Below are 56,606 nucleotides of genomic sequence, written 5' to 3'. Positions count from 1 at the left end.
GTGCTGCGCACGGTGGGGCCGCTCGCCGCGGTCGCGGTCTGCCTCGCCGGCTACCTACGGGCCAACCGGGCGATCCGCGCGGTGAAGCAGCGGGAGGACTGGTACCGCGGACTGCGGCAGGCCGTGGTCACGGACACCACGCTGCGCACCCGCCCGGAGCCCTTCCCGTGGCCCTGGGCGACGCCGGCCGCACTCGTCCTGGCGATCAGCACGGCGCTCGGGATCGCCCGCTACCCCTCGCTGCCGGACCGCCTGCCGATGCACTTCGACGGCCCCGGTCACGCCGACCGCTTCGCCGCGACATCGGTCGGTACGGCCTTCGCGCCGGTCTTCGCCCAGGCCGCGACGCTCGGGCTGCTGCTGGCGGTGACCTGGCTCGCGTTCCGGTCCCGCGCCGACCTGGACCCGGCCCGCCCCGGCATCACCGCCCACCAGCACCGCGGCTTCATCCGGCGGACGGCGATCTCGGTGCTGCTGCTCACCGCCTGCGCCAACCTGTCGATCCTGGCCGCGGCCTGGCAGATCTGGAACGGCGACCGGACGCTCACCCTGCTCCCGGTGATCGCACCCGTGACGGTCGGCCTGGCCCTGGCGATCGGCGTCGCGGTCCGGACCGGCCGGAACGGCAGCCGGCTTGCGGCCCGACCGACCCCGGGAACGACGGAGCCGAAGGAGAGCGACGAGGTGCACCAGGACGACGACCGTCTCTGGCGGGCCGGCGGGCTCTTCTACGTCAACCGCCAGGACAGCGCGGTCTTCGTGCCCAAGCGGTTCGGGGTCGGCTGGACGGTCAACTTCGGCAACCCGCGCTCGGCCGGGTTGGCCGTGCTGCTCATCGCGTTCGTGGTCCTCATGTCCCTGATCGGCCGCTGAGCGCGCGACCGCGCTCACGCCCGCGCATCCGCCCGGTGCCCGGAGCCGCCCGCCCCTGGCCGCGACTCCGGGCGCCGGGCTACCCTCGTCCAAAAGACCGCCAGGACCACCCGGAGCTGCCCAACAACCCAGCAGAAAAGGCGAGTTGGGCAACCAGCGGGAGCGGGAGGAAGAGGATGCGCGAGGAAGACGAACCGGACGACAGACCGGGCGGCGACCCGGACGGCGGCAGCGGCCTCGAGGGCCTCTGGACCCCGACCGACCTGCCGGTGCTCGGTCTCCCCGGCTGGCCCGGCCGGCGGGGCATGATGATCTTCTCCGGCGCCGGCTTCGCCTCCGACCGGCAGTCGCAGAGCGTGCTGCACTCCTACCTGCCCGGCACCCGGCGCCCCGGCCGCCGACGGCGGGTCCCACCGGTCATCGTGCTCTCCCAGACCCGGGCCCCCGACCGCCGTGACACTGCCCTGCTGCGGCTGCTCGCCCACGGCGACCGCCCCGAACAGGTGCGCCGGGTCGCCGAGTTCACCGAAACCGTGTTGATCGGCGGCACCCCGGTGACCGCACTGCGGCACCACTGGACCGACCCGCGGGTCGCCGACGCCCAATTCGGCTGGGCCGACTGCACGGTGGTCGCCGCCTCCTGGCAACACCCGCTGGACGCCGCCTTCTTCGCCGCGCTGGCCCGCCTCTGACGCCCGGGCTGGAAGAGCTCAACCGCTCACGGAAGAGCTGAACCGCTCACAACCGGGCCGACCAGTGGACCCGGGTCCCGCGCCGGCCGGGCCCGGGTTCGTGCCAGGCGGCGCCGCCGAGGTTCTCGGCCCGGCGGCGCAGATTGGCCAGCCCGCTGCGCCGCCCGCCGGCCGGCATCCCCACGCCGTCGTCGGTGACGGTCAGCAGTACCCCCGGCCGCCCGCCCCGCTCCGGCGGCTCCGGTTCGTCCAGCGACACCTCCGAGCCCGACGGCACACCCGACACCGGGTACCCCCGGTCGTCCAGGTGCACCGTGGCGTCGACCTCCACCCCGACCCGGGAGGCCCGCGCGTGCCGGGCCGTGTTGGCGAGCATCTCCCTCAGCGCGGCCAGCAGTTGACGTGCGGTGGCATCGCCGACCAGGTTCTCCACCGGCCCCACGAAGCTCATCGACGGCTTGAAGCCGAGCGCGGCCGCCGCCTGGCTGCCCTCGCGCAGCACCCTGGTCCGCAGGGTGTCCGGCTCGTCGCCGTGGTCGTCGTGCTGGAGTGCGTAGATGGTGGTGCGAACCTCCTGGATGGTGGCGTCCAGCTCGTCCACCGCCGTGCCGATCCGCGCCACCACCTCGGGCTTCTCGGACCGCCGGGCCGCGCCCTCCATGAGCATCCCGGTCGCGAAGAGCCGCTGGATCACCAGGTCGTGCAGGTCCCGGGCGATCCGGTCGCGATCCTGGAAGACCGCCAGCCGCTGCTGGTCGCGCTGGCCCTCGGCGAGTCGCAGGGCCAGCGCCGCCTGCGCGGCGAAGGCCTGCGCGAGCTGCTTCTCCGTCCCGCTGAACGGCGGTGCCCCGCGCCGGCGCCAGACCGTGAGCCCGCCCAGCACCCGGCCGGACGCCACCATCGGCACCGCCATCGACGGGCCGAAGCTCCGCGCCTGCCGCATCACCAGCGCCGGATCGGCGGACAGGTCGTCGATGAAGACGCTCTCGCCCCCGCGCAGCCGGGCCGCGTAGCCGGTGCCGGGGATCAGCTCGCCGGTGACGTACTCGGCCGCCTCGCCCGAGGCGTGCGAGACCCGCAGACCGCCGTCGGCGGTGGGCAGCATGATCATCCCGAGCGCCGCGTCCGCCAGCTCGCGAACCTGCTCGGCCGCCACCGCGAGCGCGCTCTGCGCGTCGTCGGTGGAGAGCAACGCGGTGGTCAGCGCCGCCGCACCGGCGATCCAGCGTTCCCGGCGGCGGCCCTCCTCGTAGAGCCGGGCGTTCTCGATGGCGACCCCGGCCGCCGCCGCCAGCGCGTGCACCACCTGGGCGTCCTCGGGCGTGAAACCGCCGCCGCCCTGCTTCTCGGTCAGGTAGAGGTTGCCGAAGACCTCGTCGCGGACCCGGATCGGCTCACCGAGGAAGGAGCTCATCGGCGGGTGGTGCGGCGGGAAGCCGGTCGAGCGCGGGTCCTCGGCCAGGTCGGCCAGCCGGAGCGGTTCGGGGCGGTCGATCAGCGCGCCGAGGATGCCGCGCCCGGACGGCAGGTCCCCGATCTCGGCGGCCGTCCCGTCGTCGATGCCGACGTGGATGAAGTCGGCCAGGCCCTGCCCACCCGGCGCGATCACGCCGAGCGCCGCGTAGCGGGCGTCCACCAGCTCGGCGGCGCCGGAGGCGATCCGCTGCAGCGTCGCGTGCAGGTCGAGCCCGGCGCCGATCGAGACCACGGTCGCCAGCAGCCGCTGCATCCGCTCGGTGACCACGGCGGCCGACTGCAGCCGCTCGGCGACCTCGGTGACCAGGGTGTCCAGGCCGAGCGAGGAGATCTCGGGCACCCGGTGCGGCACGGGTCCGACGGACGGATCGGGCGTGGTCTCCATGAGCGCGAGCCTAGTTTGATCCGTTTTGATACGAAAGTTTGCCTACCCTCGAACCCCGCCCGACGGCCCCGGGGGGAACGGGCCGGATCGCCGTCAGGCCGCCACCAGCAGCCGGTCGGTCCGCTGTTCGCGCTCCCACAGTTCGCGCAGCCGCCCGTCCGGACGGGCGGTCAGCTCCGCCCAGCCACCGCGCTCGACCACCCGGCCCCCGTCCAGCACCAGCACCTCGTCCACCCCGGCCGCCGCCAGCCCGGCCAGCCGGTGGGTGATCAGCAGGGTGGTCCGGCCCGCGGTGGCGGCCAGCAGGTCGGCGGTGAGCGCGTCGGCGGTGGCCAGGTCGAGGTGCTCGGCCGGCTCGTCCAGGATCAGCAGCGGGAAGTCCGCGAGCAGCGCCCGGGCCAGCGCCAGCCGCTGCCGCTGGCCGCCGGAGAGCCGGGCACCGTGCTCGCCGACCATGGTGTCCAGGCCCTCGGGCAGGGTGTCCACCCAGTCCAGCAACCGGGCCCCGGCCAACGCGGCGCGCAGCTCCCCGTCGCCGCATCCGGGTGACGCGAGCCTGAGGTTCTCCCGCAGCGAGCTGTCGAAGACGTGGGCGTCCTGGGCGCACAGGCCGATCGCCCGGCGGACCGCGTCGCCGTCCAGCGCCCGGGTGTCCACAGCCTGTGGACGACCGTCGGCCAGCCGGACCGCACCCTCCTCCTGGTCGAGCAGCCGGAGCAGCACCTGGGCCAGCGTGGTCTTGCCGGAGCCGGACGGGCCGACCACGGCGATCCGCCGCCCGGCCGCCAGGTCCAGGTCGACGCCGTCCAGCGCGTACTCCCGCTGCCCGGGCCAGCGCGCCCGCAGGCCCCGGACGGCCAGCGGGAACGGGTCCCGGGGCGGCTCGGCGGGCTCGGCCGGCTCGACCACGGGGTCGGGGGTGTCGAGCACCTCGGTGAGCCGGGCCGCCGCGGCCCGGCTGCGCTCGCGGAACTGGACGGCCACCGGCATCCCGGCCACCGCCTCGAAGGCGGCCAGCGGGGTGAGCACCACGACCGCCAGGCAGAGGCCGGTCAGCGAGCCGGTGCCGACGCCGCGCACCCCGACCGCCGCGCAACCGGCCACGGTCAGGCCGGTGAGCAGTGCGGTCAGCCCCGCGCCGAGCGCGGCGGTGGCGGCCGAGCGGCCGGCCAGCGCGGTCAACCGGGCGTCGGCGGCCCGGACCGCGCCGAGCCGGGCGGGCAGCGCACCGGCCACCGCGAGTTCCGCCGTGCCGGTGCAGGTGTCGACCACCGCGGCGGACAACTCGCCCCGGGCGGGCGCCTGTTGGCGTTCGGCCCGGCCGGCCGTCAGGGCCCCCGACGCGGGCACCACGGCCCCCGCCAGCAGCAGGCCGAGCCCGAGCAGCACACCGGCTGCGGGCAGCAGCAGCCCGAGCGCCACGGCGGTGCCGAGCGAGACGGTGACCGCGACGGCCGCCGGCAACCGCCAGCGCAGGTACCAGTCCTGCACCGCGTCGACGTCCGCGACCAGCCGGGAGAGCAGGTCACCGCGGCGGAAGGCGGGCAGCGCGGCGGGCGCCAGCCGCTCCAACCGGCGGTAGACGGTGGTGCGCAGGCCGCCCAGGGTGCGCAGCACGGCGTCGTGCGAGACCAGCCGCTCGGCGTAGCGGAAGACGCTCCGGCCGACGCCGAAGGCCCGGACGGCGGTGACCGCCATCATCAGGTAGAGCACCGGCGGTTGCTGGGAGGCCTTGGAGATCAGCCAGCCGGAGGTGGCCAGCAGCGCCACCGCGCAGCCCAGCGCCAGGCTGCCGAGGAGCACCGCGAGCGCGAACCGGCGGCGCGGCCGGCCCGCGTCGGCGGCCCGGAACAGCGCGGCGATCCGGCGCATCGGCGAGCCCCCGACGCCCACCCCGTGCCCGGGCGCGTCGGACGGAACGCCGGCCGGCGCGGAGGCGACCGGCGCGGCGACCGGGACAGCAGGAACAGGAACAGGAGCCGGGACGACGGCAGCGGCGGTCGGGGCCGCCAGCTCGACCCGCCGGTCCGCCACCGCGAGCAGCGCCGGCCGGTGCGCGACCAGCAGCACCGTCCGCCGCGGGTCGGCCGCCAGCGTGCGCACCGCGTCCACCACGGCCGCCTCGCTCTCCCCGTCCAGGTTCGCGGTCGGCTCGTCCAGCAGCACCAGCGGCCGGTCGGTCGCCAACAGCGCCCGGGCCAGCGCCAGTCGCTGCCGCTGCCCGGCCGAGAGCCCGGCCCCGCCCTCGCCCAGCACGGTGGCCAGGCCGCGCGGCAGCCGGTCGACGAAGTCCAGGGCGTGCGCGGCTGCCAGCGCGGCCCGCACCTCGACCTCGGGCGCGTCGGGCCGGGCCAGCCGGACGTTCTCCGCCACCGTCCCGGCGAAGAGGTGCGGCCGCTGTGGCACCCAGGCGATCTGGGCCCGCCAGGAGGCCGGGTCCAGCTCGGCCAGCCGGTGCTCGGTCCCGTCGGCGGCGGTGATCCGCAGCGATCCGCCGTCCGGCCGGACGAAGCCCAGCAGCGCGGCGAGCAGCGTGCTCTTCCCCGCGCCGCTGGGCCCGGTCAGCGCCAGCGTCTCGCCCGGGCGCAGGGTGAGCGAGACGTCGTGCGGCGCGGGGACCGTCCGGCCGGGGTGGCGGACGGTCAGTCCGTCCACCCGCAGCACCGCCCCGGCGACCGGGGGCGCGGCGATCGTGCCGGCGGCCGGCAACGGCGTCTCCAGCACCGCGAAGATCTCCTCCGCCGCCGCCAGCCCCTCGACGCTGGAGTGGTAGAGCGCGCCGACCTGGCGCAGCGGGAGGTAGACCTCCGGCGCCAGGATCAGCACCAGCAGCCCGGTCTCCAGCGGCATCGTGCCGTCCACCAGCCGGAACCCGATGGAGACCGCGACCAGCGCGACCGAGAGGGTGGAGATCAGCTCCAGCGCGAAGGAGGAGATGAAGGCGATCCGCAGGGTCCGCAGGGTGGCCCGTCGGTAGTCGTCGGTGATCCGGGCGATGGTGGCCGCCTGGGCCTTGGCCCGATTGAAGATCTTGAGCGTGGGCAGCCCGCCGACCACGTCCAGGAAGTGGTGCGAGAGCCGGGCCAGGGTCTGCCACTGGCGGTCCATCCGGGACTGGGTGGCCAGCCCGATCAGCACCATGAACACCGGGATCAGCGGCAGCGTGCCGGCGATGATCGCGGCGGAGACCCAGTCCGCGCCGAGGATCCGGGCCAGCAGCACCGCCGGCACGGTCACCGCGAGCGCCAACTGCGGCAGGTAGCGGGCGAAGTAGTCGTCGAGCGCGTCGACGCCCCGGGTGGCCAGCGTGGTCAGCTCGCCGGTCCGCCGGCCGGCCAGGTAGGACGGGCCGAGCGCGGTGGCGTGGTCGAGCAGCCGGCGGCGCAGCTGCGACTTCACCCGGGCCACCGAGCGGTGCGCGGTCAGCTCGGTGAGCCAGGCGACCACGGCCCGGCCGACCGCCGTCACGGCGAGCAGCACCAGCGGGGTGGTGAGCGCGGCCAGGCCCCGACCGTGCTGGAAGCAGCGGACCACGATCTCGGCGATCAGGGTGGCCTGGCAGAGCACCAGCACGGCCCCGACGGTGCCGAGCAGCACCGAGCCGGCCAGGAACGCGCGGGTGGTCCGGGCGTACCGGAGCAACCGGGGGTCGACCGGCTTCATCGCTCGGCCGCGACGGACTCGGCGGGCTCGGCGGTACCGGCGGTCCCGACGGGCGCCGCGTGATCGTCCACCGGGATGTGCTGGACCCCGATCCGCTTGCGGAACACCCAGTACGTCCATCCCTGGTACAGCATCACCAGCGGCGTGAAGATCCCGGCGATCACGGTCATCAGCTTCAGCGTGTACGGCGAGGAGGACGCGTTGGACACCGTCAGGCTCCAGGCCGGGTTGAGCGTGGAGGGCATCACGTCCGGGAAGAGCGCCAGGAAGAGCGTCCCCACCGCGGCCACCACGGTCAGCCCGGAGAGCACGAACGCCCAACCCTCACGCCCCAGTCGGTTGGCCGCCAGGGCACCGACCAGGGCCAGCGCGGCGACCACCGACGCGGCCAGGCTCCACCCGTCACCCCGGTGCAGCTGGGTCCACCCCAGGAAGCCGACCGCCAGCACACCGGCCAGCAGGCCGACCCGCCCCGCCAACCGCCGTGCCCGCGACCGGATGTCGCCGACCGTCTTGAGCGCCGCGAAGACCGCGCCGTGGAAGGTGAAGAGCACCAGCGTGACCAGCCCGCCGAGCAGCGCGTACGGGGTGAAGAGGTCCCCGACCCCGCCCACGTGGTTCTTCTGCTGGTCGATCCGCACGCCGTGCGCGATGTCGGCGAAGACCACGCCCCAGAGGAACGCGGGGACGAGCGAGGTCCAGAAGATCGCGTGTTCCCAGCCGCGCTGCCAGCGCTCCTCGCTGCGCTTGTGCCGGTACTCGAAGGCCACCCCGCGGACGATCAGGCAGACCAGGATCGCCAGCAGCGGCAGGTAGAAACCGCTGAACAGGGTCGCGTACCAGTCCGGGAAGGCGGCGAAGGTGGCGCCGCCCGCGGTGAGCAACCAGACCTCGTTGCCGTCCCAGACCGGGCCGATGGTGTTGATCAGCACCCGGCGCTCGGCCCGGTCCCGGGCGAGCAGCTTGGTGAGGACGCCGATCCCGAAGTCGAAGCCTTCCAGGAAGAAGTAGCCGATCCAGAGGATCGCGATGAGGACGAACCAGACGTCGTGGAGGTGCATGGCCAGTTTCCCTGCTCAGTAAGCGAAGGCGAGTGGACGGTCGGCGTCCTCGTCGACCGGGGGTCCCGAGGGCCCGCGCAGCGTCGGGTCCTGGGCGGGCGGCCGCTCGGCGACGTCGGGGCCGGCCTTGGCGTACTTGGCCAGCAGCCGGACCTCGATCACCGCGAGCACCGCGTAGAGCCCGGTGAAGGTGCACAGCGCGACCACCTGGGTGCCCACCCCGACGTTCGGCGAGACCGCGTCGGCCGTGGTCATCAGGCCGAAGACGGCCCAGGGCTGGCGGCCCATCTCGGTGAAGACCCAGCCGAAGCTGTTGGCGATCAGCGGGAAGCCCATGGTCAGGATCCCGATCCGCCAGCTCCACCTGGTCAGCAGCGGACTGAGCTCGGTGGACCGGGTGAGCATCAGCCGCGGCACCTCGTCCTCGCCGGTGCGGAACTCGGGCGCCAGGAAGAACCGCTTGCGGGTGGTCCACAGGCCGATCAGGCCGGCCACGAAGGAGGTCATCCCGAAGCCGATCATGAGGCGGAAGCCCCAGTAGGTCACGAAGATGTTCGGGATGTAGTCGGTCGGCCTGCCGCCGTACTTGGCGGCCTCGGCGGCGGCGGTGTCGTTGATGCCGGGGACCGGCGAGCTGAAGTCACTCTTGGCCAGGAACGAGAGCAGCCCCGGGACCTCCAACTCCACCGAGTTGTGGCCCTCGTTGACGTTGCCGATCGCGAAGATCGAGAACGGCGCGGGGGACTGGGTGTCCCAGAGCGCCTCGGCCGAGGCCATCTTCATCGGTTGCTGCTCGAACATCACCTTGGCCAGGGAGTCGCCGCTGATCGCGGTGCCCAGGCCGGCCACCACGGCCATCACCAGGCCGAGCCGGAGCGAGGTGCGCAGCGCGGCGGTCTTCCGCCGGTCCACGCCCTCCGGCCGCCGCTTGGCCTTCCACAGGTGGTACGAGGCGACACCGACCATGAAGGCGGCGCCGGTGAGGAAGGCGGCGGTCAGCGTGTGGAAGACCACGACCAGGGTGGTGTCCTGGAAGAGCACCTTGGTGATGTCGGTGAGCTGGGCCTTCTTGGTCACCGGGTCGATGGTGTAGCCGGCCGGGTGCTGCATCCAGGAGTTGGCGGCCAGGATGAAGTACGCGGAGAGCACGGTGCCCAGCGCCACCATCCAGATGCAGGCGCAGTGGATCTTCTTCGGCAGCTTGTCCCAGCCGAAGATCCACAGGCCGATGAAGGTGGACTCGAAGAAGAACGCGATCAGCGCCTCCATCGCCAGCGGCGCGCCGAAGACGTCCCCGACGAAGCGCGAGTAGGCGGACCAGTTCATCCCGAACTGGAACTCCTGGACGATCCCGGTCACCACGCCCATGGCGATGTTGATCAGGAAGAGCTTGCCCCAGAACTTGGTGGCGTGGAAGTACTTCTCCTTGCCCGTCCGCACCCAGGCGGTCTCCAGCCCGGCCACCATCGCGGCCAGGCTGATGGTGAGCGGGACGAACAGGAAGTGGTAGACGGTGGTGACCCCGAACTGCCATCGCGCGATCGTCTCGTGAGCGACTGCTAGCTCCACTGCGCTCTCTCCCTACGGCCTTGCTGTCCGTTCTGGTCTGGTTTCGCGCGGACTGTCACCCGACGTACCAGACACAAGGTGCGCTTCGGTGTGAATCGCACCAATGCATGCCAAGCTTGTCCGCTTGTGAACGTGAACACGTTCACAAGCTTCCCGGACAGTATGACAAACCCCCGCTCGCGAGGTCACGGCGGGGGTGGGGGTGACGTGTAAGTTCTGTGTAAACGAGGGCCGTTCGGCGGCGGCTGCGACGGGCCGCCCCGGTCAGAGAGTGCCGGCCGGCGGCAGGTGCACCCGGAAGGTCGCACCACGGCCCGGCGCGGTGTCCAGCGTGATCGTGCCGCCGTGCGCACGGGTCAGCGCGGCGGCGATCGCCAGGCCGAGGCCCGCGCCGCCCCCGCCGTGCCGGCTGCGCGAGGCGTCCGTCCGGTAGAACCGCTCGAAGACCTTGGTCGCCTGCTCGGGCGCCAGACCCGGCCCGGAGTCGGCCACCTCGAGCAGGCAGCCGGCGGAGTCGGCACCCACCCCGATCCGCACCGCGGTGCCCGCCGGGGTGTGCTTGACCGCGTTGCCGACCAGGTTGGTGACCACCTGGCGCAGCCGCGCCTCGTCACCGAGCACGGCCGCGGCGCCGGGCGCGCCGGTACCGCCGGGGCCGGTGAGCGCGACCGGGCGGGTCGGGTCGAGGGCGATCAGGTCGTGCAACGCGTCGGCGGCCAGCGTGCGCAGGTCCATCGGGGCGAGGTCGAGCGGACGCTCCTCGTCCAGCCGGGCCAGCATCAGCAGGTCCTCGACCAGGCCGCCCATCCGGACCGCCTCGCTCTCGATCCGGTCCATGGTGCGCTTGACGTCCGCCTCGGTGGGCAGCGCGCCCATCCGGTACAGCTCGGCGAAGCCGCGGATCCCGGCCAGCGGGGTGCGCAGCTCGTGCGAGGCGTCCGCGACGAAGTTGCGCATCCGCGCCTCGGACTCGGCCCGGGCGGCGAACGCGGACTCGATCTGGTCGAGCATCCCGTTGAGCGCCGCGGAGAGCCGGCCGACCTCGGTGCTGGTCGGCAACTCCGGCATGCGGTAGGAGAGTTCACCGGCCGCGATGAGCTCGGTGCCGCGCTCGATCCGGCGCAGCGGGAGCAGCCCGGCGCGAACCGCGAAGGCGCCGAGCCCGGCGATCAGCAACTCCACCGCGACGCCTATGGCCAGGAAGCTCTCCCGCAGCTTCTCCACCGTGGCGTCCACCTCGTTGAGCGAGATGGTGACCACCAGGTACTCGGGAGCGTTGGCGGGCGCGGCGGAGGTGTGCTGGATCGGCAGGATCAGCGCCCGCCAGTCCTCGTCGCCGTGCTCGCTGGGCACGTCGAAGCCGTGGCCCAGCCGCTGGGTGAGCTGCGGGCCGCTGAGCGGAGGCAGCTGCGGCACGGGGTCGTTGGACGAGACCTGCTGCCGGACCTCGCGCATCACCCGGCCGTCGGCGGCCAGGTAGGAGACCTGGTAGAGGCTGGGCAGACCGGCCAGGTACTGCACCCCGTCGTGCTTGCCCTCGCCCTCGCCCTCGGACGAACCGGCCTGGCCAGAACCGGCCTGGCCCGAACCCGACTGCGCCGAACCGGCCTGGCCCGAACCCGACTGTTGAGGCGGCGGGCCCAGGTGCATCCCGGTCCGGTGCGCCAGCGGCTCGCCGAACCGCTCCAGCTGCTGGTCCAGCCGGCCGACCAACTGCCCGCGCACACTGCCCAGCAGCACCACGTCACTGACCGCCAGCCCGGTGGCCACCAGCGCCAGGGTGAGCGCCAGCAGCCGGCTGCGCAGCGAGAGCCGGCCGGTGCGGCGCAGCAGCGCGCCCGGCCGCGGTGGCCGGAGCCGCCGCAGCCGTCCGAGAGCCGCGCGCACCCGGGTCAGTCCTGCGCCTGCTGCGGCGGCCGACGCAGCGCGTAGCCGATCCCGCGCACGGTGTGGATCAGCTTCGGCCCGTGGTCCGGACCGGAGTCGAGCTTGCGGCGCAGGTAGGAGATGTACGACTCGACGATGCTGAGGTCGCCGCCGAAGTCGTAGGCCCAGACGTGGTCCAGGATCTGCGCCTTGGAGACCACCCGGCCGACGTTGGCCATCAGGTAGTGCAGCAGCTTGAACTCGGTGGGCGAGAGCGAGACCGGACGGCCGTCCCGGGTCACCTCGTGCGCCAGCGGGTCGAGGGTGAGGTCGGCCACGGTCAGCCGGCCGTCCTCGGCCGGACCGCCGGCCCGGCGCAGGATCGCCCGGATCCGGGCGATCAGCTCCTCCAGGCTGAACGGCTTGGTGACGTAGTCGTCGGCGCCGGCCGCCAGGCCGTGCACCTTGTCCTCGGTGCCGTCCTTCGCGGTCAGGAAGAGCACCGGCAGGTGGTCGGCGGGCCGCGGCCGGCCGGGACGGGCGGCCAGGCCGGCCGGGTTGGCGATCTGCTGCCGCCGGGTCTGCTCGCGCAGCCGCTCGACCACGGTGAAACCGTCCAGGTCGGGCAGCATCACGTCGAGCACCACCAGATCGGGGCGCTCGACCGCGATCGCTTCCAGCGCCTCCTCACCGGTGGCCGCCGACTCCACCCGGAACCCGGAGAAGCGCAGCGAGGCGGAGAGCAGTTCGCGGATGTTCGGCTCGTCGTCGACGACGAGCAGGAAGGCCTCGCCCGGCCCCCGGCCGACCGGGGAGACCGGCGTCGTCGGGGCGAGACTGGTGGTGGGCACTGTCCCTTGCATCTTGGGTCGGCCTCCCGGGTCCTGTGTCATCCCATCGGATGATGGCCTCGGGAGGCTACGTGGGGTTGATGAGAGGGGAATGAACGGCAAGGGTCGTTCGCACCGGGAGCAACGCCCGGACGGGTACGGACGACCCGCACCGGCAGAACGAAGCGGCCCGGCCCGGAGAAGTCCGGGCCGGGCCGCTTCACGCCGACCACCGGCGGGGTGACCGGCGCTGCTCACCGGTCACCCCCGCGCCGGCGGGTCAGCCGCTCTTGGAGGAGCCTCCGGCGGCAGCGCCACCGCCGAAGCCACCGCCGCCACCGAAGCCGCCGCCACCGCCGCCGAAGCCGCCCGCGGCTGCGCTGCCGCCCTCGGTGACCTGGGAGGCGGAGTAACCGCCGGAGCCGTCCGAGCTGCCGGTCACGGTGACGGTCTGGCCCGGCTGCAGGTCACTGACCTGGCCGCTCTTGCTGACCTGGACCTGGGTGCTGCCGTTGGTGGTCACCTTGACGGTGTTGCCGCTGGCGTCGGTCAGGTAGATCGTGCTGCCGTCGATCAGCTTGACGGTGCCGCGGGTGAACCCGGGCGACCCGGCGGCGCCGCCGCCCGTGCCGCCGCCCGCGGCGCCGCCGCGCCCGCTCGCGCCGCTCTTGGTGGCGGCGGAGGCCGTGAAGCTCCGGCTGCTCCCGTTGGAGGCGCCGTCGTTCTTCTGGTAGTACGCGCCGCCCGCGAAGGCGAGGGCCGCGACCGCGCCACCCGCCAGCAGCAGGGTCAGCCACGGCAGCTTGCGCCGCGGCGGCGCGGCCAGCTCGCCGTCGATGTCGCGGGCGTCCGGCGGGGTGGCCAGCAGCTCGACGTGGGCCGCCATGGTCTCTTCGGCGGTCGGCTGCACGGCCACGGCGCCGCCACGGGCACCCGGGTTGACCACGGGCAGCCGCATGGTGTCGGTCGACCGGCCCCCGTCGCTGTTGTTGTTGGACATGGGATCTGACTGCTCTCGTTCGGTGATCATGACTGCCGCCTCACTCGTGCCGCAGGGCGTCGATGGGACGCAACCCGGCTGCCCGGTTGGCCGGATAGCTGCCGAAGAAGAGTCCGATGGCGACCGCGATCCCGAACGCCCCGAACACCGAGGACGGAATCACCACGGGCGTGATCCCGACCACCTTGAAGTGCGCGCCGAGCAGACCGACCAGGACCCCGAGGCCGGCGCCGAGCACCGACAGCAGGGTGGACTCGGTGAGGAACTGACCGAGGATCACGGCCTTCGGCGCGCCGAGCGCCTTGCGGATGCCGATCTCCCTGGTCCGCTCGGTGACCGTCACCAGCATGATGTTGGTGATCCCGATCCCACCGACCAGCAGCGAGATCGCGGCCACCGCGCCGAGCAGCACGGTGAAGGTGGAGGAGGTGCTCTCCCGCGTGCTGAGCAGCGAGGACTGGTTGCTGACCCGGAAGTCCAGCTTGGTCGGGTCGGTGATCGAGTGGGTGCCCATCAGGATCGTGGTGATCTCGTTCTGGGCCTGGGTGGTGGTGTCGGCCGAGGTGGCCTGCACCAGGATCTGGCTGATCGAGCTGAAGCCGGTGAAGGCGTTCTGCACGGTCGGCAGCGGCGCGATCACCACGTCGTCCGGGTCGCTGAACCCGGTGGCGCCCTTGGTCTGCAGCACGCCGATCACGGTGAACGGGGTGCCGCCGATGCTGATGCTCTTGCCGATCGGGTTCTCGGTGTCGAACAGCTCGCTGGCCGTGGTCGAGCCGATCACCGCGACCTTGCGCGAGTTGAGCACGTCGTCGTTGGTGAAGTAGTCACCGGTGGCGATCTTCTCGTTGGCGGTCTGGAAGTACGCGGGGTACGTCCCGATGATCGAACCCGGGGTGTACGAGATGTCCCCGTACACGGCCGCCGCCGAGGTGGTGACCACCGGCGCCACCGACGCGATGTCGGGGGCCGCGGCCGGGTTGGCGAGCGCCTTGGCGTCGGTCAGGCTGAGCTTCTTGACCGCGCTGCCGCTCTTCGAGGCGCCGAAGGAGGCGCTGGAGGAGACGGTCAGCGAGTTGGTGCCGAGCGAGGTGATCGAGTTCTTCACCGCGACCGACGAGCCGTTGCCGACCGCCAGCAGCAGGATGACCGAGGCCACACCGATCAGCACGCCGAGCATGGTGAGCGCGGAGCGCACCTTGTTGGCCGCCAGGCCGCCGAGGGCGAACCGGAACATCTGGAGGAAGATCATCGCCGGCCCCCGATCAGCTCGCCGGTGCCGTTCCCGGCGGCGAGCTTCGCGGCCAGCACCGGCGGCGGCCCGACCACCGGACCCTGCCGGACGTCCGAGATGATCTGGCCGTCGACCAGCCGCAGCACCCGCTTGGCGTGCAGCGCCACCTCGTCCTCGTGGGTGATCAGCACGACCGTTCGTCCGGTCGCGTTCAGTCCGTCGATGATGGTCAGAACCTCTTCGGTGGAGCGGGTGTCCAGGTTGCCGGTGGGCTCGTCCGCCAGCAGCATGGTCGGCGCGGTCACCAGGGCTCGGGCCACCGCGACGCGCTGCTGCTGGCCGCCGGAGAGCTGGTTGGGCTTGTGGTCGCCGCGCGAGGAGAGGCCGACCAGGTCCAGCGCGGCCAGCGCCCGCTTGCGGCGCTCGCTCGCCTTCACTCCCGCGTAGGCGAGCGGGAGCTCGACCTGCGCGATCGCGGTGGTCCGCGGGACCAGGTTGAAGGACTGGAAGATGAAGCCGATCTTGCGGTTGCGGACCAGCGAGAGCTGGTTCTCGTCGAGGTAGCCGACGTCGATGCCGTCCAGCAGGTAACGCCCGCTGGTCGGCACGTCCAGGCAGCCCAGGATGTTCATCAGGGTCGACTTGCCGGAGCCGGAGCTACCCATGATCGCGACGAAGTCGCCCTGCATGATGTCCAGGCTGACGCCGGCCGGGCCACCGGTCTCCGGATCGTCCGGGCCGCGCAGCGCGTGCACGACCGCGTCGCCGTGGCCGTAGGACTTCCGCAGCCGGCGGATCTGGATGACCGGGGGCGGGGTGGCCGAGCCGCTCTCCGCCCCGCTCTCCGGGGCCTCGGCCGGGGCGTCCGCCTCGGGGCGGACGCCGCCGCGCCGACGGGTGCCGCGAGCCATATCAGGCACCGCCCCGGCCGCCGCCGCCACCGCCGCCGCCGAAGCCGCCGCCACCGCCACCGCCACCGCCACCGCCACCGAAGCCGCCGCCACCGCCACCGCCACCGAGGCCGGGGAAGGAGCCGCTCGGGAAGCCGCCGGTACCGCCGGCCGTGGACGAGGCGATCTGGACCTTGTCACCCTCGTTGAGACCGGAGACCACCTGCACGGTGGTGTCGCCGACCACGCCGACCTGGACGCTGACCCGGGAGGTGGTGCCGTCCGGCTTGACCACGGTCGCGGTCCGGGTGGTGCCGGTGCCGGAGAGCGCCGACGCCGAGACGGAGAGCGCGTTGTCGGCCTCACCGGTGACCACCGAGACGGTCGCGCTCAGGCCGGTGCGCAGCTGGCTGGTGTCGCCCTGGATCTGCAGGGTCGCCGCGTACTGCACCGCGCTGCTCGCCGAGCTGCCCGAGACCGGCAGCGAACTGACCGACAGGACACTCGCGTTGAGCACCTCGTTGGACTCGGCGTTGAGCGTGACGGTGGCCGCCTCGCCCTTCTTCAGCTTGAGCGAGTCCAGCTCGGAGAAGTCCGCGGTGACCTGCATCCCGGTCGGGTTGGTGATCACGATGAAGCCGGACGGACCGCTGGAGGTCGAGGAGCTGCTGCTGGTCTTGCTGCTGCTCGCGGAGCCGGACGAGCCGGACGAGCTGCTGGAGCCGGCCGAGCCGCCGCTGGAGCTGTCGCTGCCGGTGCCCGACACGGTGTCGCCGACCACGTTGCTGATCGAGGCGACGGTGCCGCTCTCCGAGGCGGTCAGGGTGGTGCCGGCCAGCGCGGTCTGCGCGTTGGTCAGGTTGGTCTGCGCGGTGTTCACCGACTGCTGGGCCGAGGTGACCTGCGCCTGGGCGGACGCCACGGCGGACGGGTCGACCGTGGTGGTGGTCACCGGCGTGGACTGCGGGGCCGGGGCCGAACCGCGGCCGCCCGAGGAGTCCGTGGAGGCGACCGGCTCGTTCTGGGTGACCGTGGTGCCGTCCTGTGCCTTGGTGAGGCTCGCCTCCGCGGCGGTCAGCTGCGCCTGCGCCTCGTCCAGCGCACCCTGGGCAGAGTTCACCTGCTGCTGGGCGGCGGTGCTGTCGACGGTGGCGAGGGTCTCGCCGGCCGTCACGGTGTCACCGACCGACACCTTGATCGCGGTGATCTTGCCGCCGGTGACGAAGTTGTCGGCGGTGTCGCTGGGAGAGCTGAGGGAGCCGGAGCCGGACACGGTGGCCAGGACCGTGCCCTTGGTCACGGTGGCGGTCCGGGCGGCCGGCTTCGCGGCAGCGGCGGTGCTGCTGTTCACGGTGTTGTAGGCGATGGCTCCTCCGGCGAGGAGGGCCACACCGAGCACTGAGTTGACGAGGACGGCACGACGCCGTCGCGGGAGGACCTTCATAGCGGTCAAGAGTCGCGGGGTGCTCTTGCGAAGGACTGGGCGGCGACTGAGAGTTCACTGGGGCGGCCGGGACCCAAAATAGCGGATGAAAACGGACAAAATCCCCCGGTTGAACCGGACGCTAAAGAGATCGTTGAAGCAACTTCCAGCCATTTCCCAGTCATCTGGTGCATAGCCTTCACCCCCCGCCCCGCCATAGGTGGGAAATCGCGACAGCGTCATCCCCGCCGAAGGACGGGGGTACCCGGACGAACGGTGGGCGCGCGCCATCGGAAGGCGGGGTGGAATGCGCGCCGGGCGCAACCGACCGGGCGCGTGGAGAGCGCGCACCTCGCACCGGTCGAACGCCACCGGGAAAGCACCGGCGGGTCCGGCCCGCCGCACGGCGCAAGACCTGTACGCCAGATGGCCGGAGCATGGCGAATGCGCAGCGTAGTCACAGGCCAGGGCTGACCAGGCGTCGGTCCCGCCATGGTCTTCACAGCTGCCAAGAGCCGTTCCGGGGCCTTCACGAGCGCCCCAATTCCGGCCGGCGGGCCAGCCTACCGGCCGCCACCTGCCCGGATGAGTCAGCCGTGTTACGGGTTGATGTTCCGTCATTAAGCTTTTGATGCAGCTCGGTTGGCTTCGGGCCAATCTTTCGGGCTGATGTTCTATCAGCCGGCTACCAGCCTTCCCCAGCTGGCGCTCCGGGCGCGAAAACGGCCCAACTCCGAGCGCCGGCATGCTTAAAATCGGAAGGTAGCACCAGCAGATGCTTCACAACTCGACTCACCTCTGGCTAGGGTGGTCGTCACGTACAGCGACGCGCCCGGTGTAGCCATCACGCCTGTAGGGGGACTATGGCCGTCTCTGATGTCGCTGCCGTGGACCGAAAGCTCAACCGCGCCCGGTCAGTTCGGGGGAACCGGAACGGCGCGCCGGCACCACCGAAGGGTGCCCTAGCGGTTCACGGTCGGACATCACTCTCCTGATCTGCCGGGTCGGGCGGCCGCGCCCACCCACCGCCGGGGTTTCGCCGACCCCGAACGGCACCACAGGCCTGCCAGCCTGCCGGTGCGCCCGGCCGCCCTCCGGTGTCCATCCATCACCACACCCCAGCGGATCCCAACCGTCGTGACACAGCAGTCCGACGGTGCCGAAGGGTGCCTTCACCGCGCTGCCAGGCGCGGCTCCATCCCGACCCCGCGTCTCACCGCGCGGTCGGACCGTCCAGCGTTGATCTCCGCCAGCCACAGGGGGGCTCACATGAACACTCTCTCGATCGTAATACCCGCCCTCAACGAAGCCGAAAACCTGCCTGCCGTGATGGCCTCGATCCCCTTCTCCGGTCTCCGGCAGGAGGGTTGGGAGACCGAGGTGCTGGTCGTCGACAACGGATCGACCGACGGCACCGGCGACGTCGCCCGCTCACTCGGCGCCCGGGTGGTCGCGCAGCCCGCGCGCGGCTACGGCAACGCCTACCACGCCGGATTCGGCGCGGCGACCGGTGAGGTGATCGCCACCGGCGACGCCGACCGCACCTATCCCTTCGACGACCTGCCCCGCCTGTTGCGCACCCTGGTCGACCACGACGTCGAGTTCATGACGACCAACCGGCTCGCCCGCGGCAACAGCGAGGCCATGAAGCCCTCGCACTCCCTCGGCAACCACGTGCTCAGCGCGGTCAGCCGCACGCTCTTCCGCAACGAGCTGCGCGACTCGCAGTCCGGCATGTGGATCTTCCGCCGCTACGTCTGGCAGCGCCTGGACGTCCGCTCCACCGGGATGTCCTTCTCCCAGGAGATCAAGAACGCTGCCACCAGGGCGGGTTACCGCTACCTGGAGGTCCCCATCGAGTACCGCAAGCGCGGCGGCCAGGTGAAGCTGAACGCCTTCCGGGACGGCACCGAGAACCTGCGCCAGCTCTTCGAGCACAACTTCCGCAAGACCCGCCCGGTCCTCCGGCCGGCGGTCGTCCCCGCCCAGGAGTTCGACAAGGTATGACCTCACTGCTCGGGAGGACCGGGACGCCCGCGGTCCAACCCCCTCCGCGCCCGGTGGACCGGCGGCGGCGCGGGGCGGGCCGCGGCGGCGGCCGTCCCGGGCGGCGGCGGGCCGTGCTCGCGGCGGTCGCCGTGCTGGTCGCGGCGACCGTCGGGCCGGTGCTGTGGGCCCAGCCGGCGGTCCGGCTGGCACTGCGGCAGTCGTTCACCCGGATCCCGGCCGACTACACCGAGCTGTACTTCACCCAGTCGCCGACCACCTCCGGCGGTGACGCGGTGGTCCCGATCTCGCTGGTGCAGCACGGCACGCCCGGCCAGTCGCTCCAGCTACGGGTCTCACTGACCAGGCCCGACGGCACGGTCACCGCGAGCAGCACCGTCACCCTCGTCCCGAAGCCGGACGCCGCGGTCGGCACCACCGTCCGCCTGCCGCTGCCCGAACCGGACGCGGTCGTCCAGGTCGCGCTGCTGGGCACCGCCCAGACGCTGCGCTACCGCTTCCCCCAACCCAAGGCACCGACACCATGACCTCCGCACCTCGCGTCACCGTCACCACCAGTTGGGACGACGGGCACGTGCTCGATCCCCGGCTGGCCGACCTGCTGGACCGCTACCGGCTGCCCGGCACCTTCTACATCGCTCCGCGCAACCTGGAGTTCGCGCCCGCCGAGCGGCTGTCCGCGGCCGGCATCCGGGAGTTGGCCGAGCGCTTCGAGATCGGCGGCCACACCCTGACCCACCAGCGCCTGCCGCAGCTCAGCGATGCCGCCGCGGCCGAGGAGATCCGCAGCGGGCGAGCCGAGTTGGAGGACATCACCGGCTCGCCGGTGACCAGCTTCTGCTACCCGCGCGGCGAATACACCCCGGGGCAGGTGACGTTGGTCGAGCAGGCCGGCTTCACGCTGGCCCGCACCGTCCGGCGCGGCAGCCTGCGGCCGGGCCACGCACTGGAGTTGGCCACCACGGTCAACGCCTACACCCACCGGGTGGACGGCCCGCTCGCGCTGCGGCTGGCCGGTGGCCGGCCCTGGACGGCGGCCCGGCTCTACCTGGCCTGGGACGAGCTGGCGGTCCACTTCTTCGACCGCTGCCTGCGCGAGGGTGGCGTGTTCCACCTCTGGGGGCACAGCTGGGAGGTCGACGCGCGCGGCGAATGGGCCCGCCTGGAACGGGTGTTGGCGCACATCGCGGGCCGTCCAGGAGTGGCCTACCGGACCAACCGCGAACTGCTCGCGCTGGCGGCCTGATGCCCACCATCCTGCAGATCACGCCGTACTACCCACCCCATCTCGGCGGCCTGGAACGGGTGGTGGAGAACCTGGCGGCCGGACTGGCCGACCGGCACGAGGTCCAGGTGCTGACCACCACGATCGGCGCCGAGGGTGCGCCGCGCCGCTCCCGGCAGGGCGCGGTGACCGTTCGCCGGCACCGCTCGGTCGAGGTGGCGCACACCCCGCTGGTGCCCGGCCTGCTGCTGTCACTGCTGCGCCGTCCGCGCGGCACCCTGCTGCACCTGCACTCGGCGCACGCCCTGCTGCCCGAACTGGTCGCGCTCACCGCGCGGTTGCGGCGCCAGCCGTTCGTGCTCCACTTCCACCTGGACGTGGACGCCTCGGGTCGGCTGGGCCGGCTGCTGCCCGCCTACAAGAAGCACGTCTTCGGCCCGGTGCTGCGGGCCGCCGCCGCGGTGATCGTGCTCACCGAGGCGCAGGCCGAGTTCGTCCGGCGGACCTACCGGGTGCCCGAGCGGCGGATCCACATCGTGCCGAACGGGGTGGACCGCGGCTACTTCATGCCGGTCCGCGAGGTGGCCGAGCGCCCGTTGGAGCTGCTCTACGTCGGGCGGTTGAGCGCCCAGAAGAACGTCGCGCGGCTGCTGGCGGCGATCGCCCTGCTGCGCGCCCCGGTCCGACTGCGGATCGTCGGGGACGGCGAGCTGCGCGGCCAACTCGAGGCACAGGCAATCGAGTTGGGCTTGACCCAGGTGGACTTCGCGGGGGCCCGACTGGGCCCCGAGCTGGTCCGCGCCTACGCCGAGGCGGACGCCTTCGTGCTGCCCTCGGACAAGGAGGGGATGCCGCTGGTCGCCCTGGAGGCGATGGCCGCGGGGCTGCCGGTGATCGCCACCGACGTCCCCGGGAACGCCGAACTACTGGGTGACATCGGCCTGTTGGCAGCACCGGAGCCGGCCGCGCTGGCCGCCGCGATCGACGCGGTGGCGGGCGATCCGGAGCTGCGCGCGCGACTCGCCCGGCGCAGCGCGGAGGCGGCGCCCGCGTTCGCCTGGGACGCGGTGGTCCGCCGGGTGGAGCGGGTCTACGCGGAGGTGCTGGCGTGAGGGCGCTGAGCCGGGCCGTCGCCCGGCGCACCAGGGCCCGCCGGGCGCTGCTCGCCGGCACCGCGCTGGCCACCGGCCTGGAGCTGCTGCCAGGGGTCCCGGTGCCGCTGCTCGCCTGCGCCGGGTTCTGGCTGCTGCTCGGCGCGCCCGGCCTGCTCTGGTACGGCTACGCGAACCGGTTCGTCGCCACCCGGGACGGCCGCGCGCTGGTCGCCGTCCCGCTCGCGATCGGCACCGATCTGGTCTCGGCGCTGCTGCTGAACACCGTGCTGCCGCCGCTGGGCGACGACCACCCGCTGCGGCGGGCCCCGCTCGCGCTCGCCGCCGCGCTGACCGTGCTGCTGCTCGCCTGGGCCGGGCCCGCCGAGGCCCGCCCGCCGAGGCGCGGACCGGGAGCCGTCGCCCGACCGCGCCGACGTCCGGTGCCCGGGCTGCGGCCGGTGCTGCTGCTCGGCGCCGGCTGCCTGCTGCTCAGCGTGGCCGGCGCGGTCCGGCTGAACAACGGCCTCGGCTCGACCGTCGCCGTGCTCGCGCTGGTCGCGATGGCCGCGCTGCTCGCCCAGTTGCTGCGCCGGCGGCGCCGCTACGCGGAGCCGGTGCTGGAGCTGGGCCTGTTCCTGGTGGCGGCCGCGCTGCTGCTGCTCACCTCGCTGCGCGGCTGGTACATCACCGGTCACGACATCCAACGCGAGTACGAGGTCTTCCAGTTGGCCTCGAGCGCCGACCGCTGGCAGATCTCCGCCTTCCGCGACCCGTACAACGCCTGCCTGAGCATCACCCTGCTGCCCACCGCGTTCGCCCGGCTCACCGGGATCAGCGGCCTCTACGTCTTCAAGGCCGTCTTCCCGCTGCTCTTCGCACTCAGCGCGCCGCTGATCCACCGCTCGGTGCGCAACGTCGCGCAGCGGATGGTGGCGCTGCTGTCGGCGCTCTACTTCATGGCGTTCCCGACCTTCTTCACCGACATGACCTTCCTGGCCCGCCAGGAGATCGCCTTCCTGCTGCTGGGCGCCGCCATGGTGGTGCTCACCGAGCCGGCCCGGCCGCTGCGACAGCGCCGGGTCGCGTTCACCGGGTTGATGGGCGGCGTGGTGCTCTCGCACTACTCCACCACCTACGTGGTGGTGCTGGTGCTGGGTGCCGCGCTGGCCACCGACCGCGGCTGGCGGCTGCTGGCCCGCGCCCGGCGCCGGAGCCCGGGCGCTCCCGCGGTGGGCTTCGTGACCTGGTGGATGGTGGCCGCCACCGCCGCCGCGGCGGTGCTCTGGACCGGCCCGCTCACCGACACCGGCGGCCAGCTGCGCAGCACCCTCACCGAGACCGTGCAGCAGGCGATCGACCCCGGGAAGGCGCAGAGCGGCTCCTCCGACACCTCGTACAGCCTGCTCGGCGGCTCGGCGGCCACCCCGCAGCAGCGGCTCGGCGAGTACCGGGCGGACACCGTCACCGAGACCGCCAAGGACCGGGCGAACGGCGGCTACCTGCCGCTCCAGACGGTCGACCAGTACCCGATCCAGGCGGTCTCCGAGCCCGACCTGCCGCTCACCGGGCTCGGCCGCGCCCTGCAACACGCCGGGCTGGACGTCTCCGCCGCCAACAAGCTGGTCCGCCAGTGGGCCGCCGACCTGCTGCAACTGCTGCTGGTGATCGGCCTCGCGGTCTGCCTCTGGTCCCGCCGACGGGCCTTCCGGCCGGCCCGCGACCAGGTCACCTTGACCATCGCCATGGTGGGCGTGATCGGCCTGCTCACCGTGCTGCCGCAGCTGTCGGTGGACTACGGCGTGCTGCGCGCCTTCCAGCAGGGGCTGTTCTTCTTCGGCCCGTTCATCGCGGCCGGCTCGCTCTGGGTGTTCCGCTGGGCCCGGCGCTGGGCGGTCCCGCTGGCCGGCACCCTCGCGGTGGCGTTCTTCCTGGACCTGACCGGGGCCGTCCCGCAGGTGATCGGCGGCTACCCGCCGCAGCTCAACCTCAACAACGCGGGCCAGTACTACGACATCTACTACGTCCAGCCGCAGGAGCGCAGCGCGATCAGCTGGCTGGAGCAGCGCACCACCGACGACCAGAAGCAGGACGTCCAGTCCGAGGTGCAGACCGACCGCTACACCTTCAGCCGCTTGCAGACGCTGATCCACGGCCGGGCGCTGAACGACATCTACCCGACCTTGATCGGCACCGACTCCTACGTCTTCCTCGGGAGCACCACGGTGACCAAGGACGAGGCGACCACCTTCTACCGGGGCGATCTGGTGACCTACCGCTACCCGATGGGCCTGCTCGACGACATGAAGAACGAGATCTACAGCAGCGACGGGGCGGAGATCTTCCGGTGACTCCTCGGGTGACTCCTCCGGTGACGACCACGCCCCCCCGGATCCTGCTGGTCAGCCACTACTACCCGCCGCACGTCGGCGGCATCGAGAACGTGGTGCGCCAGGAGGCCGGCCAACTCGCCGCGCGGGGAGCCGAGGTGGCCGTGCTGACCAGCGGCGGGCGACGCACCGGGACGGTCACCGAGGAGGGCGTCCGGGTCGGCCGGATCGCCGCCTGGAACGGGATCGAACGGCGCACCGGCGTGCCGTTCCCGCTCCCCGCGCCCCGGCTGCTGCGCGAGGCGCTGCGACGGGCCCGCCGGGCCGACGTGGTCCACGTGCACGACTGCCTCTACCCGACCTCCTGGGCCGCCTGGGCCGCCGCGCTGCTCACCCGGACCCCGCTGGTGCTCACCCAGCACGTCGGGCTGGTCGCGCACCCCTCGGCGCTGGTGCGCGGTGTGCAGCGGGCGGTGTACGCGGTGTTCGGGCGGGCGCTGCTGCGCCGGGCCCGCCGGGTGCTGGTCCTCAACGCGACGGTCCGCGAGTTCGTCCTGGCGCACGGCGCCCGCCCGGACGCGGTGCGACAGTTGGCGAACGGCGTGGACACCGCGCTGTTCCACCCGGCGGGTTCGGACGAGGAGGTCCGCGAGGCCCGCGCGACGTACGGGCTGCCGGACGGGCGGGTGCTGGTGCTCTTCGTCGGCCGGCTGGTCCCCAAGAAGGGGTACGACCTGCTGCGGGCCGCCGCCGGACCGGAGTACGACCTGGTCTTCGTCGGCACCGGCGGCGAGGGCGTGCCGGCGGACGCCGAGGGCGTGCACCACCTCGGCGCGCTGCCCCCCGAGCAGGTCGCCGAGGTCTACCGGGCCTGCGACGTCTTCGCGCTGCCCTCCACCGCCGAGGGGTTCCCGCTCACCGTCCAGGAGGCGATGGCCGCCGGGCTGCCGGTGGTCACCACCGACGACCCCGGCTACGCGCCCTACGCGCTGGACCGCGAGCGGGTCAGCCTGCTGCCCCGGGACGCCGGGCGGCTGCGCGCCGAACTGGCCGCGCTGGCCGCCGACGCCCCGCGCCGCGAGCTGATGGGACGGTACGCGCGGGACTACGCCGAGCGGAGCTTCGGCTGGCCGGAACACGTCCGAGCGCTGCTCGACCACTACCGGGCCGCGGGGGAGAGCGGATGAGGCGGGCGCTGACCGGGCCGGTACTGGACGTCGCGCTGGTGCACGGCCTGCTCGGCTGGCTCTACGTCGCGGCCTGGGCCGCCACCCGCCCCGACACCCTCTCCGGCTCGCTCACCTCCTGGCTGCCACTGCGCCGCGACACCTTCGGCGCGCTCTGCTTCGCCGTCTCCGCGCTGGCCCACCTGGCCCGCGGGCTGCGCGTCGAGCGGGTCCCGTGGCGGCGGGGCCGCGGCGACCGGACGGACGCGCTGCTGCGCACCCTGACCGGCTATCCGCTGCTGGCCTGGGCCTACCTCTGCGTCAACTCGCTGACCCATCCGCAGACCATCGACCGGCAGCTGACCCACTTCGCCGCCGTCCCGACCGAGGGCACCGCCGCGGTCGGCTGCTTCGCGCTCTCCGCCGCCGCGCTGCTCGCCCTGCGGCTGCGCGCCCGGCATCCCGTCACGGGGGCCGGCCGTGGCTGAACCCGACCAGGTGACGCGCAGCTCCTTCTACCTGCTGCTGGCCACCGCCGGCACGGCCGGCCTGGGCTTCCTGTTCTGGGTGGTCGCCGCCCACCTGTTCAGCCCGGCCCAGGTCGGCACCGCCACCTCGCTCACCAACGCGATGTCCCTGATCGCCTACTTCAGCCTGTTCGGGCTGAACAGCACGCTGGTGCGGTTCCCCGCGCCGGGCGAGCTGCGGCACGCGCAGATCTGCCAGGCGGTGCTGCTGGTCTTCGTGGCCGGCTGCCTGCTCGGCACCGGCTACCTGCTCGGGCTGCCCTGGTACGGCGCGCGGCTGCTGGCGGTGCGCGAGGATCCGGTGCAGGCGGTCGCGCTGGTGCTGTTCTGCGCGCTCTCGGCGGTCAACCTGCTGACCGACGCGGTCTTCGTCAGCGAGCGGCTGGCGCAGTACAACACCCTGGTCGACGGGGTGCTGCAGGGCGCCACCAAGCTGGCGCTGCCGTTCGCGCTGACCGGGCTGGGCGCGTTCGGCATCGTCGCGGCGACCGGCGGCGGCTACGCGGTGGCGGTGCTGGCCTCGCTCTGGTTCCTCCGTCGCCGGCTGGGCCTGCGCCCGCGACTGGTCGCGAGCGGCACCCGGCTGCGCGAGCAGCTGGGCTTCTCGGTCGCCAGCTACCTCTCCAGCCTGCTCAACCTGGCGCCGCTGCTGGTGCTCCCGCTGATCGTGCTGCAACGGCTGGGCACCGAGGCGGCGGCCTACTACTTCGTCGCGTTCCAGATCGCCAACCTGGCCAACGCGGCCTCCTTCGCGGTCAGCGAGTCGATGTTCGCCGAGGTCTCCGCCGACGAGTCGCGCTTCGCCGAGGTGCTGCGCCGCTCGGCCCGGCTGATCGCGCTGGTCCAGCTGCCGGCCGCGGTGGTGCTGGCGGCCGGCAGCGGCCTGCTGCTGCGGCTGTTCGGCGGCGCCTACCCGGCCCGGGCCCAGGGCCTGTTGGTGGTGCTGGCGCTGGGCACGGTCGCGGTGGCGGTGAACACCTGGTCCAGCTTCGCGATCAAGCTGGCCCGCCGGATGGCCCCGCTGATCTGGAGCAACGTCGTCTACGCGGTGGTCACCATCGGGCTGGCCGCCACCTGGGCCGGGCACGGGCTGGTCTGGTTCGGCTGGGCCTGGGACCTGGGCAACCTCGCCTCCGGCCTGGTCGCGCTGGCGGCGCTGGCCCGGGTCCGGATCCGGCGGCCACGGCACGCCGCTCCCCGACGCATCCCCTCTCCCGAACGGAGCATGAGCCGATGAACGCCGTCCCGATGAACGCCGTCCCGAGGAACGCCGTCCCGAGGAGCGTGGTGGTCGTCAACGCCTACGTCCGCGAGAACGCCGGCGACGCCGCCCTGCTGGCGGTCTGTCTGCGGCAGGTCCGCGCGGCCTTCCCGGACGCCGAGATCACCGTCGCCGGGATGGAGGACCCGGCCGTCCACCCGGAGTTCGACGGCGCCGCGAACCTCGGCTCGATCCGCCGCTACGTCGCCGACGGCACGGTCTCCACGCCGCGCCGGGTGCTGCGCAAGGCGCTCGGCCTGGCCGCCGCGCCGGTGGCCCTGCTGCTGCCCCCCGCGCTGACCCGGCTGCTGCGGCCGCTGCTGCCCGCCGAGGTGCGCCGCGAGGCGGTCGCGGTGGCCGGGGCCGACCTGGTGGTGTCGATGGGCGGCGGGTACTTCAACGCCCGGCCCGGGCTGGACGGTTACCAGAACGTCTTCTACGTGGTGCTGCCGCTGCTGCTGGCGCAGCGCCGGGGCGTGCCGGTGGTGCTCGCGCCGCAGTCCTTCGGCCCGTTCCCGGCCCCGGCCCAGCGCCGACTGGCGGCGCACGTGGTGCGCCGGGCGGCGCTGGCGCTGGCCCGGGAGGACGTCAGCGTGGAGATCCTGGCGGACTGCGGGGTGCGCGGCGCGCCCGTGCGCCGCGCGGTGGACTCCGGCTTCGCCTTCGCTCCGCCACCGCTGACCGACTGGCGGACCCGGCTCGGGGTCGGGCCGGACGTGCCGCTGGTCGGGGTGACCGCCCGGCAGTGGCTGCCGCCGCAGGCCCAGCAGGCCTACGAACGGGCGCTGGCCACGACCGTCGACGCCGTCCGGGCGAGCGGCGCCGAGGTGGTGCTGATCCCCCAGGTCACCACCGACTACCTGGGCGACGACGACCGGATCGTCGAGCGCCGGATCGCCGACCGCTGCGCCACCCCACCGCTGCTGGTCACCGAGCGGGTCGACTTCCGCGAGCTCAAGGGCCTCTACGGCGAGTGCTCCTACGTGCTGGGCACCCGGTTCCACTCGGTGATCTTCGCGCTGACCAGCGGGGTGCCGTGCATCGCGATCGAGTACGAGCACAAGACCCGCGGGATCATGCGGGACCTCGGGCTGGAGGAGTGGGTGCTGCCGATGCCCGAGGTCTCCGCCGAACGGCTGGGCGCGCTGGTCGAGAAGCTGCACGCGGGCCGCGCGGAGTACCTGCGGGCGCTGGCCGAGCGGCTGCCGGGCTACGTCGCCCGGGCCGAGGAGCTGCCCGAGCTGCTGCGCGCGGTCACCGCCGGCCGGCCGGTGGGGGCCGCCGCGTGACCCGACGCACGATGACGCGGCCAACCGTGCTGCTGGCCACCCCGTACTTCCCGCCCGACACCGGTGGGGTCGAGCAGTACACCTGGCAGCTGGCCCGGCAGCTGCGGACCCGGCACGGCTACCGGGTGGTGGTCGCGGCCACCGCGAGCGACGGCGCCGGCCCCGGGCGGCACGAGGAGCCGGACGGCGTCGTGGTGCACCGGCTTCCGGCGCCGCTGCGGGTCTCCCGCACCCCGCTCGGCACCGGCTGGCGGCAGGCGCTGCGCGAGCTGGTCCGCAGCGAGGAGGTGGACCTGGTCAACGCGCACGCCCCGGTGCCGCTCTTCGCCGACGCCGCCGCCCGGGCCTGCGGCGACCGCCCGTTCGTGCTGACGTACCACACCGGCCGGATGCGCCAGGGCGGCCCGCTCTGGAACACGGTCTGCTCGGCCTACGAGCGGACCCTGCTGGCCGGCACCGCCCGCCGGGCCACCGAACTGATCTGCTCGTCCGACTACGTCCGGGCCGACCTGGCGCGGCTGTTCGCCGGCCGGGCCACCACCGTCTCGCCCGGGGTGGACCTCGACCGCTTCGCCCCGAGCCCGCTCCCGGAGGCGCCGCTGGTGCTGTTCGCCGGCTCGCTGGAGCACGCGACCGGTTACAAGGGCCTGCCCGACCTGCTGCGCGCGGCCGCCCGGCTGGCCGGGAGCCTGCCCGGACTGCGGGTGGAGGTGGTCGGCGACGGCTCGGCGGCCACCGACCACCGGCGGCTGGCGGAGCGGCTGGGGATCGCCGACCGGGTCCGCTTCAGCGGGCGGCTCACCGGGCCCGAGCTGACCGCCGCCTACCGCCGGGCCCGGGTGCTGGCCCTGCCGACGCACTACGACAGCTTCCCCACCGTGCTGGTCGAGGCGATGGCCGCCGGTCGGCCGGTGGTCAGCACCCGGGTCGGTGGGATCCCGTCGCTGGTCACCGACGGCGTGCACGGGCTGCTCACCGCGCCGGGCGACCTCGTGGGGCTGGCCACCGCGCTGCGCCGGGTGCTGACCGACCGGGAGCTGGCCGAGCGGCTCGGCGCGGCCGGCCGGGCCCGGGTGGCCGCCGACCTCTCCTGGCAGCGGCAGGCCGACCGGACCGCCGAGGTCTTCGCCCGCGCGCTGGAGCGCCGGCCGCGCCGGGGCGTGGCGGTGGTCGCGCCCTACTACCCGCCGAAGATCGGCGGGGTGGAGAACTACGCCGCCCGGATCGCCCGGGCGGTGGCCGACGATCCCGGGCTGCGGGCCGCCGTGATCACCAGCAACACCACCGGGCGGCGGACCACGGTCTCGGTCGAGGCCGGCCTGCCGGTGGTCCGGCTGGGCACCTGGGCGCGGCTCTCCAACACCCCGCTCAGCCCGCTCTGGCCGCTCCAACTCCGTTACTGGCTGCGGAAGTTGGATGCCGACGTGGTCAACGCGCACGCTCCGGTGCCCGGGCTGGGCGACCTGGCGGTGGCGCTCAGCGGCGCCCGGCCGGCCGTGCTGACCTACCACGCCGGCTCCATGGCCAAGGGGCAGGCCGGAGTCGACCGGCTGATCGAGGGCTACGAACGGCTGCTGCTGCCCCGGGTGTTCGCCCGGGCCCGGGCGCTGGTCGCGGTCTCCCCGGTCTCGCTGGCGGCCGGGTGCGCCGGCGCGGTGCGCATCCCGCCGGGCGTGGACGTCGAGCGGTTCACCCCCGGCCCGCCGGTCGCCGAGCGGCCGCGGACCGTGCTCTACGTCGGCCGGCTGGACCGCAGCTCGGCCTGGAAGGGCCTGCCGGTGCTGCTGGAGGCGTTCGCCGCGCTGGACGACCTGCCGGCGGCCCGGCTGCGGCTGGTCGGCGACGGCGACGCGCTGGACGAGCACCGCGGGCACGCCGAGCGGCTGGGGCTGGCCGACCGGGTGGTCTTCACCGGCGCGCTCACCGGCCGCGCGCTGGTCGCCGAACTCCAGCAGGCCGCGCTGCTGGTGCTGCCCTCGCTGACCTCCGCCGAGTCGTTCGGGATGGCCCTGATCGAGGCGATGGCCTGCGGCACGCCGGTGGTCGGCTCGGCGGTCGGCGGGATCCCGCACGTGATCGCGGACGGCGAGACCGGGCTGCTGGTGCCGCCCGGCGACCCGGCCGCGCTGGCGGCGGCCTGCCGGCGGCTGCTCACCGACGCCGGCACCGCGGACCGGTTCGGCACGGCCGGCCGCCGCCACGTCGTCGAGCACCACGCCTGGCCCGGCCTGACCGAGCGGTATCTACGACTCTTCCGAGCACTGCCGCGCGGATGACCGGACGGTCGGACGGCGCGCCGCTCGCGGACCGGCCCGCCCGCAGCGCGGCGATCGCCCCGCGCAACGCCGCGAGCGCGGGCTTGGCGCTGCCGTCGGCCCGGCGCAGGCCGTACCAGTTCTCGGTGCTGTCCGGCTGACCGTTCGCCGCCTGGCTGTCCCGGTCGGTGTACCAGATCAGCGCGCCGATGCCCGGGTCGGCGGCCGCGGTGCGCACCGCGTCGGCGGCGATCTCGGCCTGCCGGGCCTCGGTGACGTGCGTGGTGGCCGGGCCGATGTCGCTCGGGGCGCCGTCCGAGGCCACGCCCGGGCCGCCGGTCGGCGCGCCGACCTCGGTGATCCAGACCGGCAGGTCGGGGGTCCCGGCCTGGGTCAGCACGCTGCGCAGGCTCACCTTCGTCCGGTCGATCTGCTCCCAGGCGGTGCCGAAGCCGGTGGTCGCGCTGGGCAGGTACGGATAGGTGTACGGGTGGTAGCCCACCGCGTCGACGGCCCGGGTGCCGCCCTGCCGAGCCACCTGGGCCAGGAAGTCGGTGGGCGCCACGTCCCCGTCCTTGGTGCTGGTCGGGGCCAGGCCGCCGAGCACCACGAAGGCCCGCCGGTCGGCGTGCCGCAAGGCCGCGGAGGCCGCCTCGAGGGAGGCGGCGAAGGCGACCGGGTCGGGCGCGGGCGCCCAGAAGGCGGTCATGTTGGGCTCGTTCCAGACCTCCCAGTCGTGCACCCCGCGCGGCGCGTAGCGGCGGGCCGCCGCGGCGGCGAAGGCCGCGAACTGGGCCGGGTCGCGCGGGCCGCAGGCCGGGTCGGCGCAGCCGTCCGGGCGGGCCCAGGGCGGGGTGTCGGTGAGCACCGGAAGCACGGTCAGCCCACGCGCCGAGGCGGCGGCGACCACCCGGTCGAACAGGTGCCAGGCGTAGTCGCCCCGGCCGTCGTGCTGGATGTCGTCCCAGGACAGGTCGGCACGGACCACGTTCGCGCCGACCTGCACCGCGGTGTCCAGCGCGGCGGCCAGGTCGGCGTCGGACATCCAGACCAGCCGGTCACCGTAGGCGATCCCGGTGATCGGCCGGGTCGGCGGCGGGGGCGACGGGACCGGCCGGGGGCGGGACGGACTCCCGCACCCGGCCAGCAGCAGGCAGAGCAACGCGCACAGCAGCACCGCCGACCGCCGCCGCCCCGGTCGCATCCGCCACCTCCTCGTCGCCGCAGCCGGCCGCGCGGTCAGAGCTCCTTGCGGAACGCCTCGGCCGCCGCCAGGAAGAGGTTGTTGCCCTCGACCTCGCCGATCGTCACCCGGACGCCCTCGCCGGCGAACGGCCGGACGATCACCCCGGCCGCGGCGCAGGCCGCCGCGAACTCCATGGTCCGCTCGCCCAGCCGCAGCCAGACGAAGTTGGCCTGCGAGTCGGGAACCGTCCAGCCCTGGGCGGTCAGCGCGGCGGCCACCCGGGTGCGCTCGGCGACCAGCGCCTCGACCCGGACCAGCAGCGCGTCCTCGGCCCGCAGCGAGGCCACCGCGGCGTCCTGGGCCAGCTGGCTGACCCCGAACGGCACGGCGGTCTTGCGCAGCGCGGTGGTCACCGCCTCGTGCGCGACCGCGAAGCCGACCCGCAGCCCGGCCAGCCCGTAGGCCTTGGAGAAGGTCCGCAGCACGCAGACGTTCGGCCGGTCGCGGTAGAACTCGATGCCGTCCGGCACCTGCTCGTCGCGGATGAACTCGCGGTAGGCCTCGTCCAGCACCACCAGGATGTCGCCGGGCACCGCGTCCAGGAACCGCTCCAGCTCGGGGCGGCGGATCGCCACACCGGTCGGGTTGTTCGGGTTGCAGACGAAGATCAGCCGGGTCCGCGGGGTGATCGCGGCCAGCATCGCGTCGAGGTCGTGCTCCTCGCCGGCGGTCAGCGGGACCGCGACCGGGGTGGCACCGGCCACCTGGGTGATGATCGGGTAGGCCTCGAAGGAGCGCCAGGCGAAGATCACCTCATCGCCCGGACCGGCGGTGGAGAGCACCAGCGACTGGGCCACGCCGACCGAGCCGGTGCCGGTGGAGATGTGCTCGGCGGGGACGTCGAAGCGCCCGGCCAGCTCGGCGGTGAGCTCGTTGACCCCCATGTCGGGGTAGCGGTTGAGGCTGCCGGCCGCCGCGACCGCGGCCTCCAGCACGCCGGGCAGCGGCTCGTACGGGTTCTCGTTGGAGGACAGCTTGAACGCGTCGGCGCCGGCCGGCTTGCCGGGCTTGTAGGTGGGGATGCCGTCGAGGCTCGGCCGAAGCCGGGGGCCCTGTGCTGCCGTACCGCTCACGGTGGTGCTCTCCATTCGTGGTCACTGGGGCCGGTACCCCGGTGGGGGCGTGGTCCCGGCCGGCCCGCGCCCCGGCGCGCCGTTGTGCGCCGGTGGCGGAACGCGGCGGATTCTCCCCGGTCGGGTGCCTAGCACGATACCGAGCACGCTCACCCGTAGGAGTGAGATGTCCGGCCCCGGTACCGATGCGGATCAGCCATTGTGCCTCGTTCGGATGGCGTATGTCAGAGGTAATCAGCCGAAATCAGACCCCTGATCCAAGGGGTGAGACGAACCGTGGTCATGGAGAAACGTATCTCCGGAGCCGCTTCGCGGACGGCTGCCCGGCCGCGCTCCAGCACCATACGATCGGTCAGCCATGACAGCAGCAGCCAACCAGAGCGGTCGGCGACCCACCACCTCACGACGTCTGGAACGGGCCGGCATCCGGGATGTGGCAGCAGCCGCCGGAGTGTCGATCACCACCGTCTCGGACGCCCTGAACGGGAAGGGCCGCCTGCCCGACGAAACCCGCAGCCGGGTGCGCGAGGTCGCCGAGCGCCTCGGCTACCGGCCGTCCGCCGCCGCCCGGACGCTGCGCACCGGCCGGTCCGGCCTGATCGGACTGACCGTCACCACCTATGGCGAGGAGCCCTTCACCTTCACCGAGTTCGCCTACTTCGCCGAGATGGCCCGGGCCGCCACCAGCGCCGCGCTGGGCCGCGGCTACGCGCTGGTGGTGCTGCCAGCCTCGTCCCGGCACGACGTGTGGAGCAACGTCGCCCTGGACGGCACCGTGGTGATCGACCCGGCCGACCAGGACCCGCTGGTCAGCGAGCTGTACCGGTCCGGGGTGCCGGTGGTCAGCGACGGCAAGCCGGGCAACTGCCCGGTCACCGCCTGGGTCGACAACGACCACGAGGCCGCCGTGCTCGGCATCCTGGAGCACCTCAGCGAGGCCGGCGCCCGCCGGATCGGCCTGCTCACCGGCACCAGCACCGACACCTACACCCGGCTCTCCACCGAGGCCTACCTCGCCTGGTGCGCCAGGGTCGGCCAGGAGCCGGTCTACGAGACCTACCCCGCGCACGACCCGGCCGCCGGCGCGGTCGCCGCCGACCGGCTGCTGGCCCGCCCGGACCGCCCGGACGCGGTCTACGGCCTGTTCGACCCGAACGGCACCGACCTGCTCGCCGCCGCCCGCCGCTACGGCCTGCGGGTGCCGGACGACCTGCTGCTGGTCTGCTGCAGCGAGAGCGACGTCTACGCGGGCACCGAGCCGCCGATCACCACCCTCTCGCTCAAGCCGCGACGGATCGGCACCACCGTCGTCAACCTGCTGATCGACGCGATCGAGGGGGTCGACTCGGGGACCGGAGTGGACATCGCCCGGCTCTTCCCGCCCCGCTTCCGCACCGACCGGGCCGGCCCGCCGCCCGGCACCCTGATGCCCACCGAGCTCATCGTCCGGGCCTCGTCCCAGCGCCGCAGCCCCCGAACCACCGTCAGCCCACCGCGCTCCCCGGGCGAGGTCTGAGCTCCCCCGGCCCCGTCCGGGAGGCGCCCCCACGGCGGCGAACGGCCCGGCGGACGGATTGGATACCCACCGGGTGGGGACGACGGTGTAGCGGTCTTCCTATGATGGGCGAATGACTCCCGAGGACCGCTTCTCAGGGCCTGAACCGCACCGCACGGGCCCCCACCCGCACCAGGACCTCGACGTGCTGCCGTACGGCTCGTACTTCGAGCCCAACCAGCCTCAGGAGTACCCGGGTTCGCCGGAGGACCAGCCCGACGAGCCGGACGCCGCCTTCCACGGCTACGGCGGTGCCCGCTACCTGGAGCAGCACTGGCCGGTGGCCGGGCACGAGGCCCCGCAGGCCGCCGGGTACCCGCCGTTCCAGCCGGTGGCGCGGACCGCCGACGACCCGCCGACCATCGAGCTGGGCCCGCCGCTCAGCCTCGAGGACAACCCCTACGCGGCCACCGTGCCGGCCCAGGCCACCGACCCCGGGCCGGTCGGCCCGCTCTACGTGGTCGGCGACGTGCACGGCTACCTCGACGAGCTGCTCACCGCGCTGCACCAGCAGGGGCTGGTGGACTCCGAGGGCCACTGGTCGGCCGGCCGGGCCCGGGTCTGGTTCCTCGGCGACTTCACCGACCGCGGCCCGGACGGCATCGGGGTGATCGACCTGGTGATGCAGCTGGCCGCCGAGGCGGCCGCGGCCGGCGGCTACTGCCGCGCCCTGATGGGCAATCACGAACTGCTCTTCCTGGGCGCGCACCGCTACGGCGACGAGCCGGTGCAGTCCACCGCCGGCACCGCCTCGTTCCGGGCCGCCTGGCTGCTCAACGGCGGGCAGCAGCAGGACCTGGAACGGTTGCAGGGCCACCACATCAGCTGGCTCAAGCGGCTGCCGGCCATCGCGCTGGAGGACGACCACCTCCTGCTGCACTCGGACACCACCGCCTACCTGGAATACGGCAGCTCGATCGACGAGGTCAACGACGCCGTCCACGACCTGCTCGCGGACGAGGGCGCGGACGAGTGGTGGGACGCCTTCCGCCGGTTCACCAAGCGCTTCGCCTTCCGCGGCACGGCCGGCCCGATGGCGGCCGGCGAGCTGCTCGCCACCTACGGCGGGCACCGGGTGGTGCACGGGCACAGCCCGATCCCCTACCTCACCGGTGAGGCCAACGCGGACAGCGGCGAGCCGCCGTACGTGCCCGGCCCGTACATCTACGCGGACGAGCTGGCGGTGGCGATGGACGGCGGGGTCACCATGGAGGGCAAGCTGCTGGTCGCCCGGCTCCCGGTGGACTGAGCGGACAGCTGGGTCATCTGACGTCAAATCACCTGTACCGACCCCACTCGCACCCCTACCATCGAGGACACCCACTCCCGGGCCGTCACGCCCACCCCGCGCGACGCCGTCCACCGGTGGGCCGTCCACGTCCCTGACGGAGCGAACGGGGTCGTCATGACCTACACCCCGCGTCTGCGCGCCGAGGACCGACCGGACTTCGGCCGGACCCTCGACGCGGCACTGCGCGACCACGCCATCCGCACCGCGCTGCACGAGCGCGACACCGGGCCGACCGCCGAGCAGCTGCGCACCAGGGCGCTGTCCGAGCAGGACACCATCGCCCGCGCGGCCGCCGACGAGTACCGCCACTACACCGAGCTACGAGCCGGCCTGCGGCAGTCCGCACCGCCCCGGGCCGAAGTGGACGCCCCCGCGGCCGAGGGGCCGGTCCGCGAGCTGCTCGCCCAGTTGCACCCCGCGAACGGCGGCGGCGGGCCGTGGCCGGTGCTCACCGTGCTGGTCCCGTTGCTGACCGCGGGCGCGGCGGTGGTCCTGCTGCTGCTCGGCTACGCCCTGCGGGCCACCGACCCCCGGCTCGGCTACGCGCACGCGGTGCTGCTGGCCGGCTGGGCCGCCGCCGCGCTGGCGGCCGGCTCACTGCTGGTCGGCCTGGTCGGCCTGGTGCTCACCGCGCTGCGCGACAGCGCGGCCGGCCCGGACGGCCAGGACCCGGAGCTGCGCGCCGAGGTCGCCGAGGCCCGCACCGCCTGGCTCGCCGCACTCCGCGAACGCGGCCTGCTGCCCTACCTGCTGGCCAACCTGGACGCCGAACCGGCCGTCCCGCGGACCCCGGCACCGACTCCCCGACCCGCCGAGTTCACCTCCCCCGGCTACACCGGTGGCGGTTACGGCAGCCCCGGCTTCACCAGCCCCGCGGCGACACCCCCCGCGGCCCCCGCCGAGTTCACCTCCCCCGGCTACACCTCCCCGGGCTTCACCGGCCCCGACGAGGTCTGACTCCCGGACCCCGACCTACCGGACCCCGACCTGCCGGACCCCGACCTACCGGCTACGACAGATCGTGCGAGAAGTGCAACGCCACGATCGCCATCCGGCGGGCGTGGTAGAAGCGGTGCGCACCGTGGTTCGCCACCCCGGAGTCGAGTTCGATCCGTACACAACCCGACCGTCGGGCCCGGACCTCCAGCTCCTCGAAGAGCCGCGCGCCCACCCCCGTGGAACGCAGGTCGGGGGTGGTGACCAGGTCGTCCACCAGGAGCAGCCGGCCCCGGCTGGTGGTCAGGATCCGGTGCGCGGCGACCGCGACACAGCGTCCGTGCTCGTCGAACGCCCCGGTGAACACCAGCCCCTGCTCCTGGGCCTCGGCGGCGTAGGCGGCGAACTCGCGGGCGCCCATCCCGGGGCGCAGCAGCCGGATCAGCGGCGCGACGTCCCGCTCCAGCCCCGGGGCACCCGGCGCGACGTCAATCATGGTCAGCTCCACTCCGCCACCCTAGTGCGGCCGGACCACCGGTCCCGACCCACCGCCCTCCTCCCGGCCCACCACCCGGCATAGGGTCGGGCGCATGGCTATCCCTCCCTTCCTGGTGGAACTGCGGGCCCTGGTCGGCACCCGCCCGCTCTGGCTCACCTGCTCCTCCGTCGTCGTGCTGGACGACGCGGGCCGCCTGCTGCTCGGTCGGCGGGCGGACACCGGTCTCTGGGCGCTGCCCGGCGGCATCATCGACCCCGGCGAGCAGCCGGCCGACGCCGCCGTCCGCGAGTGCTTCGAGGAGACCGGCGTGATCGCCGTCCCGGAGCTGCTGACCTCGGTGAGCGTCTCCCCGCCGGTCACCTACCAGAACGGCGACCGGACCCAGTACATCGAGCTCACCTTCCGCTGCCGCGCGGTCGGCGGCGAGGCCCGGGTGAACGACGACGAGTCCCTGGAGGTCGCCTGGTTCGACCTCGACGCCCTCCCCGAGCTGGGCGCCGGTGACCGCGACCGGCTCAGCAAGGCCGTCGACGGCACCGGTCAGGCCGCGTTCACCTTCTCCGGCCTCACCGCCGTCCTCGACGAACCCACCGACCCGGCCGCCTGACCGCCCACTCGGCCGGCGCCACCGGGCGTCGGCCGACCGGTCGGCCCTCCCACCGGCGCTGTGCCCAGCCTTCCGCCGCCCGATCGGGGTGAGCCGCACGGCACGGCCGATCCGCTCGAACAGCGCGGCGCCGATCCGGCGTTCGAGCTTCCCGACCACCTGGCCGACCCGCCCGGTGCTGCCCCGCAGGTGCGCGGCGGTACGGGCGAAGCGCAACTCCTCCGCGAGCGCCGGGAATCGGTCTCCCGCCGTTCCAGCACGCCTGACGGGTCACATCGTTGAGTCGAGGTCAGCGACCGTATCCGGATCACGCCTTGCCGATCCTCCCCGACCCAGTGGATCGTGGACACCATGAACCCCACACTGCGCGTGAAGGCCTTCGACCACCTGGTGCTCAACGTCCAGGACATCGAACGGGCCCTGGACTTCTACACCGGCCCGCTCGGCCTGGAGCCGGTCCGCGTGACCGAATGGCGCGCCGGCGAGGCCCCGTTCCCCTCGGTGCGGGTCACCCCCGAGACCATCATCGACCTGGTCAGCGGCCCCCGCGGCGAGTCCAACGTCGACCACCTCTGCCTCACCGTGGAGCCGCTGGACTGGCAGGAGGTCATCGCGTCAGGCGCCTTCACCGTCCTGGAAGGCCCGGTGGACCGGTACGGCGCGCGCGGCACCGCGACCTCCGTCTACGTCCAGGACCCGGACGGCAACACCGTCGAACTCCGCTGGTACCCCGAGGACATCGACCGTGGGGCACACCGTGGCCAGGCGTGACCACGAGGACGACCCCGACGCCCAACAGCCTGGTACCCGCCGACTCCGTCGTCGTGGTGAACGCGGACGGCCGCGTCCTGCTCCAGCGGCGGACCGACAACGGCATATGGGCGCTGCCCTGCGGGCGGAACACCGACAGAGGCAGCACCGGCACGGCCACTTGCCGAGGCCCGGCCCAGCCCGAACTCCGCCTTCCCCGACCGCCGCCGGCTATGCGGGAACGTCGCGGACACTCCGCTGGAGGACATCGGTCAGGACGGCGGCAGCGGTGACGAAGTCGTTGTCGTCGTGCAGCACGATCAACCCGTGATGGGCCGCGGTCGCGCAGACCATCAGATCAACGGTGGACAGGGCCCGGACAGCTCCGCCGGCCTGGGCGAGCCGGAACTGGGCGGACTCGATCCAGGCCCACATGTTCTTCGGCAGAGGTACGTCCGGATACAGGTCGGCGAACATGTCGCCCATCTGTTCGTAATGCACGAGATTGCGCGCGGAACGTCGGAACTCGGTGCGCTGGGGAGCGCACGACCCGATGACGCGCAGGTCGATGTCCTCACCCCACGCGTCGTTCAGGTGCTGCTCGCGCAGCAGTCGCCACACGGCAGTGGAGTCCACGAGGTAGCGGATCACTCCGTCCCCCGCTTGTCGGCGTCGTGGAGTTGCTGCCAACCCTCGTAGTCCCACTGTTGGGCGGCCTGGAAGTGTCGCGTCCGTTGGGCGGCCCGTTCGTGCCTCTCGGCGTACTCGCGAAGGGCGGCGTTCACCACGTCCTTCTTGGTCTCACCCCCGGAGAAACGCATGGCCTTCGCCAGGGCGTCATCGTCCAGGTCGATGGTTGTCACGCTCATATTCGCCTCCGCTATATAAAGCCAACAACATCTCTGAATATAGCAGCGGCTCGGTGAGACCGGTCCACGAGGCGTGCCCGAGCTTCAACGGTCTCCTCCGGGGGCGAGCCGCTAACGGCCGTACCGTCCGGGTTGCTCCCGTCATCGAGGAGGACTTCGGCCCGAAGCCGGCGCATTGGCGCGTTACAGGTAGTCGAAGAAACGGATCCACCAGTCGCAGGGACGGTCTTCCCCGTAGTACGAGATCAACGGCACGCCCACTCCGTCGTACGGACGCGTGAGCACCCGTTCCGGGAGCACCACGTAGCCGAGTTCGGTGAGCACTCGCTCCACCGTCGCCAGGTCCTCAGCGGTCAGCGCGCCGGCCTCCACGGCCTCGGCGGTGTCGAGGTGGACGCCCGGGTTCTCGGCCGCGATCACCGCCATCGAACCGAAGTCGCTCACCGATACGACGATCGGCTCACCGCTCCCGGTCGCATCGGCCGGCACCTCCACCCAGCCGTGCAGGCTCGCGTCCTGCGCCTCCCGATCGGCGAGGCATCGCGTGGCGAAGGCAGCGTCCAGCCTGGCCACCAGGCGGTCGAATCGGGCCCGGGTCCCGGCGTGGTCGTAGCCGGGCGGGAACTCCAGCGACTCCGGACCGTCGAGGCGATGGAGCAGAGCGATCGGCTCCGCGTCAGGGTGCGGCACCTCCCCGTGATCGCGCAGCAGCCGCACGCCGGAGCGCCGCGCCGGGAAGTCCCCTCCACCTCCCGGCACGGCGCATCCGCGGGCAGCGCGCCTCAGTCCGCCATCGGCAGGTAGACCCGGTTGCCGTGCTCCGCGAACTCCTCGGACTTGGCCTGCATGCCGGCCAGCGCCTCGGCGTCGAACTCGCTGGAGACCGCCGTGGAGCCCCCGCCGTGTTCGTCGCGGATCTTCTGACTGATCTTCATCGAGCAGAACTTCGGTCCGCACATCGAGCAGAAGTGGGCGGTCTTGGCCGGCTCGGCGGGGAGGGTCTCGTCGTGGAAGTCGCGGGCCGTCTCCGGGTCGAGGGCCAGGTTGAACTGGTCCTCCCAGCGGAACTCGAAGCGGGCGTCGGAGAGGGCGTCGTCCCACTCCTGGGCGCCGGGGTGGCCCTTGGCGAGGTCGGCCGCGTGGGCGGCGATCTTGTAGGTGATGACACCGGTCTTGACGTCGTCCCGGTTGGGCAGGCCCAGGTGCTCCTTGGGCGTGACGTAGCAGAGCATCGCGGTGCCCCACCAGGCGATCATCGCGGCGCCGATGCCCGAGGTGATGTGGTCGTAGCCGGGGGCGACGTCGGTGGTCAGCGGGCCGAGGGTGTAGAACGGCGCCTCGTCGCAGATCTCCTTCTGGAGATCCATGTTCTCCTTGATCTTGTGCATCGGGACGTGGCCCGGGCCCTCGATCATCACCTGGACGTCCCGGTCGCGCGCGATCCGGCCGAGCTCGCCCAGCGTCCGGAGCTCGGCGAGCTGCGCCTCGTCGTTGGCGTCCGCGATCGAGCCGGGGCGCAGGCCGTCACCGAGCGAGAAGGTGACGTCGTAGGCGCGCAGGAGGTCGCAGAGCTCCTCGAAGTTGGTGTAGAGGAAGTTCTCCTGATGGTGCGCCAGGCACCAGGCCGCCATGATCGAGCCGCCGCGCGAGACGATGCCGGTCTTGCGGCGGGCGGTCATCGGCACGTACCGCAGCAGCACGCCGGCGTGCACCGTCATGTAGTCGACGCCCTGCTCGCACTGCTCGATGATGGTGTCGCGGTAGACCTCCCAGGTCAGCTCCTCGGCCTTGCCGTCCACCTTCTCCAGCGCCTGGTAGAGCGGCACCGTGCCGATCGGCACCGGGGAGTTGCGCAGGATCCACTCGCGGGTGGTGTGGATGTTCCGCCCGGTCGAGAGGTCCATGACCGTGTCGGCCCCCCAGCGGGTGGCCCAGGTCATCTTCTCCACTTCCTCCTCGATGGACGAAGTGACCGCCGAGTTGCCGATGTTGGCGTTGATCTTCACCAGGAAGTTGGTGCCGATGACGGCCGGCTCGACCTCGGGGTGGTTGACGTTCAGCGGGATGACCGCCCGGCCGCGGGCCACCTCGTCACGGACGAACTCCGCCGACAGGCCCTCGCGCAGCGCGATGAACTCCATCTCCGGCGTGACGATCCCGCGCTTGGCGTAGCCGAGTTGGGTCACCGCGCCGCCGTCCCGGGCGCGCAGCGGGCGGCGCGGGCGTCCGGGGAAGACGGCGTCCAGGTTGCGCAGGTTGCCGCCGCGCGGCGAGGTGTGCTTGATCCCGTCGTCCTCGGGGCGGGCCTCCCGGCCGTCGTACTCCTCGACGTCGCCGCGCTGGCGGATCCAGGCGTCGCGCAGCGCGGGCAGGCCGCGCCGGACGTCGGGCTGGTAGGCCGGGTCGGTGTACGGACCCGAGGTGTCGTAGAGCGGGACGGTCTTCCCGTTGGTGAGCCGGACCTCGCGGTAGGGCACCCGCAGGTCCGGACGGGAGCCGGTGCGGTAGGCCTTGTGCCAGGCCGGGGTGGGGTATCCGGTGGTCGCGCTGTTCTCGGTACCAGCGGCGGACTGTGCGTCGAACATGGTCATCTGACCTCTACTCCCTACGCCGGCATTACCCGGTCAGGTTCCTGCGGTCGGCGCAGCGGTCGGCACGCGGTTCGCGTCCCGTTCAGCGCCCTCTCAGCCCGGTGCTCCGAGCTCCCGTGCGGCAGGCGGACTTGCCTGCCAAAAGACGTCCACACCGTAGCGGGAGGGGCGCCACCGGTCCAGTACGGGCCCACCGGGTGGGCATCCCGCCAGGGGCTGCGTCAGACTGGGACGACCGCCACCAGGGCGGCCACGGGGGGAGTTGAGGACGGATGATCGGACACACCGGACGGGTCACCGGTCGGGTCGGCACCGGGCTGGTCGGCGAGGTGCTGCTGCACGTGCCGGAGCGTCAGGGGACCGAGGCCTTCCTGGCCTACCCGGCGGTCCCGGGGGAGTCGCTGCCGGTCGGCACGCCGGTGGTGGTGGTCGAGTACCAGCCGCCCCGGACGGTCTTCGTGGCGTCCGTGCTGGGCTGAGCCGCGACCCCGCCGGGCGACACGCCACCCCGGGCTTCCCATGTGATCGAAGGAGGCGCAGAATCTCCTGCGCCACTGGATTCCGCGCCATCCTGCACAACCGAGCGCAGCCACGGAACCGGTGTGCCCTGAAGGGGGAGTTAGCCGATGCTGATCGGCATCATCGCCGGCGCGGTCGTCGCGGCGGTCATCGTGGTGATCGTGCTCTTCAAGCTGATGTGGCGGGTCGCCGAACCCAACGAGGCCCTGATCATCTCCGGTTCCAAGCACCGCACCGAGGGGGTCGGGGACGGGCTGGGCTTCCGGATCGTCACCGGGCGGGGGACCTTGGTGACGCCCGGCATCCAGACCGTCCGCCGGCTCTCGCTCGACCTCAACGAGGCCGACCTGGACGTCGAGTGCGTGACGTCGCAGGGCATCCCGGTCCAGGTCAAGGGCGTGGTGATCTTCAAGGTGGGCGACGACACGGTGTCGATCGCCAACGCCGCCCGCCGCTTCCTGGACCAGCAGAAGATGATGGGCGCGCGGGTCCACAACGTCTTCGCCGGCCACCTCCGTTCGATCGTCGGCGGTCTGACGGTCGAGGAGATGATCCGCGACCGCGAGCGGCTGACCGGGGAGACCCGGGCCGCCTCCGGCACCGAGATGGAGAAGCTCGGGCTGATCATCGACTCGCTGCAGATCCAGGAGATCCTCGACCCGACCGGCTACATCAAGAACCTGGCCGCCCCGCACGCCGCCGCCGTCCAGCGCGACGCCCGGATCGCCGCCGCCGAGGCGGACCGGCAGGCCACCGAGGCGGAGCAGGAGGCGTTCGCCCGGAAGGCCGAGGCGACCCGCAACTCCGGTATCCAGCAGGCCGGTTACCAGGCCGAGATGGACACCGCGGCGGCCCGCGCGCAGCAGGCCGGACCGCTCGCCCAGGCCGCCTCCCGGCAGGAGGTCGTGGTCCAGGAGACCAAGGTCGCCGAGCTGGAGGGCCACCGCAAGGAGCAGCAGCTGCAGGCCGAGGTCCGCAAGCCGGCCGACGCCCGGGCGTACGAGACCCGGACCGCCGCCGAGGCCGAGCGTGACGCCCGGATCTCCGCCGCCCAGGCGCAGGCCCGGGAGACCGAGCTGCGGACCGCCGCCGAGGCGAACCGGGTGCGGGTCGCCGCGCAGGCCGAGGCCGAGGCCACCAAGGCCCGTGGCCTGGCCGCCGCCGAGGCGACCAAGGCCACCGGTCAGGCCGAGGCCGCCGCGGCCGAGGCCAAGGGTCTGGCCACCGCCGAAGCCGCCCGGGCGCTCGGTCTGGCCGAGGCCGAGGCGATCAAGGCCCGGGCCGCCGCACTGGCCGAGAACCAGGAGGCCGTGGTCGCCCAGCAGCTCGCCGAGAACTGGCCGGAGATCGTCCGGGCCGGCGCCGAGGCCTTCGGCAACGTCGAGCACATGGTGCTGCTGAACGGCGCGGACGGGATGGGCGAGATGTTCGCCAAGGCGCTCACCATGGGCGGCACCGGTCTGGGCCTGGCCCGCCAGCTGCTCAGCGCGATGGACGGCGCCGGCGCGAACGGACGCGAGGACGCCGCCCGCAAGGACGACGCCACCGCCCGGCCCGCCAAGCAGACCATCCCGATCCAGCCCGACCCGACCGCCTGAGAGCCCGACCCGACCCGTGCTCACCCGGCCCGTCCCGCCACCGTGGCGGGACGGGCCGCGTCGTACGCCCGGCCGTACGACGACGGCGCCCGCCCCCGAAGCCGGGGAGCGGGCGCCGGACGGACCGTGCGGGCGTCAGCCCTTGGTCGCCTTCTTCACCAGGATCACCACGGCGGCCGCGATGCCGACCACCACCAGCGCCTTGATCACCAGACCGACCAGCGCGCTCACCACGCCCACGAAGAAGCCGAGCACGTTCCACAGAACCACGATCACGATGATCGGGACCACGATGTTGCGCACCCACGAGGGCAGCGACTTCCAGAGCTCAGCCATGTCCGTTCCTTCTCTCCCCTCGGATCGGCTCCACCCGGTCGCCGCATCCCGTCCGCTTTCCGTTACCTCGATCGTAGGCGGGGCTCGACGCGGAGACGAGCGATCCGGCCCCCGAGAGAACCCGGAGATAGCCCTGAGGTGGTGGCCTCGGGGTAGCCCTTACCGGCGCCTTACACCGGCCAGCCCTCACCCCGCCAGGCGGCGTCCCAGAACATCCACTCGTAGCGCGAGGTGGTGGTGAAGTGCTCGGTCACCCGGCGCCGTTCGGCCGCCGAGAGCTGCTCGCCGAGCCGGTCGGTGAGCGCCAGCACCCGGCGCACCACGGACTGGAACGACTCGTCGCCGTAGACCGCGATCCACCGCGCGTAGAGCGGGTCGGGGGAGGACTTCGCCAGCAGTTCCGCGCCGACCCGGGCGTAGATCCAGTAGCAGGGCAGCACCGCGCCGACCGCCTCGGCGAACGAGCCGCCGTAGACGGTGGCCAGCAGGTAGCTGGTGTAGGCCCGGGTGGTCGGCAGCACCGGCTCGGCGGCGGCCTGCTCGGCGCTCTCCCCGAACGCGGTCAGGAACTCCGCGTGCATGCCCTGCTCGGCGGCGAGCGCACCGATCGCGTCGTCGGCGAAGGCCCTGACCTCCTGCTCGCCGGGCGCCTTGGCGGCGCAGACCGCCAGGGCCCGGGCGTAGTCGCGCAGGTAGTGCGAGTCCTGGACGACGAAGTGCCGGAACGCCGCGCGCGGCAGCGTGCCGTCGGTCAGCCCGGCCAGGAACGGGTGGTCGAGGATCCGCTCGTAGACCGGCTCGATGGCGGCCCACAGCTCCTCGGTCAGGGTCTGGGTCATGGCCCGACCCTACGCGCCGGGGCCGGGCCGGCGGCCGGCCCGCTCACGGCTCGAACGCCTGCCCGGGACGTGCCCCGGGCGCCCGGCGCACGGGCCCACCGCACGCCTGCCGCGCGGCTCACGCCTCCGGCGGTGAGAACACCACGAGCACCCGCAGCTCCTCGGTGATGTGGTGGAACCGGTGCGGCACCCCGGCCGGCACGTACACCACGCTCCCCCGCGCCACCGTCGCGGTCTCCTCCCCGACGGTGAGGTAGGCCCGCCCGCTGATCACCTGGTACAGCTCGTCCTGCTCGTGCGCGGACTGGGTGTCGCTCTCCCCGGGGGAGAGCGCGTACAGGCCCGCCGAGATGTTCCGCTCACGCAGGAAGCGCAGGTACGCGCCCTGGTTGGCGGCCCGTTCCGCGTCCAGCTCGTCCAGCCGGAAGACCTTCATCAGCGCTGTTCCTCTCCGGGGGTCGCTGCCTTCCTCGACAACGGTCGACAACACTTTCCGGGACAAACCAGGGTCGGGGAAGCTTCCGCCCGCCGTCCGGTCCTGTCACGATGCGGGCCATGAAGCACTTCGTGGTCAAGACCCTCATCAACGCGGTCGCCATCTGGGTGGCCGCCTGGCTCGTCAACGGGATCGCCCTGTCCGGTGGCGACTGGCAGCACAAGACACTCACCGTGATCGCCGTCGCGCTGATCTTCGGGGTGGTGAACTGGCTGATCAAGCCGGTGGTGAAGTTCTTCTCGCTGCCGCTCTTCATCCTCTCGCTGGGCCTGGTCACCTTCGTGATCAACGCCCTGATGCTCTGGCTGACCTCGTTCGCCTCGGACCAGCTGAAGCTGGACTTCCACGTCCGCGGCTTCTGGGCGGCGCTCTTCGGCGCTCTGATCATCAGCCTGGTCTCCTGGGGCCTGCACCTGGCCATCGACGACGAGGACTGAGCGGCGGGGACCGAGCGGCACACCTTCGGAACCATCACCTCCGCTTCGTTCGCGGTACGGCGTTTCGGCGGGCCTCCGGCGCGGCAGACTCCCGCACAACGTGCCGGTCCGGCGTCCGCCGGGCCCCTCGGAGGTGACCATGGGGCAGTCCGTCGCCCACCCGTCCACGACTCCGCACCCCCGGCCGGTGGTCAAGCGCACCGCCCGGGCGATCCTGCTCGACCTGCCCGCCGACCACCCGGGCGCCGCCGCCGAGCTGATCGTGATCAAGCGCACCCGGCCGGGCCACGACCCGTACTGGATCACGCCCGGCGGCGGGGTCGAGCCCGCCGACCGCACGGTGGTCGACGCCCTGCACCGCGAGGTGGACGAGGAACTCGGCGGCAAGGTGGTCGACGTGGTGCCGGTCTTCGTCGACACGGTCGCGCACACCCACCACGACGACGGCACCCTGGCGCACCCGCACGGGGTCAAGGTGCAGCACTTCTTCGTCTGCCGGCTGGCCTCGATGGACCCGGACCGGCGGCACGGCCCGGAGGTGGACGAGCCGCAGGGGGAGTACGAGATCGTCCGGCTGCCGTTCACCCGCGAGGGCGTCACCCAGGTCAACCTGGTGCCGCCCTCGCTGCGCGCCTTCCTGGCCGCCAACATCGAGGGCGTCCGGGCGATGCTCGCGCCCGACCTGGCCTGAACACCGGGGCTCAGGCCAGCTCGCCGACCAGGTCGTGCCGGATGTGCTCGGCCCGCACCCCCGAGCGGGCCAGCGCCGCCGCGCTGCGCCGGATCATCGCCGCCGGGCCACTGAGGAAGGCCCGGTGGCCGTCCCACGGGCCGAGCTGGGCCACCACGTCGGGCAGCAGCCCGGGCAGCAGCGTCCCCGGCCGCACCCGCTCCCAGCCACCGGCCTGGGCCGCGCTGAGGGCGGTCGCCCCCGCCTCGGAGACCACCGGGCGGATGGAGAGCCAGCGGTGCCGCTGCTCCAGCCGCCGCAGCGCGTCCAGCTCGTAGAGCTCGTCGGCGCGCCGGGCACCGTAGAAGACCTCGACCCGGCGGCCGGCCGGACCGTGCTCGGCCACCTCCTCGATCAACGCGCTGACCGGCGCGATCCCGGTGCCACCGCCCAGGCAGAGCAGGTCGGCGGGGTCACCGTGGTCCAGCACCATCTCGCCGGCCGGCGGACCGAGCCGCAGCACGTCCCCGGGGACCGCCCGGCGGACCAGCGCACTGCTCACCCAGCCGGCCTGCACCGCCTTGACGTGGAAGGTCAGCAGGCCGTCCGGGCGGGGTGCGGTGGCGAACGAGTAGTTCCGCCAGACCCGCGGCCACCAGGGCGTCTCCAGGGTCGTGTACTGGCCGGCCCGGTAGCGGTAGGGCTGGTCCGGGCGGACCGTGATCACCGCGACGTCCCGGCCGCGCTGCTGGTGCGACACCAGCTCGGCCTGCCACCAGGGCGGCGCGGTGCGGGCGGCCCCCTCGGCCGCCTCGATCATGATCGTCGAGACCAGCCGGTAGACCCGGCGCCAGGCCAGCTCGGTGGCGGCGTCCCAGCGGCTGGCGCCGTACTTGGCCAGCGCGGCGATCAGGCACTCGCCGACCGGGGCGTAGTGGGCGGTGAGCGTGCCGTACTTGCGGTGGCCCTCGCCCAGCCTCGCCAGGTACGCGGTCAGGCCGGCCGGGTCGTCGGCGTTGCGGGCGGCCATCAGCAGGGCACGGAAGAGCCGGTCGCGCTGGACGTCCATGGCGGCCGGGAAGAGCGCCCGGACCTCGGGGAAGTGCAGGAAGATCAGCGCGTAGAAGTGCGCGGTGGCCCGGTCGGCGACCGGCTCGACCACGGCCAGGCTGGCCCGGATCAGCTCGATGTCGCCGGGGGTGGGGGGCTGTGCGGCGGCCTCGGCGGCGAGGTCCGGCGGCGGGACGGGCGCGGCGGGGGGCGTCCGGTGCTCGGCCCGGACGGCCCAGGCCCGGCTCCAGTGGTCGCCCGGGCCGGTCCAGTTGAGGCCGGGCGCCCAGCTGAACAGCGGCTCGATCACCGGGCGCTCGGTGGCCGCCGGTTCCGGCGGCCGGGCGGGTGTCGCCCCGACCGGGGCGGCCGGGACTCCAGCGGCTCCGGGGGCTCGGGGGGCGGGGGGCGCGAAGGGGGGAGCGGGGACGAGCGGCGGGACGGTCGGCCGGGGCGGTATCGGCCTCCCGCCGATCTCACCCGGAACGGGGACCGGTTCGGCGGCGACCGCCGGCGCCGGATCGGGGCCGGGCGGGGCCGCCGGCAGGCCCGGCACCGCCGAGGCGGCGGCCGAGCCGGCTCCGGAGCGGACCAGCAGCGAGCGAAGCGATGTCGTACCAGCCTGACGCGTACTCAAGAGAATCGTTTCGCCTCCGGTCGTCCCAGCAACGCCTCGGGTAGCGTGGCATGACCGAACAGCTGATCCGACAAATCGCGCGAACGCCGGACGGACGCCCCACCCGCGCGCTAGGCTGCACGGATGGCGGCGTCCGCCGATTTCCGCGGCGAGCTCCTCAGAGCTGCCGCAGCAGCATCCCCGGCTGCTCCACGCAGTCCGCGACGAAGCGCAGGAACCCGCCCGCGGTACCGCCGTCGCAGACCCGGTGGTCGAAGGTGAACGACAGCTGGGTGACCTGACGCACCGCCAACTCCCCTTGGTGCACCCATGGTTTGGCGACGATCCGGCCGACCCCGAGCATCGCCGCCTCCGGGTGGTTGAGGATCGGCGTGGAGCCGTCCACCCCGAACACCCCGTAGTTGTTCAACGTGAAAGTGCCGCCCGTGAGTTCGGCCGGGGTCAGCGAGCCGGACCGGGCCGCCACGGTCAACCTGGCCAGCTCGGCGCCGAGTTGCTCGGTGGAGAGCAGGTGGGCATCGCGGACCACCGGGACCACCAGCCCGCGCTCGCTCTGCGCCGCGAACCCCAGGTGGACCGCCGAGTGCCGGCGCAGCGCGCCGGGAACACCGGAAGCATCAAGCTCCACACTGGAGTTGAGCTCCGGGTGGCGGGCCAGCGCGGCCGTGCAGATCCGGGCCAACAGGGCGAGCAGGCCGACCTTCGGGCCGCCGCCGCGGTTCATCTGCTCGCGCAGCGCGAGCAGTTCGGTGGCGTCCGCATCCACCCAGCAGGTCGCCGCGGGGATCTCGTGGTGACTGCGGGTGAGCTTCTCGGCCACCGTGCGGCGCAGGCCGCGCAGCGGGACCACGTCCTGGTCCGGGGCCACCGGAGCAGCGGCGGGCGCGGGCCGGATGGCCCGCTCCACGTCGGCCCGCATGATCAGACCGTCCGGCCCGCTGCCGGTGAGCCGGCCCAGCTCGACCCCGTGCTCGCGGGCCAGCCGCCGGACCAGCGGCGAGATCACCGCGACGACGCCGGGCACCGTGACCGGCGCGGCGGCCTCGACCGGCGCGGCGACCGGCGTGGCGACCGGCGTGGCGACGGCCGTCCCCACCCGGCGCCGGCGCGACCCCTTGCCGCCCTCCGCCACCCCGAACCCCACCAGTGGCCGTTCGGCCGCCGCGCCGTCCCGGGCGCCGCCGTCCGGCACCGCCCCCGGCTCCCCGGCCGAGACGGCCACCGTCACCAGCGGCTGCCCGACCTCCCGCTCGTCGCCGACCTCGCCGAACCGCGCGGTGACCACCCCGCCGTACGGGCAGGGCACCTCCACCACCGCCTTCGCGGTCTCCACCTCCACCACCGGCTGGTCCACGGCGATCACCTCGCCCACCTCGACCAGCCAGCGGGTGATCTCCGCCCCGGTCAGCCCCTCGCCCAGATCCGGCAGGGTGAACTCGCGCACGATCGGCATCGCTCAGTCCTCCCACTGCAGCCGCGCGACCGCGTCCAGGATCCGGTCCACACCGGGCAGGTGGTGGTGCTCCAACATCGGCGGCGGGTACGGGATGTCGAACCCGGTGACCCGCAGCACCGGCGCCGCCAGGTGATGGAAGCACCGCTCCGTGACGCGAGCGGTGATCTCGGCGCCGACCCCGCCGAAACCGGTCGACTCGTGCACCACCACCGCGCGGCCCACCGAGCGGACCACCTCGCAGACCGTGGCGTCGTCGAACGGCACCAGGGTGCGCAGGTCCAGCACGGCGAGGTCCCAGCCCTCCGCCTTCGCGGCCTCGGCCGCCTCCAGGCAGACCGGCAGCGAGGGGCCGTAGGTGATCAGCACCGCCGAACGCCCGGTCCGCCGCAGCACCGCCCGACCCACCGGCTCGACCGGCGCCGCCGGGTCCAGCTCGGCCTTGGACCAGTAGAGCCGCTTGGGCTCCAGGAAGACCACCGGGTCGTCCGAGGCGATCGAGGCGCGCAGCAGACCGTACGCGTCGGCCACCGTCGCCGGGGTCACCACGTGCAGCCCGGGGGTGCCCGCGTAGTACGCCTCCGAGGAGTCGCTGTGGTGCTCGACCCCGCCGATCCCGCCGCCGTACGGCACCCGCACGGTGATCGGCAGCGCCAGCCTGCCGGCCGTCCGGTTGCGCATCTTCGCCACGTGCGAGACCAGTTGCTCCATCGCCGGGTAGGCGAAGGCGTCGAACTGCATCTCGACCACCGGCCGCAGCCCGTACATCGCCATGCCGATCGCGGTGCCCAGGATGCCCGCCTCGGCGAGCGGGGTGTCCAGGCAGCGGTCCGCGCCGAACTCCGCGCTCAACCCGTCGGTGATCCGGAAGACCCCGCCGAGCGTGCCGACGTCCTCGCCGAGCAGGTGGACCGTCGGGTCCGCCCGCATCGCGTCGCGCAGCGCCGCGTTGAGCGCCTGCGCCATGGTGCTGGTACGGACCGCCGGGGTCGCCTCCGGTGCCATCGTGTTCACTCCCCGGCCTCCGCCCCGGCGGCCAGTTCGGCAGCCAACTGCTCGGCTTGTTCACGCAGTTGAGGGGTCGGTTCGGCATAGACGTGACGGAACAGGGAGAGCGGGTCGAGCTCCGGCTCGGCGTGGAACTCGGCGCGCATCCGGGCGGCCAGCTGCTCGCCCTCCTGGACGGCCCGCTCGGCCAGCGCGTCGTCCAGCAGACCGGCGGCCCGCAGCCGCCGCTCCAGCAGCAGGATCGGATCGTGCTCGCGCCAGGCCGCCACCTCGGCGTCCTGGCGGTAGCGGGTGGCGTCGTCGGCGTTGGTGTGCGCCTCCAGCCGGTAGGTCAGCGCCTCGACCAGGGTCGGTCCGCCGCCGGCCCGGGCCCGCTCGACCGCCTCGCCGAGCACGGCGTGCACGGCGGCGGCGTCGTTGCCGTCCACCAGCCGGCCCGGCATCCCGTAGCCGACCGCCTTGTGCGCCAGGCTCGGCGCGGCCGACTGCCGGGTGAGCGGGACGGAGATCGCGTAGCCGTTGTTCTGCACCAGGAAGACCACCGGCGCGTTCAGCACCGCGGCGAAGTTCAGCGCCTCGTGGAAGTCGCCCTCACTGGTGCCGCCGTCGCCCAGCATGGCCAGCGCGACCACCGGCTCGCCGCGCAGCCGGGCGGCGTGCGCCAGGCCGACCGCGTGCGGGGCCTGGGTGGCCAGCGGGGTGCAGAGCGGCGCGGTGCGGGTGGCCAGCGGGTCGTAGCCGGTGTGCGCGTCGCCGCGCAGCAGGGTGAGCGCCTCCAGCGGGTCGACCCCGCGGGAGACCACCGCGAGGGTGTCCCGGTAGCTCGGGAAGAGCCAGTCCTCGGGCCGCAGCACCGCGCCGGCCGCCACCTGGCAGGCCTCCTGACCGGTGGAGGCGGGGTAGACGGCGAGCCGGCCCTGCTTGGTGAGGGTGGTCGCCTGCTGGTTGTAGCGGCGGCCGACCACCAGCCGGCGGTAGAGGTCGAGCAGCAGCGCCGGATCGGCCTTCTCGAACTCCGGGGTGTCGAGCACCCGGAGCGGGGCCTGGTCCGGCAGCAGTGGCGCCGGGTCGGTCCGGGGACCGGTCGCTCCGGGCAGCCAGCCCGGCACGGGCGCGGTCGGCCGGTGGTCGAGGACGGTCATCTCGGGCACCTCCAAGGGGTGGGGAGGGCAGGGGGCCGGCAGGTGGACAAGGGGAAGGCCGGCCCATGGGGGGCAACGAGGGGGGAAGGGATTGCCTCCCAACCGATTGTTCGGTTGTCTTTTCATTGTGGCCACAGCCGAACGAAGGTGCTGGACAATCGGCTGCCACGGCAGTCGACTGGAGGCACTACGTCCACCATGGGAGGGCCCGGGGACATGGACGCTGAACAAATGGCCGGACGAACGGCCGAACCGCCCGCGCCACGCGACGGCGGCCGGCCGCCCGGCCCGGCGAAGCCGCCGAGCGGCCGGACCCCGGCCGCACCCTCCGCCCCGGGCACCTCGGTGGAGCGCGGCCTGGACCGGGTGGACCGTTCCATCCTGCGCCTGCTCCAGCAGGACGGCCGGGCCTCGGTGCGCTCGGTCGCCGAGCGGGTGCACGTCTCGCGCGCCAACGCCTACGCCCGGATCGCCCGGATGATGGAGGACGGCGTGATCCGCGGCTTCACCGCCCGGGTCGACCACGAACGGGCCGGCCAGAGCGCCTCCGCCTACGTCACCCTGAAGATCGTCCAGAACTCCTGGCGGACCGTGCGGGAGCAGCTGCTGGAGCTGCCCGGGGTGGCGCACATCGCGCTGGTCGGCGGCGAGTTCGACGTCCTGATGCTGGTGCACACCCCGGACAACCGGACCCTGCGCGAGCTGGTGCTGGGCAGCATCCAGGCGATCCCGGAGGTGCTGGCCACCCAGACCCTGCTGGTCTTCGAGGAGACCGACCGGGTGCCGCCCGCGCTCTGACTACGCCCGCAGCCCGTCGAAGGCGAGCCGGACCACCGCGTCCGGCACGCCGTCCGCGCCGGAGACGCCGGGCCGGTACCACTCCACGATGGAGTTGATCATGCCGAAGAGCAGCCGGGTGGCCAGCCGCGGCTCGACGTCCGCCCGCAGGTCACCGTCGACGACGGCCTCCCGGAGCAGCTCGGCCACCCGGTGGTCGAAGTCCCGGCGGCGCTCCAGCGCCCACAGCTCGGTCCCGGTGTTGCCGCGCACCCGCAGCAGCAGCGTGACGTACGGCAGCTCGGCCAGCAGCACCTCGGTGGTCCGCCGCACCACGTGCTCCAGCCGGTCCACCGGGCGGCCGGCCAGCGCCCCCGGCTCGTCCAGGATGCCGAACAGCCCGTCCAACGCCCGGCCGACGGCGAGCCGCAGCAGCTCCTCCTTGCCGCGCACGTGGTGGTAGATCGAGGACTTGGAGATCCCGGCGGCCCGGGACAGGTCCTCCATCGACGTGCCGTCGTAGCCGCGCGCATTGAAGACCTCCACGGTCACCGCGAGCAACGAGTCGACGGTGTACGTGGTGCGGGTGGGGTTGTCGGCCATGCTCTGAAGTATCCCTGGCGGCTTCCCGGCGGCGAACCGGCCCCCGTTCCCGAGGTGGTCGGCCGAGGTTTCTCCGGCGCGCACCCTGTTGGACCGACCGATCGTTCGGTTACGCTGGGGTACGTCAGCCCTGTCCTCCCCTCTCCAGGAGCGCCGCATGGCCGCCGTCGAGGCACTGATCGAACGTCACCAGGACACCCTTGCCCGGGCGCTGACCGCGCTCGCCGACCGGGACTACTGGTCGCCGTACCCGGAGTTCCCCAAGGCCTACGGCGAGAACGCCCCGGCCGAGGGCAAGGCCGCCTTCGAGGCCCGGCTGGGCACCGCCTTCGAGCTGCCCGGCCACCCCACCACCGGAGAGCTGGTCGCCGGCGAGGCCTCCCCGTACGGCATCGAGCTGGGCATCGGCTACCCGCGGGTCGAGGCGGACGCGCTGCTGGCCGCCGCCCGGGCCGCCGCCCCGACCTGGGGCGCCGCCAGCCCGGCCGAGCGCGCCGCGGTCTGCCTGGAGATCCTGGCCCGGATCAACGCCCGCTCGCACGAGTTCGCGCAGGCCGTGATGCACACCACCGGCCAGGCCTACGGGATGGCCTTCCAGGCCGGCGGCCCGCACGCCCAGGACCGCGCCCTGGAGGCGGTCGCCTACGCCTACGCCGAGCAGACCCGGCTGCCCGAGCGGGCCGGCTGGACCAAGCCGCAGGGCAAGCGCGACCCGCTCAAGCTGATCAAGGACTCCGTGGTGGTCCCGCGCGGCACCGCGCTGGTGATCGGCTGCAACACCTTCCCGACCTGGAACGGCTACCCCGGCCTGTTCGCCTCGCTGGCCACCGGCAACCCGGTGGTGGTCAAGCCGCACCCGCGGGCCGTGCTGCCGCTCGCGCTGACCGTGCTGATCGCCCGCGAGGTGCTCGCCGAGGCCGGCTTCGACCCCAACACCGTCACGCTGGCCGCCGAGCACGACCGCGAGGGCATCTCCAAGACCCTGGCCCTGCACCCGGACGTGAAGATCATCGACTACACCGGATCCACCGAGTTCGGCGACTGGCTGGAGGAGAACGCCCGGCAGGCCCTGGTCTACACCGAGAAGGCCGGCGTCAACACGGTGGTGATCGACTCCACCGACGACTACAAGGGCATGCTGAACAACCTGGCCTTCGCCCTCTCGCTCTACACCGGCCAGATGTGCACCACCCCGCAGAACCTGCTGATCCCGCGCACCGGGGTGGCCACCGACCAGGGCGAGAAGAGCTACGACCAGGTGGTGACCGACCTGGCCGCCGCGATCGAGGGCCTGCTCGGCGACGACGCGCGGGCCGCGGCCGTGCTGGGCGCCGTGGTCAACCCGGGCGTGCTGCAGCGCAGCGCCGCCGCGGCCGGCGGCGAGTACGGCGAACTCGCGCTCGCGCCGCGGGTGGTGGAGTCGGCGGAGTTCCCCGGCGCGACCATCCGCACCCCCGCGCTGATCAAGGTGGAGGCGCACAAGCCGGACGACCGGGCGGTCTTCCTCAGCGAGTGCTTCGGGCCGGTCTTCTTCGCGGTCGCGGTGGACAACACCGCCGACGCGGTGGAGCTGCTCGGCCGGACCGTGCGGGAGCAGGGCGCGATGACCGCGACCGGCTACACCACCTCGCCCGAGGTGGAGCGGCAGCTGGTCCGGGCCTGCCTGGACGGCGGGGTGTCCCTCTCGCTCAACCTCACCGGCGGGGTCTACCCGAACCAGACCGCGGCCTTCTCCGACCTGCACGGCACCGGCGCCAACCCGGCCGCCAACGCCGCGTACACCGACGCCGCGTTCGTGGCGAGCCGGTTCCGGGTGGTCCAGGTCCGTCGGCCGGCCTGAGCCACCGGGGGGCGGGCGGGGCCGAGTGGGGGCGCGCGGGGTCGGGGGGGCGGGGCCGGCCTCGTCCGGCCCCGGCCCGGCCCCATCCCCGGTCCCGCCGCCGACTCCGCCGGGCCGAGGAGATTCACAGCGCCGGCCCGGCCCGCGATGATGGGAAGCTGAGCGGGGACTGAGAACCGTCCCCGATCGCCGATCATCGTCCGAGCGCGGGGAGATGACCCATGACCGACCAGCCGATCGAATCCGATGTGGTGATCGTCGGGGCGGGCCCGACCGGCCTGCTGCTGGCAGGCGACCTGGCGGCGGCCGGGGTGCGGACGACCGTCCTGGAGAAGCGCGGCAAGGAGTCGAACCTGACCCGTGCCTTCGCCGTGCACGCCCGCACCCTGGAACAGCTGGACGCCCGCGGGCTCGCCGAGGAGCTGCTCGCCACCGGCACGGTGATCTCGACGATGCGGCTGTTCGGCCGGCTCGACGTCGACTTCGCCAGGCTGCCGACCCGGTTCCCGTTCGTCCTGATCACCCCCCAGTCGCAGACCGAACGGGTGCTGCAGGAACGGGCCGTGAAGGCCGGCGCCGACCTGCTGCGCGGCCACGAGGTGACCGGTCTGCGGCAGGACGCCGACGGGGTCACCCTCGACGTGCGGACCGAGGCCGGCCCGACGCGGCACCGGGCCCGCTACGTGGTCGGCTGCGACGGCGTGCGCAGCGCGGTCCGCGAGCTGCTCGGCGTCCCGTACCCGGGGGAGTCGGTGGTCAGCTCGGTGCTGCTGGCCGACGTCCGGCTGGACCGGGCGCCCAGCGAGGTGCTGACCGCCCGTGCCACCGCCGACGGCTTCGGCTTCGTCGCCCCGTTCGGCGACGGCTGGTACCGGGTGATCGCCTGGGACCGCTCCCGCCAGCTGCCGGACGACGCGCCGGTGGAGCTGACCGAGGTGGCCGACATCACCCGGCGCGTCCTGGGCGAGGACTACGGCCTGCACGACGCCCGCTGGCTCTCCCGGTTCCACAGCGACGAGCGGCAGGTCGACCGCTACCGGGACGGCCGGGTACTGCTCGCCGGGGACGCCGCGCACTGCCACTCCCCGGCCGGCGGCCAGGGCATGAACACCGGCCTGCAGGACGCCGCCAACCTGGGTTGGAAGCTCGCCGCGGTGGTCCGCGGCTGGGCACCGGAGCACCTGCTGGACAGCTACCAGGAGGAGCGCCACCCGATCGGCCGCTCGGTGCTGCGCAGTTCCGGCGCGCTGATCCGGATCGCGCTGGCCCGGAGCACGGCGAGCCGGGCCGCCCGCTCGGCGGTCGCCGCGCTGGTGGACGCGCTGAGCCCGGTGGTCTCCCGGGCCGCCGGCACGGTCTCCGGGATCACCTTCCGCTACCGCGCCGAGCCCGGCGCGCACCCGCTGGCCGGTCGCCGGGTGCCGGACCTGCGGCTCGCGGCGGACCGCCCGGGCCGGCCGGCGCGGCTCTACGAGGCCTTGCGCGAGGGCAAGTTCGTGCTGGTCACCACCGACGAGCGGGCGCCGGGCGCGCCGTTCAGCGGGCTGGAGCCGGCCGTCACCGAGCCGTGGGCCGACCGGCTGGTGCACGCGGCGCCGGCCAACCCGCACGGCAAGCTGCGCTCCACGGTGCTGCTGGTCCGCCCGGACGGCTACGCGGCCTGGGCGGCGG

The 56,606-nt window shown here is 73.5% G+C and carries 48 protein-coding genes, 2 pseudogenes and 1 riboswitch (2 of these 51 only partly in view); of the genes and pseudogenes, 24 read left to right on the top strand and 26 right to left on the bottom strand.

Translation table 11 applies throughout. From position 1 onward, the window contains the following. Positions 1–873, top strand: the 3' portion of a protein-coding gene (locus ACIGXM_RS05305; protein ID WP_396556970.1) for a DUF1648 domain-containing protein. 237 nt of this gene lie to the left of the window's left edge; the window shows 873 of its 1,110 coding nt (coding positions 238–1,110); its start codon lies beyond the left edge, outside the window; the stop codon is at positions 871–873. 176 nt (positions 874–1,049) lie between these two features. Beyond that, positions 1,050–1,565: a hypothetical protein gene (locus tag ACIGXM_RS05300; protein WP_396556968.1), complete on the top strand. Its 516-nt coding sequence runs from the start codon at positions 1,050–1,052 to the stop codon at positions 1,563–1,565. 46 nt (positions 1,566–1,611) lie between these two features. Here the strand turns inward: ACIGXM_RS05300 and ACIGXM_RS05295 are convergent, their stop codons facing one another. The 10 genes from ACIGXM_RS05295 to ACIGXM_RS05250 form a co-directional block, all read right to left on the bottom strand. After that, complete coding sequence (locus ACIGXM_RS05295) at positions 1,612–3,426, bottom strand: GAF domain-containing sensor histidine kinase (protein WP_396556966.1); 1,815 nt, start codon at positions 3,424–3,426, stop codon at positions 1,612–1,614. 93 nt (positions 3,427–3,519) lie between these two features. Then, on the bottom strand, positions 3,520–7,089 hold the full coding sequence (gene cydD, locus ACIGXM_RS05290) for a thiol reductant ABC exporter subunit CydD (protein WP_396556964.1): 3,570 nt from the start codon (positions 7,087–7,089) through the stop codon (positions 3,520–3,522). Next, entirely contained in the window at positions 7,086–8,150 is a 1,065-nt protein-coding gene (cydB, locus tag ACIGXM_RS05285) for a cytochrome d ubiquinol oxidase subunit II (protein WP_396556962.1), read from the bottom strand. The genes cydD and cydB overlap by 4 nt, the downstream gene beginning before the upstream one ends. A gap of 15 nt (positions 8,151–8,165) precedes the next feature. Beyond that, positions 8,166–9,719 carry a cytochrome ubiquinol oxidase subunit I gene (locus ACIGXM_RS05280; RefSeq protein ID WP_396556960.1) on the bottom strand — a complete coding sequence of 518 codons (1,554 nt, stop codon included), beginning with the start codon at positions 9,717–9,719 and terminating at the stop codon, positions 8,166–8,168. 264 nt (positions 9,720–9,983) lie between these two features. Beyond that, positions 9,984–11,606 (bottom strand): sensor histidine kinase, encoded by a 1,623-nt coding sequence (locus tag ACIGXM_RS05275; RefSeq protein ID WP_396556958.1) that lies wholly within the window; start codon positions 11,604–11,606, stop codon positions 9,984–9,986. Between the two features lie 5 nt (positions 11,607–11,611). Then, positions 11,612–12,448 (bottom strand): response regulator transcription factor, encoded by an 837-nt coding sequence (locus ACIGXM_RS05270; RefSeq protein ID WP_396556956.1) that lies wholly within the window; start codon positions 12,446–12,448, stop codon positions 11,612–11,614. A 247-nt stretch (positions 12,449–12,695) separates the two neighbouring features. Then, positions 12,696–13,445: a hypothetical protein gene (locus ACIGXM_RS05265; RefSeq protein ID WP_396556954.1), complete on the bottom strand. Its 750-nt coding sequence runs from the start codon at positions 13,443–13,445 to the stop codon at positions 12,696–12,698. Between the two features lie 10 nt (positions 13,446–13,455). Beyond that, entirely contained in the window at positions 13,456–14,667 is a 1,212-nt protein-coding gene (locus ACIGXM_RS05260) for an ABC transporter permease (RefSeq protein ID WP_396556952.1), read from the bottom strand. Next, on the bottom strand, positions 14,664–15,560 hold the full coding sequence (locus tag ACIGXM_RS05255; RefSeq protein WP_396556950.1) for an ABC transporter ATP-binding protein: 897 nt from the start codon (positions 15,558–15,560) through the stop codon (positions 14,664–14,666). Before ACIGXM_RS05255 ends, ACIGXM_RS05260 begins: the two co-directional genes overlap by 4 nt. A 1-nt stretch (position 15,561) precedes the next feature. After that, positions 15,562–16,929 carry an efflux RND transporter periplasmic adaptor subunit gene (locus ACIGXM_RS05250; RefSeq protein ID WP_396556948.1) on the bottom strand — a complete coding sequence of 456 codons (1,368 nt, stop codon included), beginning with the start codon at positions 16,927–16,929 and terminating at the stop codon, positions 15,562–15,564. 1,302 nt (positions 16,930–18,231) lie between these two features. Between ACIGXM_RS05250 and ACIGXM_RS05245 the strand changes: the two genes are divergently transcribed. From ACIGXM_RS05245 to ACIGXM_RS05200, 10 genes are read left to right on the top strand one after another with little or no spacing between them, the layout of a single operon-like run. Continuing rightward, complete coding sequence (locus tag ACIGXM_RS05245) at positions 18,232–18,969, top strand: glycosyltransferase family 2 protein (protein ID WP_396556946.1); 738 nt, start codon at positions 18,232–18,234, stop codon at positions 18,967–18,969. Continuing rightward, a complete protein-coding gene (locus tag ACIGXM_RS05240; RefSeq protein ID WP_396556944.1) occupies positions 18,966–19,496 on the top strand; it encodes a hypothetical protein in 531 nt (176 codons plus the stop codon). Before ACIGXM_RS05245 ends, ACIGXM_RS05240 begins: the two co-directional genes overlap by 4 nt. Beyond that, a complete protein-coding gene (locus ACIGXM_RS05235; protein WP_396556942.1) occupies positions 19,493–20,215 on the top strand; it encodes a polysaccharide deacetylase family protein in 723 nt (240 codons plus the stop codon). The genes ACIGXM_RS05240 and ACIGXM_RS05235 overlap by 4 nt, the downstream gene beginning before the upstream one ends. Beyond that, positions 20,215–21,306, top strand: coding sequence for a glycosyltransferase family 4 protein (locus tag ACIGXM_RS05230; RefSeq protein WP_396556940.1), 1,092 nt, complete (start codon positions 20,215–20,217; stop codon positions 21,304–21,306). Before ACIGXM_RS05235 ends, ACIGXM_RS05230 begins: the two co-directional genes overlap by 1 nt. After that, complete coding sequence (locus ACIGXM_RS05225; protein ID WP_396556938.1) at positions 21,303–23,636, top strand: DUF2206 domain-containing protein; 2,334 nt, start codon at positions 21,303–21,305, stop codon at positions 23,634–23,636. The genes ACIGXM_RS05230 and ACIGXM_RS05225 overlap by 4 nt, the downstream gene beginning before the upstream one ends. A 20-nt stretch (positions 23,637–23,656) precedes the next feature. Further along, entirely contained in the window at positions 23,657–24,802 is a 1,146-nt protein-coding gene (locus ACIGXM_RS05220; RefSeq protein WP_396556936.1) for a glycosyltransferase family 4 protein, read from the top strand. Next, positions 24,799–25,269: a hypothetical protein gene (locus ACIGXM_RS05215; RefSeq protein ID WP_396556934.1), complete on the top strand. Its 471-nt coding sequence runs from the start codon at positions 24,799–24,801 to the stop codon at positions 25,267–25,269. The genes ACIGXM_RS05220 and ACIGXM_RS05215 overlap by 4 nt, the downstream gene beginning before the upstream one ends. Continuing rightward, positions 25,262–26,545 carry a lipopolysaccharide biosynthesis protein gene (locus ACIGXM_RS05210; RefSeq protein ID WP_396556932.1) on the top strand — a complete coding sequence of 428 codons (1,284 nt, stop codon included), beginning with the start codon at positions 25,262–25,264 and terminating at the stop codon, positions 26,543–26,545. The genes ACIGXM_RS05215 and ACIGXM_RS05210 overlap by 8 nt, the downstream gene beginning before the upstream one ends. Continuing rightward, positions 26,542–27,858, top strand: coding sequence for a polysaccharide pyruvyl transferase family protein (locus ACIGXM_RS05205; protein WP_396556930.1), 1,317 nt, complete (start codon positions 26,542–26,544; stop codon positions 27,856–27,858). Before ACIGXM_RS05210 ends, ACIGXM_RS05205 begins: the two co-directional genes overlap by 4 nt. Before the next feature lie 11 nt (positions 27,859–27,869). Next, positions 27,870–30,134, top strand: a complete 2,265-nt coding sequence (locus tag ACIGXM_RS05200) for a glycosyltransferase family 4 protein (protein WP_396556928.1) — start codon at positions 27,870–27,872, stop codon at positions 30,132–30,134. 328 nt (positions 30,135–30,462) lie between these two features. On the opposite strand, the pseudogene ACIGXM_RS05195 reads toward ACIGXM_RS05200, so the two are convergent. Together ACIGXM_RS05195 and hisC are read right to left on the bottom strand one after the other, a co-directional pair. Beyond that, positions 30,463–31,158: pseudogene (locus ACIGXM_RS05195) on the bottom strand (cellulase family glycosylhydrolase); the annotation flags it as partial. Between the two features lie 194 nt (positions 31,159–31,352). Beyond that, positions 31,353–32,447 (bottom strand): histidinol-phosphate transaminase, encoded by a 1,095-nt coding sequence (gene hisC / locus ACIGXM_RS05190; protein ID WP_396556926.1) that lies wholly within the window; start codon positions 32,445–32,447, stop codon positions 31,353–31,355. 343 nt (positions 32,448–32,790) lie between these two features. On the opposite strand from hisC, the gene ACIGXM_RS05185 reads away from it, so the two are divergent. The 3 genes from ACIGXM_RS05185 to ACIGXM_RS05175 all read left to right on the top strand — a co-directional run bounded on the left by ACIGXM_RS05185 (position 32,791) and on the right by ACIGXM_RS05175 (position 36,235). Beyond that, positions 32,791–33,948: a LacI family DNA-binding transcriptional regulator gene (locus tag ACIGXM_RS05185; protein ID WP_396556924.1), complete on the top strand. Its 1,158-nt coding sequence runs from the start codon at positions 32,791–32,793 to the stop codon at positions 33,946–33,948. A 112-nt stretch (positions 33,949–34,060) separates the two neighbouring features. Then, the gene (locus ACIGXM_RS05180) at positions 34,061–35,236 is read left to right on the top strand and encodes a metallophosphoesterase (RefSeq protein WP_396556922.1); all 1,176 of its coding nucleotides are present in this window, start codon (positions 34,061–34,063) and stop codon (positions 35,234–35,236) included. A gap of 156 nt (positions 35,237–35,392) precedes the next feature. Continuing rightward, on the top strand, positions 35,393–36,235 hold the full coding sequence (locus ACIGXM_RS05175; protein ID WP_396556920.1) for a hypothetical protein: 843 nt from the start codon (positions 35,393–35,395) through the stop codon (positions 36,233–36,235). 52 nt (positions 36,236–36,287) lie between these two features. Here the strand turns inward: ACIGXM_RS05175 and ACIGXM_RS05170 are convergent, their stop codons facing one another. Then, on the bottom strand, positions 36,288–36,710 hold the full coding sequence (locus tag ACIGXM_RS05170; protein WP_396556918.1) for a GNAT family N-acetyltransferase: 423 nt from the start codon (positions 36,708–36,710) through the stop codon (positions 36,288–36,290). Positions 36,711–36,804: 94 nt separating this feature from the next. Here ACIGXM_RS05170 and ACIGXM_RS05165 point away from each other — a divergent pair, with 94 nt between their 5' ends. Further along, positions 36,805–37,320, top strand: a complete 516-nt coding sequence (locus ACIGXM_RS05165) for an NUDIX hydrolase (RefSeq protein ID WP_396556917.1) — start codon at positions 36,805–36,807, stop codon at positions 37,318–37,320. Positions 37,321–37,407: 87 nt separating this feature from the next. Here the strand turns inward: ACIGXM_RS05165 and ACIGXM_RS05160 are convergent. Continuing rightward, positions 37,408–37,545, bottom strand: a pseudogene (locus ACIGXM_RS05160) (LysR family transcriptional regulator); the annotation flags it as partial. A gap of 126 nt (positions 37,546–37,671) precedes the next feature. Here ACIGXM_RS05160 and ACIGXM_RS05155 point away from each other — a divergent pair. Then, complete coding sequence (locus ACIGXM_RS05155) at positions 37,672–38,091, top strand: VOC family protein (RefSeq protein WP_396556915.1); 420 nt, start codon at positions 37,672–37,674, stop codon at positions 38,089–38,091. Positions 38,092–38,301: 210 nt separating this feature from the next. On the opposite strand, the gene ACIGXM_RS05150 is transcribed toward ACIGXM_RS05155, so the two are convergent. From ACIGXM_RS05150 to thiC, 4 genes are all read right to left on the bottom strand, one after another. After that, positions 38,302–38,721 (bottom strand): PIN domain-containing protein, encoded by a 420-nt coding sequence (locus ACIGXM_RS05150; RefSeq protein ID WP_396556913.1) that lies wholly within the window; start codon positions 38,719–38,721, stop codon positions 38,302–38,304. Continuing rightward, positions 38,718–38,939: a type II toxin-antitoxin system VapB family antitoxin gene (locus ACIGXM_RS05145; protein WP_396556911.1), complete on the bottom strand. Its 222-nt coding sequence runs from the start codon at positions 38,937–38,939 to the stop codon at positions 38,718–38,720. Before ACIGXM_RS05145 ends, ACIGXM_RS05150 begins: the two co-directional genes overlap by 4 nt. Before the next feature lie 183 nt (positions 38,940–39,122). Then, the gene (locus ACIGXM_RS05140; protein ID WP_396556909.1) at positions 39,123–39,629 is read right to left on the bottom strand and encodes a hypothetical protein; all 507 of its coding nucleotides are present in this window, start codon (positions 39,627–39,629) and stop codon (positions 39,123–39,125) included. A gap of 92 nt (positions 39,630–39,721) precedes the next feature. Next, positions 39,722–41,530, bottom strand: a complete 1,809-nt coding sequence (gene thiC, locus ACIGXM_RS05135) for a phosphomethylpyrimidine synthase ThiC (RefSeq protein WP_396556907.1) — start codon at positions 41,528–41,530, stop codon at positions 39,722–39,724. Further along, positions 41,525–41,658, bottom strand: a riboswitch (TPP riboswitch). Its footprint overlaps the gene before it by 6 nt. Positions 41,659–41,802: 144 nt before the next feature. On the opposite strand from thiC, the gene ACIGXM_RS05130 reads away from it, so the two are divergent. Both ACIGXM_RS05130 and ACIGXM_RS05125 read left to right on the top strand, forming a co-directional pair. Then, positions 41,803–42,009 carry a hypothetical protein gene (locus ACIGXM_RS05130; RefSeq protein WP_396556905.1) on the top strand — a complete coding sequence of 69 codons (207 nt, stop codon included), beginning with the start codon at positions 41,803–41,805 and terminating at the stop codon, positions 42,007–42,009. Between the two features lie 147 nt (positions 42,010–42,156). Then, complete coding sequence (locus ACIGXM_RS05125) at positions 42,157–43,647, top strand: SPFH domain-containing protein (protein WP_396556903.1); 1,491 nt, start codon at positions 42,157–42,159, stop codon at positions 43,645–43,647. A gap of 135 nt (positions 43,648–43,782) precedes the next feature. Here ACIGXM_RS05125 and ACIGXM_RS05120 read toward each other — a convergent pair whose 3' ends face one another. The 3 genes from ACIGXM_RS05120 to ACIGXM_RS05110 all read right to left on the bottom strand — a co-directional run bounded on the left by ACIGXM_RS05120 (position 43,783) and on the right by ACIGXM_RS05110 (position 45,258). Further along, positions 43,783–43,983, bottom strand: a complete 201-nt coding sequence (locus ACIGXM_RS05120; protein WP_396556902.1) for a DUF5326 family protein — start codon at positions 43,981–43,983, stop codon at positions 43,783–43,785. Between the two features lie 170 nt (positions 43,984–44,153). After that, the gene (gene tenA / locus ACIGXM_RS05115; protein ID WP_396556900.1) at positions 44,154–44,822 is read right to left on the bottom strand and encodes a thiaminase II; all 669 of its coding nucleotides are present in this window, start codon (positions 44,820–44,822) and stop codon (positions 44,154–44,156) included. Positions 44,823–44,940: 118 nt separating this feature from the next. Continuing rightward, a complete protein-coding gene (locus ACIGXM_RS05110) occupies positions 44,941–45,258 on the bottom strand; it encodes a cupin domain-containing protein (RefSeq protein WP_396556898.1) in 318 nt (105 codons plus the stop codon). Between the two features lie 119 nt (positions 45,259–45,377). On the opposite strand from ACIGXM_RS05110, the gene ACIGXM_RS05105 reads away from it, so the two are divergent. Both ACIGXM_RS05105 and ACIGXM_RS05100 read left to right on the top strand, forming a co-directional pair. Continuing rightward, a complete protein-coding gene (locus ACIGXM_RS05105; RefSeq protein ID WP_396556896.1) occupies positions 45,378–45,755 on the top strand; it encodes a phage holin family protein in 378 nt (125 codons plus the stop codon). Positions 45,756–45,894: 139 nt separating this feature from the next. Beyond that, entirely contained in the window at positions 45,895–46,446 is a 552-nt protein-coding gene (locus tag ACIGXM_RS05100) for an NUDIX domain-containing protein (RefSeq protein WP_396556894.1), read from the top strand. A gap of 10 nt (positions 46,447–46,456) precedes the next feature. Here ACIGXM_RS05100 and ACIGXM_RS05095 read toward each other — a convergent pair whose 3' ends face one another. The 4 genes from ACIGXM_RS05095 to pdhA form a co-directional block, all read right to left on the bottom strand. After that, positions 46,457–47,785: a globin domain-containing protein gene (locus tag ACIGXM_RS05095; protein ID WP_396556892.1), complete on the bottom strand. Its 1,329-nt coding sequence runs from the start codon at positions 47,783–47,785 to the stop codon at positions 46,457–46,459. 484 nt (positions 47,786–48,269) lie between these two features. Then, complete coding sequence (locus ACIGXM_RS05090) at positions 48,270–49,565, bottom strand: dihydrolipoamide acetyltransferase family protein (protein WP_396556890.1); 1,296 nt, start codon at positions 49,563–49,565, stop codon at positions 48,270–48,272. A 3-nt stretch (positions 49,566–49,568) separates the two neighbouring features. After that, complete coding sequence (locus ACIGXM_RS05085; protein WP_396556888.1) at positions 49,569–50,570, bottom strand: alpha-ketoacid dehydrogenase subunit beta; 1,002 nt, start codon at positions 50,568–50,570, stop codon at positions 49,569–49,571. Positions 50,571–50,575: 5 nt separating this feature from the next. Further along, positions 50,576–51,715 carry a pyruvate dehydrogenase (acetyl-transferring) E1 component subunit alpha gene (gene pdhA, locus ACIGXM_RS05080; RefSeq protein ID WP_396556886.1) on the bottom strand — a complete coding sequence of 380 codons (1,140 nt, stop codon included), beginning with the start codon at positions 51,713–51,715 and terminating at the stop codon, positions 50,576–50,578. Between the two features lie 216 nt (positions 51,716–51,931). Between pdhA and ACIGXM_RS05075 the strand changes: the two genes are divergently transcribed. Beyond that, positions 51,932–52,513: an Lrp/AsnC family transcriptional regulator gene (locus ACIGXM_RS05075; protein WP_396556884.1), complete on the top strand. Its 582-nt coding sequence runs from the start codon at positions 51,932–51,934 to the stop codon at positions 52,511–52,513. Here the strand turns inward: ACIGXM_RS05075 and ACIGXM_RS05070 are convergent, their stop codons facing one another. After that, the gene (locus ACIGXM_RS05070) at positions 52,514–53,095 is read right to left on the bottom strand and encodes a TetR/AcrR family transcriptional regulator (RefSeq protein ID WP_396556882.1); all 582 of its coding nucleotides are present in this window, start codon (positions 53,093–53,095) and stop codon (positions 52,514–52,516) included. A gap of 157 nt (positions 53,096–53,252) precedes the next feature. On the opposite strand from ACIGXM_RS05070, the gene paaN reads away from it, so the two are divergent. Together paaN and ACIGXM_RS05060 are read left to right on the top strand one after the other, a co-directional pair. Then, positions 53,253–54,935, top strand: a complete 1,683-nt coding sequence (gene paaN / locus ACIGXM_RS05065; RefSeq protein WP_396556880.1) for a phenylacetic acid degradation protein PaaN — start codon at positions 53,253–53,255, stop codon at positions 54,933–54,935. A gap of 221 nt (positions 54,936–55,156) precedes the next feature. Beyond that, positions 55,157–56,606, top strand: the 5' portion of a protein-coding gene (locus ACIGXM_RS05060; RefSeq protein ID WP_396556878.1) for an FAD-dependent monooxygenase. It continues 77 nt past the right edge of the window; only the first 1,450 of its 1,527 coding nucleotides appear in the window; its start codon is at positions 55,157–55,159; its stop codon lies off the right edge, out of view.

It is taken from the genome of Kitasatospora sp. NPDC052896 (genome assembly GCF_044547075.1).
Lineage (GTDB): Bacteria > Actinomycetota > Actinomycetes > Streptomycetales > Streptomycetaceae > Kitasatospora.
The sequence above is the reverse complement of the archived record's forward strand: the minus strand, read 5'-3'. Positions and strand labels throughout refer to the sequence as shown.

Coding starts and splice junctions, on each gene's coding strand:
- ACIGXM_RS05075 (WP_396556884.1), top strand. CDS start 51,932: ATGGACGCTGAACAAATGGCCGGACGAACGGCCGAACCGCCCGCGCCA.
- ACIGXM_RS05265 (WP_396556954.1), bottom strand. CDS start 13,445: ATGATCACCGAACGAGAGCAGTCAGATCCCATGTCCAACAACAACAGC.
- ACIGXM_RS05090 (WP_396556890.1), bottom strand. CDS start 49,565: ATGCCGATCGTGCGCGAGTTCACCCTGCCGGATCTGGGCGAGGGGCTG.
- ACIGXM_RS05215 (WP_396556934.1), top strand. CDS start 24,799: ATGAGGCGGGCGCTGACCGGGCCGGTACTGGACGTCGCGCTGGTGCAC.
- ACIGXM_RS05270 (WP_396556956.1), bottom strand. CDS start 12,448: ATGCAAGGGACAGTGCCCACCACCAGTCTCGCCCCGACGACGCCGGTC.
- ACIGXM_RS05145 (WP_396556911.1), bottom strand. CDS start 38,939: ATGAGCGTGACAACCATCGACCTGGACGATGACGCCCTGGCGAAGGCC.
- ACIGXM_RS05175 (WP_396556920.1), top strand. CDS start 35,393: ATGACCTACACCCCGCGTCTGCGCGCCGAGGACCGACCGGACTTCGGC.
- ACIGXM_RS05230 (WP_396556940.1), top strand. CDS start 20,215: ATGCCCACCATCCTGCAGATCACGCCGTACTACCCACCCCATCTCGGC.
- ACIGXM_RS05170 (WP_396556918.1), bottom strand. CDS start 36,710: ATGATTGACGTCGCGCCGGGTGCCCCGGGGCTGGAGCGGGACGTCGCG.
- ACIGXM_RS05110 (WP_396556898.1), bottom strand. CDS start 45,258: ATGAAGGTCTTCCGGCTGGACGAGCTGGACGCGGAACGGGCCGCCAAC.
- ACIGXM_RS05165 (WP_396556917.1), top strand. CDS start 36,805: ATGGCTATCCCTCCCTTCCTGGTGGAACTGCGGGCCCTGGTCGGCACC.
- ACIGXM_RS05185 (WP_396556924.1), top strand. CDS start 32,791: ATGACAGCAGCAGCCAACCAGAGCGGTCGGCGACCCACCACCTCACGA.
- paaN (WP_396556880.1), top strand. CDS start 53,253: ATGGCCGCCGTCGAGGCACTGATCGAACGTCACCAGGACACCCTTGCC.
- cydB (WP_396556962.1), bottom strand. CDS start 8,150: ATGCACCTCCACGACGTCTGGTTCGTCCTCATCGCGATCCTCTGGATC.
- ACIGXM_RS05295 (WP_396556966.1), bottom strand. CDS start 3,426: ATGGAGACCACGCCCGATCCGTCCGTCGGACCCGTGCCGCACCGGGTG.
- ACIGXM_RS05085 (WP_396556888.1), bottom strand. CDS start 50,570: ATGGCACCGGAGGCGACCCCGGCGGTCCGTACCAGCACCATGGCGCAG.
- ACIGXM_RS05205 (WP_396556930.1), top strand. CDS start 26,542: ATGAACGCCGTCCCGATGAACGCCGTCCCGAGGAACGCCGTCCCGAGG.
- ACIGXM_RS05255 (WP_396556950.1), bottom strand. CDS start 15,560: ATGGCTCGCGGCACCCGTCGGCGCGGCGGCGTCCGCCCCGAGGCGGAC.
- ACIGXM_RS05245 (WP_396556946.1), top strand. CDS start 18,232: ATGAACACTCTCTCGATCGTAATACCCGCCCTCAACGAAGCCGAAAAC.
- thiC (WP_396556907.1), bottom strand. CDS start 41,530: ATGACCATGTTCGACGCACAGTCCGCCGCTGGTACCGAGAACAGCGCG.
- ACIGXM_RS05240 (WP_396556944.1), top strand. CDS start 18,966: ATGACCTCACTGCTCGGGAGGACCGGGACGCCCGCGGTCCAACCCCCT.
- ACIGXM_RS05200 (WP_396556928.1), top strand. CDS start 27,870: ATGACGCGGCCAACCGTGCTGCTGGCCACCCCGTACTTCCCGCCCGAC.
- ACIGXM_RS05260 (WP_396556952.1), bottom strand. CDS start 14,667: ATGATCTTCCTCCAGATGTTCCGGTTCGCCCTCGGCGGCCTGGCGGCC.
- hisC (WP_396556926.1), bottom strand. CDS start 32,447: ATGGAGAGCACCACCGTGAGCGGTACGGCAGCACAGGGCCCCCGGCTT.
- ACIGXM_RS05070 (WP_396556882.1), bottom strand. CDS start 53,095: ATGGCCGACAACCCCACCCGCACCACGTACACCGTCGACTCGTTGCTC.
- ACIGXM_RS05105 (WP_396556896.1), top strand. CDS start 45,378: ATGAAGCACTTCGTGGTCAAGACCCTCATCAACGCGGTCGCCATCTGG.
- pdhA (WP_396556886.1), bottom strand. CDS start 51,715: ATGACCGTCCTCGACCACCGGCCGACCGCGCCCGTGCCGGGCTGGCTG.
- tenA (WP_396556900.1), bottom strand. CDS start 44,822: ATGACCCAGACCCTGACCGAGGAGCTGTGGGCCGCCATCGAGCCGGTC.
- ACIGXM_RS05155 (WP_396556915.1), top strand. CDS start 37,672: ATGAACCCCACACTGCGCGTGAAGGCCTTCGACCACCTGGTGCTCAAC.
- ACIGXM_RS05130 (WP_396556905.1), top strand. CDS start 41,803: ATGATCGGACACACCGGACGGGTCACCGGTCGGGTCGGCACCGGGCTG.
- ACIGXM_RS05300 (WP_396556968.1), top strand. CDS start 1,050: ATGCGCGAGGAAGACGAACCGGACGACAGACCGGGCGGCGACCCGGAC.
- ACIGXM_RS05180 (WP_396556922.1), top strand. CDS start 34,061: ATGACTCCCGAGGACCGCTTCTCAGGGCCTGAACCGCACCGCACGGGC.
- ACIGXM_RS05235 (WP_396556942.1), top strand. CDS start 19,493: ATGACCTCCGCACCTCGCGTCACCGTCACCACCAGTTGGGACGACGGG.
- ACIGXM_RS05100 (WP_396556894.1), top strand. CDS start 45,895: ATGGGGCAGTCCGTCGCCCACCCGTCCACGACTCCGCACCCCCGGCCG.
- ACIGXM_RS05120 (WP_396556902.1), bottom strand. CDS start 43,983: ATGGCTGAGCTCTGGAAGTCGCTGCCCTCGTGGGTGCGCAACATCGTG.
- ACIGXM_RS05125 (WP_396556903.1), top strand. CDS start 42,157: ATGCTGATCGGCATCATCGCCGGCGCGGTCGTCGCGGCGGTCATCGTG.
- cydD (WP_396556964.1), bottom strand. CDS start 7,089: ATGAAGCCGGTCGACCCCCGGTTGCTCCGGTACGCCCGGACCACCCGC.